51 protein-coding genes and 1 pseudogene (1 of these 52 running past the window's edge) are annotated in these 57,215 nt (G+C 70.3%); 25 read left to right on the forward strand and 27 right to left on the reverse strand.

The genetic code is table 11. The features are described 5' to 3' along the window. Both Mth01_RS04330 and leuA read right to left on the reverse strand, forming a co-directional pair. On the reverse strand, positions 1-791 hold a 791-nt coding region (locus tag Mth01_RS04330), incomplete at its 3' end, for a M4 family metallopeptidase (RefSeq protein WP_239089347.1). A 326-nt stretch (positions 792-1,117) separates the two neighbouring features. Continuing rightward, the gene (leuA, locus tag Mth01_RS04335; RefSeq protein ID WP_239089348.1) at positions 1,118-2,848 is read right to left on the reverse strand and encodes a 2-isopropylmalate synthase; all 1,731 of its coding nucleotides are present in this window, start codon (positions 2,846-2,848) and stop codon (positions 1,118-1,120) included. Positions 2,849-3,076: 228 nt separating this feature from the next. On the opposite strand from leuA, the gene Mth01_RS04340 reads away from it, so the two are divergent. The 8 genes and pseudogenes from Mth01_RS04340 to Mth01_RS04375 all read left to right on the forward strand — a co-directional run bounded on the left by Mth01_RS04340 (position 3,077) and on the right by Mth01_RS04375 (position 8,782). Then, a complete protein-coding gene (locus tag Mth01_RS04340) occupies positions 3,077-3,322 on the forward strand; it encodes a DUF2630 family protein (protein ID WP_204011636.1) in 246 nt (81 codons plus the stop codon). A gap of 108 nt (positions 3,323-3,430) precedes the next feature. Continuing rightward, complete coding sequence (locus Mth01_RS04345; protein ID WP_204011639.1) at positions 3,431-3,733, forward strand: urease subunit gamma; 303 nt, start codon at positions 3,431-3,433, stop codon at positions 3,731-3,733. A gap of 12 nt (positions 3,734-3,745) precedes the next feature. Further along, positions 3,746-4,111, forward strand: a pseudogene (locus Mth01_RS04350) (urease subunit beta); the annotation flags it as partial. Positions 4,112-4,198: 87 nt separating this feature from the next. Continuing rightward, a complete protein-coding gene (locus Mth01_RS04355) occupies positions 4,199-5,920 on the forward strand; it encodes an urease subunit alpha (RefSeq protein WP_204011866.1) in 1,722 nt (573 codons plus the stop codon). A 38-nt stretch (positions 5,921-5,958) separates the two neighbouring features. Then, positions 5,959-6,717, forward strand: coding sequence for an urease accessory protein UreF (locus tag Mth01_RS04360; protein ID WP_204011642.1), 759 nt, complete (start codon positions 5,959-5,961; stop codon positions 6,715-6,717). Positions 6,718-6,739: 22 nt separating this feature from the next. Further along, positions 6,740-7,441 (forward strand): urease accessory protein UreG, encoded by a 702-nt coding sequence (gene ureG, locus Mth01_RS04365; RefSeq protein WP_204011644.1) that lies wholly within the window; start codon positions 6,740-6,742, stop codon positions 7,439-7,441. A 22-nt stretch (positions 7,442-7,463) separates the two neighbouring features. After that, positions 7,464-8,303 carry an urease accessory protein UreD gene (locus Mth01_RS04370; RefSeq protein ID WP_239089349.1) on the forward strand — a complete coding sequence of 280 codons (840 nt, stop codon included), beginning with the start codon at positions 7,464-7,466 and terminating at the stop codon, positions 8,301-8,303. After that, the gene (locus Mth01_RS04375) at positions 8,300-8,782 is read left to right on the forward strand and encodes a hypothetical protein (protein WP_204011647.1); all 483 of its coding nucleotides are present in this window, start codon (positions 8,300-8,302) and stop codon (positions 8,780-8,782) included. Before Mth01_RS04370 ends, Mth01_RS04375 begins: the two co-directional genes overlap by 4 nt. Here Mth01_RS04375 and era read toward each other — a convergent pair. The 6 genes from era to Mth01_RS04405 all read right to left on the reverse strand — a co-directional run bounded on the left by era (position 8,773) and on the right by Mth01_RS04405 (position 13,755). Further along, entirely contained in the window at positions 8,773-9,705 is a 933-nt protein-coding gene (era, locus tag Mth01_RS04380; protein WP_204011654.1) for a GTPase Era, read from the reverse strand. The genes Mth01_RS04375 and era overlap by 10 nt on opposite strands. Before the next feature lies 1 nt (position 9,706). Then, the gene (locus Mth01_RS04385) at positions 9,707-10,042 is read right to left on the reverse strand and encodes a cytidine/deoxycytidylate deaminase family protein (RefSeq protein ID WP_204011657.1); all 336 of its coding nucleotides are present in this window, start codon (positions 10,040-10,042) and stop codon (positions 9,707-9,709) included. Positions 10,043-10,342: 300 nt separating this feature from the next. Further along, complete coding sequence (locus Mth01_RS04390; RefSeq protein WP_204011659.1) at positions 10,343-11,641, reverse strand: hemolysin family protein; 1,299 nt, start codon at positions 11,639-11,641, stop codon at positions 10,343-10,345. Continuing rightward, a complete protein-coding gene (ybeY, locus tag Mth01_RS04395) occupies positions 11,638-12,108 on the reverse strand; it encodes an rRNA maturation RNase YbeY (RefSeq protein WP_204011872.1) in 471 nt (156 codons plus the stop codon). The genes Mth01_RS04390 and ybeY overlap by 4 nt, the downstream gene beginning before the upstream one ends. 108 nt (positions 12,109-12,216) lie before the next feature. Next, positions 12,217-13,272 (reverse strand): PhoH family protein, encoded by a 1,056-nt coding sequence (locus Mth01_RS04400; protein WP_204011661.1) that lies wholly within the window; start codon positions 13,270-13,272, stop codon positions 12,217-12,219. A gap of 138 nt (positions 13,273-13,410) precedes the next feature. Then, positions 13,411-13,755 carry a histidine triad nucleotide-binding protein gene (locus tag Mth01_RS04405; protein ID WP_204011663.1) on the reverse strand — a complete coding sequence of 115 codons (345 nt, stop codon included), beginning with the start codon at positions 13,753-13,755 and terminating at the stop codon, positions 13,411-13,413. Positions 13,756-13,999: 244 nt separating this feature from the next. Here Mth01_RS04405 and Mth01_RS04410 point away from each other — a divergent pair, with 244 nt between their 5' ends. Next, on the forward strand, positions 14,000-14,479 hold the full coding sequence (locus tag Mth01_RS04410; RefSeq protein ID WP_204011875.1) for a SigE family RNA polymerase sigma factor: 480 nt from the start codon (positions 14,000-14,002) through the stop codon (positions 14,477-14,479). After that, positions 14,476-15,189 (forward strand): hypothetical protein, encoded by a 714-nt coding sequence (locus Mth01_RS04415; RefSeq protein ID WP_204011665.1) that lies wholly within the window; start codon positions 14,476-14,478, stop codon positions 15,187-15,189. Before Mth01_RS04410 ends, Mth01_RS04415 begins: the two co-directional genes overlap by 4 nt. A gap of 31 nt (positions 15,190-15,220) precedes the next feature. On the opposite strand, the gene Mth01_RS04420 is transcribed toward Mth01_RS04415, so the two are convergent. From Mth01_RS04420 to hrcA, 3 genes are read right to left on the reverse strand one after another with little or no spacing between them, the layout of a single operon-like run. Beyond that, positions 15,221-16,003 (reverse strand): 16S rRNA (uracil(1498)-N(3))-methyltransferase, encoded by a 783-nt coding sequence (locus tag Mth01_RS04420; RefSeq protein WP_204011668.1) that lies wholly within the window; start codon positions 16,001-16,003, stop codon positions 15,221-15,223. Positions 16,004-16,017: 14 nt separating this feature from the next. Next, entirely contained in the window at positions 16,018-17,151 is a 1,134-nt protein-coding gene (dnaJ, locus tag Mth01_RS04425) for a molecular chaperone DnaJ (RefSeq protein WP_204011876.1), read from the reverse strand. Positions 17,152-17,157: 6 nt separating this feature from the next. Then, positions 17,158-18,171 (reverse strand): heat-inducible transcriptional repressor HrcA, encoded by a 1,014-nt coding sequence (gene hrcA / locus Mth01_RS04430; RefSeq protein ID WP_204011670.1) that lies wholly within the window; start codon positions 18,169-18,171, stop codon positions 17,158-17,160. A gap of 281 nt (positions 18,172-18,452) precedes the next feature. Here hrcA and Mth01_RS04435 point away from each other — a divergent pair, with 281 nt between their 5' ends. Further along, positions 18,453-19,274: a DUF3097 domain-containing protein gene (locus Mth01_RS04435; protein ID WP_204011673.1), complete on the forward strand. Its 822-nt coding sequence runs from the start codon at positions 18,453-18,455 to the stop codon at positions 19,272-19,274. On the opposite strand, the gene hemW is transcribed toward Mth01_RS04435, so the two are convergent. After that, the gene (gene hemW / locus Mth01_RS04440) at positions 19,265-20,494 is read right to left on the reverse strand and encodes a radical SAM family heme chaperone HemW (protein WP_204011675.1); all 1,230 of its coding nucleotides are present in this window, start codon (positions 20,492-20,494) and stop codon (positions 19,265-19,267) included. The two genes, Mth01_RS04435 and hemW, sit on opposite strands and share 10 nt — an antisense overlap. 123 nt (positions 20,495-20,617) lie before the next feature. Here hemW and Mth01_RS04445 point away from each other — a divergent pair, with 123 nt between their 5' ends. Further along, the gene (locus Mth01_RS04445; RefSeq protein ID WP_204011676.1) at positions 20,618-21,904 is read left to right on the forward strand and encodes a glycoside hydrolase family 18 protein; all 1,287 of its coding nucleotides are present in this window, start codon (positions 20,618-20,620) and stop codon (positions 21,902-21,904) included. Between the two features lie 70 nt (positions 21,905-21,974). On the opposite strand, the gene lepA is transcribed toward Mth01_RS04445, so the two are convergent. Further along, positions 21,975-23,804, reverse strand: a complete 1,830-nt coding sequence (gene lepA / locus Mth01_RS04450; RefSeq protein ID WP_204011678.1) for a translation elongation factor 4 — start codon at positions 23,802-23,804, stop codon at positions 21,975-21,977. A gap of 167 nt (positions 23,805-23,971) precedes the next feature. Here lepA and Mth01_RS04455 point away from each other — a divergent pair, with 167 nt between their 5' ends. Beyond that, positions 23,972-24,985, forward strand: coding sequence for a glycoside hydrolase family 18 protein (locus tag Mth01_RS04455; protein WP_204011680.1), 1,014 nt, complete (start codon positions 23,972-23,974; stop codon positions 24,983-24,985). 199 nt (positions 24,986-25,184) lie between these two features. Next, a complete protein-coding gene (gene rpsT, locus Mth01_RS04460) occupies positions 25,185-25,457 on the forward strand; it encodes a 30S ribosomal protein S20 (protein WP_204011681.1) in 273 nt (90 codons plus the stop codon). A 159-nt stretch (positions 25,458-25,616) separates the two neighbouring features. Here the strand turns inward: rpsT and holA are convergent, their stop codons facing one another. Continuing rightward, the gene (gene holA / locus Mth01_RS04465; RefSeq protein ID WP_204011682.1) at positions 25,617-26,582 is read right to left on the reverse strand and encodes a DNA polymerase III subunit delta; all 966 of its coding nucleotides are present in this window, start codon (positions 26,580-26,582) and stop codon (positions 25,617-25,619) included. Between the two features lie 140 nt (positions 26,583-26,722). Between holA and Mth01_RS04470 the strand changes: the two genes are divergently transcribed. Then, positions 26,723-26,935 (forward strand): hypothetical protein, encoded by a 213-nt coding sequence (locus Mth01_RS04470; protein WP_204011683.1) that lies wholly within the window; start codon positions 26,723-26,725, stop codon positions 26,933-26,935. Between the two features lie 43 nt (positions 26,936-26,978). On the opposite strand, the gene Mth01_RS04475 is transcribed toward Mth01_RS04470, so the two are convergent. From Mth01_RS04475 to Mth01_RS04485, 3 genes are all read right to left on the reverse strand, one after another. Then, a complete protein-coding gene (locus Mth01_RS04475) occupies positions 26,979-27,566 on the reverse strand; it encodes a hypothetical protein (protein WP_204011684.1) in 588 nt (195 codons plus the stop codon). A 69-nt stretch (positions 27,567-27,635) separates the two neighbouring features. Beyond that, complete coding sequence (locus Mth01_RS04480; RefSeq protein WP_204011691.1) at positions 27,636-30,149, reverse strand: ComEC/Rec2 family competence protein; 2,514 nt, start codon at positions 30,147-30,149, stop codon at positions 27,636-27,638. After that, entirely contained in the window at positions 30,146-31,093 is a 948-nt protein-coding gene (locus tag Mth01_RS04485) for a ComEA family DNA-binding protein (protein WP_239089350.1), read from the reverse strand. The genes Mth01_RS04480 and Mth01_RS04485 overlap by 4 nt, the downstream gene beginning before the upstream one ends. A 182-nt stretch (positions 31,094-31,275) precedes the next feature. On the opposite strand from Mth01_RS04485, the gene Mth01_RS04490 reads away from it, so the two are divergent. Together Mth01_RS04490 and Mth01_RS04495 are read left to right on the forward strand one after the other, a co-directional pair. After that, on the forward strand, positions 31,276-33,459 hold the full coding sequence (locus tag Mth01_RS04490) for an MFS transporter (protein ID WP_204011700.1): 2,184 nt from the start codon (positions 31,276-31,278) through the stop codon (positions 33,457-33,459). A gap of 628 nt (positions 33,460-34,087) precedes the next feature. Then, positions 34,088-34,882, forward strand: coding sequence for a GNAT family N-acetyltransferase (locus Mth01_RS04495; protein ID WP_204011703.1), 795 nt, complete (start codon positions 34,088-34,090; stop codon positions 34,880-34,882). 15 nt (positions 34,883-34,897) lie between these two features. Here Mth01_RS04495 and Mth01_RS04500 read toward each other — a convergent pair whose 3' ends face one another. The 4 genes from Mth01_RS04500 to Mth01_RS04515 form a co-directional block, all read right to left on the reverse strand. After that, positions 34,898-36,367, reverse strand: a complete 1,470-nt coding sequence (locus Mth01_RS04500; protein ID WP_204011706.1) for an AAA family ATPase — start codon at positions 36,365-36,367, stop codon at positions 34,898-34,900. Positions 36,368-36,568: 201 nt separating this feature from the next. Then, positions 36,569-37,777, reverse strand: a complete 1,209-nt coding sequence (gene hutI, locus Mth01_RS04505; protein WP_204011709.1) for an imidazolonepropionase — start codon at positions 37,775-37,777, stop codon at positions 36,569-36,571. A gap of 450 nt (positions 37,778-38,227) precedes the next feature. After that, entirely contained in the window at positions 38,228-39,640 is a 1,413-nt protein-coding gene (gene hflX, locus Mth01_RS04510) for a GTPase HflX (RefSeq protein WP_204011711.1), read from the reverse strand. Positions 39,641-39,757: 117 nt separating this feature from the next. Then, positions 39,758-40,447: a DUF4097 family beta strand repeat-containing protein gene (locus tag Mth01_RS04515; protein ID WP_204011713.1), complete on the reverse strand. Its 690-nt coding sequence runs from the start codon at positions 40,445-40,447 to the stop codon at positions 39,758-39,760. Positions 40,448-40,633: 186 nt separating this feature from the next. Here Mth01_RS04515 and aceB point away from each other — a divergent pair, with 186 nt between their 5' ends. The 8 genes from aceB to Mth01_RS04555 all read left to right on the forward strand — a co-directional run bounded on the left by aceB (position 40,634) and on the right by Mth01_RS04555 (position 49,384). Further along, positions 40,634-42,220 (forward strand): malate synthase A, encoded by a 1,587-nt coding sequence (gene aceB, locus Mth01_RS04520; RefSeq protein WP_204011715.1) that lies wholly within the window; start codon positions 40,634-40,636, stop codon positions 42,218-42,220. 33 nt (positions 42,221-42,253) lie between these two features. Further along, entirely contained in the window at positions 42,254-43,705 is a 1,452-nt protein-coding gene (locus Mth01_RS04525; RefSeq protein WP_204011717.1) for an FAD-linked oxidase C-terminal domain-containing protein, read from the forward strand. Next, positions 43,705-45,045, forward strand: coding sequence for an FAD-binding oxidoreductase (locus Mth01_RS04530; RefSeq protein ID WP_204011719.1), 1,341 nt, complete (start codon positions 43,705-43,707; stop codon positions 45,043-45,045). The genes Mth01_RS04525 and Mth01_RS04530 overlap by 1 nt, the downstream gene beginning before the upstream one ends. Positions 45,046-45,114: 69 nt before the next feature. Then, positions 45,115-46,425, forward strand: coding sequence for a (Fe-S)-binding protein (locus Mth01_RS04535; protein ID WP_204011721.1), 1,311 nt, complete (start codon positions 45,115-45,117; stop codon positions 46,423-46,425). 2 nt (positions 46,426-46,427) lie between these two features. Beyond that, the gene (locus tag Mth01_RS04540) at positions 46,428-47,192 is read left to right on the forward strand and encodes an IclR family transcriptional regulator (RefSeq protein WP_204011880.1); all 765 of its coding nucleotides are present in this window, start codon (positions 46,428-46,430) and stop codon (positions 47,190-47,192) included. 55 nt (positions 47,193-47,247) lie between these two features. Continuing rightward, complete coding sequence (locus Mth01_RS04545; RefSeq protein WP_204011724.1) at positions 47,248-47,460, forward strand: DUF2277 domain-containing protein; 213 nt, start codon at positions 47,248-47,250, stop codon at positions 47,458-47,460. Positions 47,461-47,603: 143 nt separating this feature from the next. Then, on the forward strand, positions 47,604-48,227 hold the full coding sequence (locus tag Mth01_RS04550) for an RNA polymerase sigma factor (RefSeq protein WP_239089352.1): 624 nt from the start codon (positions 47,604-47,606) through the stop codon (positions 48,225-48,227). Next, positions 48,224-49,384 (forward strand): CU044_5270 family protein, encoded by a 1,161-nt coding sequence (locus Mth01_RS04555; protein WP_204011727.1) that lies wholly within the window; start codon positions 48,224-48,226, stop codon positions 49,382-49,384. Before Mth01_RS04550 ends, Mth01_RS04555 begins: the two co-directional genes overlap by 4 nt. Before the next feature lie 46 nt (positions 49,385-49,430). Here Mth01_RS04555 and Mth01_RS04560 read toward each other — a convergent pair whose 3' ends face one another. From Mth01_RS04560 to miaA, 6 genes are all read right to left on the reverse strand, one after another. Beyond that, positions 49,431-50,207, reverse strand: coding sequence for an HNH endonuclease family protein (locus Mth01_RS04560; protein ID WP_239089353.1), 777 nt, complete (start codon positions 50,205-50,207; stop codon positions 49,431-49,433). A 121-nt stretch (positions 50,208-50,328) separates the two neighbouring features. Further along, positions 50,329-51,246 (reverse strand): ABC transporter substrate-binding protein, encoded by a 918-nt coding sequence (locus Mth01_RS04565; protein ID WP_308440768.1) that lies wholly within the window; start codon positions 51,244-51,246, stop codon positions 50,329-50,331. Positions 51,247-51,500: 254 nt separating this feature from the next. Further along, positions 51,501-53,783, reverse strand: a complete 2,283-nt coding sequence (locus Mth01_RS04570) for a tetratricopeptide repeat protein (RefSeq protein WP_204011733.1) — start codon at positions 53,781-53,783, stop codon at positions 51,501-51,503. A gap of 239 nt (positions 53,784-54,022) precedes the next feature. After that, the gene (locus Mth01_RS30090) at positions 54,023-55,402 is read right to left on the reverse strand and encodes a carbohydrate-binding protein (RefSeq protein WP_275408886.1); all 1,380 of its coding nucleotides are present in this window, start codon (positions 55,400-55,402) and stop codon (positions 54,023-54,025) included. A 91-nt stretch (positions 55,403-55,493) separates the two neighbouring features. Beyond that, entirely contained in the window at positions 55,494-56,363 is an 870-nt protein-coding gene (gene dapF / locus Mth01_RS04580) for a diaminopimelate epimerase (protein ID WP_204011735.1), read from the reverse strand. A gap of 1 nt (position 56,364) precedes the next feature. Beyond that, positions 56,365-57,215 carry the 3' portion of a tRNA (adenosine(37)-N6)-dimethylallyltransferase MiaA gene (gene miaA / locus Mth01_RS04585; RefSeq protein WP_204011738.1) on the reverse strand. It continues 118 nt past the right edge of the window, so only the last 851 of its 969 coding nucleotides appear in the window; its start codon lies off the right edge, out of view; the stop codon is at positions 56,365-56,367.

Consider the following 57,215-nt stretch of genomic DNA (forward strand, 5'->3'; position numbering starts at 1 on the left):
AGCAGGTAGAACCAGTGGTTCTGCGGGCCGGCCGCCACGTGCGCCTCGGTGCGGGGAATGGCGGGGCCGTAGCAGTTGGGGTCGCCCAGCGCGCCCGGGTTGTACATGTTGCGGATCGGGCCGCGGCCGAGAAGGTTGACGTCCTCGCCCACCAGGTAGTCCGGCGGGTCGTTCGGGTTGTTGGCGTAGTGCTCGGTCAGTGCGCCGAAGATGTCGCCGGCCGACACCCCGAGGGCCTGCGCCTCGTTGCCGGTGCCCGTCCCGCCGGTGCCGGAGGTCTGGTAGATCCTTTGGCCGTACTCGTAGGCGAGCACGTCCATCGCGGTCACCCAGCCTGATCGGGCGTTGTAGGCGATGATCATTTGGCCGGGCGAGGGGGGTGTGGTCCCGCTTCGGGAGGCCAGGCGGGCCGGGTAGCCGTGTCCGGTTCTGCCCAACCAGGCGCGCAGCATGTCCCAGTGCTTCTGGGCGGCGTACATGACGTCCACGCAGGCCCGCGACTCCTCGGTCGGCGTGCCCGTCGGCAGCACGACAGGTCGGCCGTTCGGGTCGAGGCACTCGATGCCCGGTCTGATCGGGTCGATCATGACATCGCCGGTCGAGGTACTGGTCACGTCGATGCCGACCCGGCCGCTGTAGCGCCCATCAGCCATGACTCCGACGTTCATGACGCGCTCGACCTGGTCGGGCACCGCGCCGGTCGCGGCGGCGGCCTGCGGGGCCGACGGCGATGCGATCGCCGCCGTGGCCGACAAGAGAAGCGCGGCTGCTGTCCGTCCGGAGTTTCTCATCGCTCGCGGTTCCTCTCGGAGGGCCTCTGGGAACGGGACCGCGCCCGGTGAAGGGCACATTCCTCTCCAACGTCCTACCGAGTGGCCGCTCTGACCACATGCCAATCTTCTATAGAACGCCGTTATGGCCGGACATGCGGAAAAGCAGTGGGGCGGCACCCGGGGATCGCTCGGGTGCCGCCCCAACTGCAAGATCACGAAAGCCTTTTGGGCAGGTCAACGGCCATACGTGCGAGTTTCTGCAAGATCACGAACCGGATCGGGGCAGGTCATGCCGCCTTTCTGCGAGCAATTGCAAGATCACGGCCGGGTTGGTTGGGGGGAGGTCAGCGGGTGGCGCGGTTGACGGCGGAGATGATGGCCTTGAGCGAGGCGGTGGTGGTGTTGGCGTCGATGCCGACGCCCCACAGGACCTGGGCGCCGTCCGGACCGGCCACCTCGCACTCGACGTAGGAGGCCGCCTTGGCGTCGGTGCCCGCGCTCATCGCGTGCCCGGTGTAGTCCAGCACCCGGACCGTGACGCCCAGCACCGCGAGCGCGTCGCAGAAGGCGGAGATGGGGCCGTTTCCGACGCCCTCGACCTCCCTGACCTCGCCGTCGAACCGTACATCGGCGTTGATGACGTCCTTGTCGTCCACGGTCGAGGTGTGCCGGTGGGCCAGCAGCCCGACCCGGCCCCACGGCTTGGCGGGGTTGGGCAGGTACTCGTCGGTGAACAGCTCCCACATCTCGGCCGGGGTGACCTCGCCGCCCTCGGCGTCGGTGCGGCCCTGAACGACCCGGGAGAACTCGATCTGCAGCCGCCGCGGCAGGTCGAGGCTGTGGTCGGCCTTCATGATGTAGGCGGCGCCGCCCTTGCCCGACTGGCTGTTGACCCGGATCACGGCCTCGTAGGTCCGGCCGATGTCCTTGGGGTCGATCGGCAGGTACGGCACGGCCCACGCGAACTCGTCCACCGGCACGCCGGCGGCCGCGGCGTCGCGCTCCAGGTGCTCGAGGCCCTTCTTGATCGCGTCCTGGTGGGAGCCGGAGAAGGCCGTGTAGACCAGTTCGCCGCCCCACGGGTGGCGGGGGTGGACCGGCAGCTGGTTGCAGTACTCCACGACCCGGCGGATCTCATCCATGTGCGAGAAGTCGATCTCCGGGTCGATGCCCTGGGAGAACAGGTTCATGCCCAGGGTGACCAGGCAGACGTTGCCGGTGCGCTCGCCGTTGCCGAACAGGCAGCCCTCGATGCGGTCGGCGCCGGCCAGGTAGCCCAGCTCGGCGGCGGCCACCGCCGTGCCGCGGTCGTTGTGCGGGTGCAGTGACAGCACGATCGAGTCCCGGTACGCCAGGTTGCGGCTCATCCACTCGATCTGGTCGGCGTACACGTTCGGGGTGGCCATCTCGACGGTCGCCGGCAGGTTGACGATGACCTTGCGGTCGGGGGTCGGCTGCCAGACGTCGTTGACGGCGTTGCACACCTCCACGGCGTACTCGAGCTCGGTGCCGGTGAACGACTCGGGCGAGTACTGGAAGAAGATGTCGGTGCCGTCCATCTGGGCCGCCAGCTTCTTGCACAGCTTGGCGCCCTCGACGGCGATGGCGGTGATGCCTTCCTTGTCCAGGCCGAACACGACCCGGCGCTGCAGCGTGGAGGTCGAGTTGTACAGGTGGACGATGGCCTGCCTGGCGCCGCGCAGCGACTCGAAGGTCCGCTCGATCAGCTCCGGCCTGGCCTGGGTCAGCACCTGGATGGCCACGCCCTCGGGGATGCGGTCCTCTTCGATGATCTGACGTACGAAGTCGTAGTCGGTCTGCGAGGCGGCCGGGAAGCCGACCTCGATCTCCTTGTAGCCCATCTGGACCAGCAGCTCGAACATCTTGAGCTTGCGGTGGGAGTCCATCGGATCGATCAGGGCCTGGTTGCCGTCGCGCAGGTCGACCGCACACCACCGCGGCGCCTTGGTGATCACCTGGTTCGGCCAGGTGCGGTCCGTCAGCCGTACCGGCTCGAACGGCGTATATCGGTGGAACGGCATCGGGCTGGGTTGCTGCTGCGAATTCGCGTTCATCATGCTCCTCGTCGGGCAGACCGGCGACACGAGGGATCGAGCGATCGAAGACTCGAGAGAAGGGTCGCCGGTGGAAGAAGTCCAGCGGCCGACGCGCATGACTCGCCTCCGCGGCGAGGGAGCCGGCCTGTTACAGGCCCTCGCCGCGGCGGATAAGAAGGAGCCCGCGCAGCATGGCATGAAGAGTAGCAGACGCCCGGCAATCGACAGCCCGGGAGGAGGGGGCGCATGAGGGACCACCAGATTCTCTGGGAGATCAGCAGGCTCACCGGTGAAGAGCACCGGCTGCGCGAACGCCTGACGGCCGGGGAGATCAGCCCGGAGGAAGGAGCCGAGGAAATGCGATGCATCGAGCAGGCGCTCGACCGCTGCTGGGACCTGGTGCGGCAGCGGCGGGCCCGCCGCGACGCGGGCGAGGACCCCGATCACGCCTCCCCACGCCCGGTAAGCGAGATCGAGGACTACGGACAGTAGCGAGCCGTGACCCTCAATCGGCACAACAAGCCCTAAAATCACTTCTGTGACACCTCCGAGAAACGATGATGTAACAATTGTGAAACATGAGGTGCCTAGCGTCCCGCCATGCGGCTGACTCCACACGAACGGGAACGCCTGCTCATCCACGTCGCCGCGGACGTTGCCCGCGCCCGGCGGGAGCGCGGCCTTCGCCTCAACCATCCCGAGGCCATCGCGGTGATCGCATCGTCCGTGATCGAGGGCGCCCGCGACGGCCGGAGCGTCGGCGAACTGATGGACGCGGGCCGCGCCGTACTGAGCCGCGCGGACGTCATGGACGGCGTGCCCGAGATGTTGGACTCCGTCCAGGTCGAGGCCACCTTTCCCGACGGCACGAAGCTCGTCACCATCCACGACCCGATCTCCTGAGAGAGCCGACCGATGACCGAGCGCGACACGAACGCGGCCGGCCCAGACGGCCCAGACGGCCCGGGTGGCCCGGATGGCGAGGTCCCCGCCGTTCCCGGGGAGATCGTGTACGGCGAGGCGCCCGTACCGCTGAACCCGGGCAGGGAGCACCTGACGCTGCGGGTGGTCAACACCGGTGATCGTCCGGTGCAGGTGGGCTCGCACTACCATTTCGCGGCTGCCAACCCGGCTCTGGAGTTCGACCGCGCCGCCGCCTGGGGGACACACCTCGACATCCCGGCCGGCACCTCGATCAGGTTCGAACCGGGTGTCGAGCGCGACGTGCCGCTGGTGCCGATCGCCGGACGGCGCGTCGTACCCGGACTGCGCCCCGAGTGGGCCGGACCGCTGGGCCCGTCCCCTCTGGGCACGCCTCCGGCATTGGGCCCGGGCCCGGCGGTGGGCGAGCGTCCGGCTCGCCGCGGCATCGACCGGCCCCTTTACATCGCCGTGTACGGTCCGACCACCGGCGACCGGATCCGGCTCGCCGACACGGATCTGTTCGTCGAGGTGACCGACGACCTGTCCAGAGGGCCGGCGGGATCGGGCGACGAGGCGGTGTTCGGCGGCGGCAAAGTGATCCGCGAGTCGATGGGCCAGTCCCGCGCGACCCGGGCCGACGGCGCCCCCGACCTCGTCATCACCGGCGCGGTGATCCTCGACCACTGGGGCGTCGTCAAGGCCGACATCGGCGTGCGCGACGGCCGGATCAGCGCGATCGGCAAGGCCGGCAATCCGGACACCATGGACGGGATCCACCCCGACCTGGTGATCGGTCCGGCCACGGAGATCGTCGCGGGCAACGGGCGGATCCTCACGGCGGGCGCGGTCGACTGTCACGTCCACCTGATCTGCCCGCAGCTTCTCGACGTGGCGCTGGCCGCCGGGGTGACCACGATCATCGGCGGTGGGATCGGACCGGCCGAGAGCACGAAGGCCACCACGGTCACCGGCACCGGACATCTCCCCCGCATGCTGGAGGCGCTCGACCCCTATCCCGTCAACGTGGCGCTGCTCGGCAAGGGCAACACGGTGAGCGAGGAAGCCCTGCTGGAGCAACTCAGGGCCGGAGCCTCCGGCTTCAAGCTCCACGAGGACTGGGGCTGCACCCCCGCCGCGATCGACGCCTGCCTCAAGGTGTGCGACGCGACCGGGGTGCAGGCGGCGATCCACACCGACACGCTGAACGAGGCGGGATTCGTGGAGTCGACGCTTCAGGCCATCGGCGGCCGGGTGATCCACACCTACCACACCGAGGGCGCGGGAGGCGGGCACGCCCCCGACATCATCAAGATCGCCTCGCATCCGAACGTGCTGCCGTCGTCCACCAACCCGACCCGCCCGCACACGGTCAACACCCACCATGAGGCCCTCGACATGCTCATGGTCTGTCATCACCTCAACCCGGCGATCCCGGAGGATCTGGCCTTCGCCGAGTCCCGGATCCGGACGACGACGATGGCGGCCGAGGACGTCCTGCACGACATCGGGGCGATCTCGATGATCGGCTCCGACTCGCAGGCGATGGGACGGATCGGCGAGACGATCATCCGTACCTGGCAGACCGCCCATGTGATGAAACGCCGCCGCGGGGCGCTCCCCGGCGAAACCGGCGGCGCCTTCCCCGCCGACAACCTGCGCGCCCGCCGCTATGTCGCGAAATATACGATCAATCCGGCTATCGCGCACGGTCTCGACGCCGAGATCGGTTCGGTCGAGGTCGGCAAGCTGGCCGACCTGGTGCTGTGGCGCCCGGCGTTCTTCGGGGTGAAGCCCGAGCTCGTGATCAAGGGCGGAGTGATCGCCCGCGCCGAGATGGGCGACGCCAACGCCTCCATCCCCACCCCTCAGCCGGTGCTGTCCCGGCCGATGTTCGGAGCCTCCCCGGTCACGGCCGCGGCCACGTCGCTGCACTTCGTCGCACCCGCTGCCCTCGAGGACGGCCTGGCCGACCGGCTCGCCGTCCGCCGACGCCTGGTCCCCGTGGCCGGGGTGCGCGACCGCCGCAAGGACTCGATGCCGCTCAACGACGCGCTGCCCGCCATCGAGGTGGACCCGGACACGTTCACCGTACGGATCGACGGAGAGGTGATCGAACCCGCGCCCGCCGACGAGTTGCCGATGGCACAGCGCTATTTCCTCTTCTGAGCGGGAAAGGCGAGGCCGGAAGCGGAGGGAGGGGCCACATGCGGGAAAGATCAGCCGGCGAGGCGGCGCTGCTCCTGCTGGCCGATTCCCGGCTCCCCGCCGGCGGTCACGCCCACTCGGGCGGCGTGGAGGAGGCGATCCGGCTGGGCACGATCACCGGCAGGGACGACCTGGCCGGATTTCTCCGTGGCCGGCTCGCGACCGCCGGTCTCGTCGCCGCGGCCCTGGCCGCCGCCGCCTGCGAGCTGGGCGCCGCCCTCGCGGACGTGGAGGACATGGAAGAGGACGTGGAAGAGGAAGATGCCGATGACGCCTGCCGGCTGTGGCGCCGGCTCGACGCCGAGGCGGACGCCCGTACGGCCTCACCCGCGCTGCGGGAGACCGCCCGGACCCAGGGCCGGCTCCTCATCCGTACGGCCCGCCGGATATGGCCCTCGGCCATGCTCGACACGCTCGCCCGAGCCGTACCCGACGGGGCGCATCATCCCGTCGTGCTCGGCGCCACCGCGGCCGTGGCCGGTTGCGAGCCTCGGCAGGCCGCGCTGGCGGCCGCCCACGGCTCGGTGGCCGCACCGGCGACGGCGGCCGTCCGGCTCCTCGGCCTGGATCCGGTCGCCGTCCACGGCCTGCTCGCGGCGCTGGCCCCCGACCTCGACGGTACGGCTCACGCCGCCTGCGCGTCGCTCGGCGGGGCCCGTTCCGTCGAGTGGCCGGGACTTCCTGCGCACGCCGCCCCGGCCCTCGACCTGCTCGCCGAGGGCCACCGACGCAATCCGCTACGACTTTTCGTCTCCTGAAGCTCCAGAAAGGCATGTCGGCATGGGTGTCAACCACGAGGATCCGCACGGCGATCACGTGCTGCCGCACGGGCGCGCGCTACGGCTCGGCATCGGCGGCCCGGTCGGCGGAGGCAAGACCGCCCTCGTCGCGGCCCTGTGCCGCAGCCTCGGCCTGGCCCATCGCCTGGGCGTGGTGACCAACGACATCTACACGACCGAGGACGCGGACTTCCTGCGCCGCGCGGGCGTCCTCGCCCCGGAGCGGATCGTCGCGGTCCAGACCGGATGCTGCCCGCACACCGCGATCCGCGACGACATCGCGGGCAACCTCGACGCGGTGGAGACGCTCGAAAAGCGCTTCGGACCGCTCGATCTTGTGATCATCGAAAGCGGCGGCGACAACCTGACCGCCACCTTCAGCCGTGGACTGGCGGACCGGCAGATCTTCGTCCTCGACGTTGCGGGGGGCGACAAGGTGCCCCGCAAGGGCGGTCCCGGGGTCACCACCGCCGACCTCCTGGTGATCAACAAGACCGACCTGGCCTCGCTGGTCGGCGCCGACCTGACCGTGATGTCACGTGACGCGCGGGCCGTACGGCACGGCAGGCCGGTCCTGTTCACCTCGATCAGGCGGGACACGGGCGCCCGCGAGGTCGCCGAATGGGTCATCGGCCTCCTGGAGGACCGGCCGCGTGAGCGACACGTGGCAGACCGGACCCGGACCGCGTCGGAAACGGCCTGACCACATGACCATCGTGAGCGGCATGACGGGGACGGCCCCTCCGACCGCTGGGACCGTCATGAGCGCGACCGGCGCCGGCGCGATCACCGCCCGCGCGGTGATCAGGACGGCGGCCGGTCCCGGCGGCACGACCCGGCTGGAAACCCTGCTGTCCGATCCGCCGCTCACGCTGCGGCGGACCGGACCCGCCCGGGTCCACCTGGTCGGATCGGGGGCGGGCCCCCTGGGCGGCGATCACCTCACGCTCGACGTCGACATCGCCCCCGGCACCGCGCTGGAGATCCGGTCGGTCGCCGCCATGCTGGTCCTGCCCGGTCCGGCCGACTCGACGATGACCGTCAACGCACGGGTGGGCGCGGGCGCCTCGCTGCGCTACTCCCCCGAGCCGACCGTGCTCGCCGCCGGATGCACCCACCGCCTCACCGTACGGCTCTCGCTCGCGGCCGACGCCGAGGTGTTCTGGCGGGAGGAGATCATCTTCGGACGGCACGGGGAACGGCCCGGGCGCGGCCACAGCAGGTTCGACGTCACGGTCGCCGACCGGCCGCTGCTCCGCCAGGACCTGGTCGTCGGCAGGCCCTCGGTCGAGGGCAGTCCCGCCGTCTACGGCCACGCCCGCTGCGTGGGATCCAGCCTGGTCGCCGGTCCCCGCTGGTCGGCCCGGGCCGTACCGGCGATCGGGAACGACCCGCCGACGGCGCCCGTGCAGGCGAGCGGAGACGGCTGGACGGCGCTGCCCCTGGCCGGACCCGGCGTGCTCGTCTCGGCGCTCGCCCCCGACGCGGTCGAGCTCAGGGCCCGCCTGACGCGCGGCGAGGAGGCCGCCGAACGGATAGCGGCCGGAAGGATCGTAGCCTGGTGACCGTGGCCGAACTCACTCCCCCGCCGGACGGAACCCCGCGTCCTCACACCGGCGGTCTGCCGGCCGCCGGTGTGACCGTGACCGGTCTGGCGATGGCCGTCACCGCGCTGCTGCCCTGGGCGGGGGTGACCGCGAAGACCGCCCTCCTCGACGCGGAGCTCACCCACTCGGTCCGCGGGGTCGACTACGGGGCGGGGTGGTTCGTCATGGGGGCGGGGATCGCCGCGATGCTGCTCGGGCTGCTCGGCCTGCGGCGCGACCGGCTGTACGCGGGGTTCGCGATCCTGCCCGGCGCGGTGGCGGCCTTCGCGCTCGCGATGTTCCTCACCGATCCCCGGGAGTTGGCCGACCGGCTCGACTTCCGCATCCCCGGGCTGCTCGACGTGCACCCGGCGATCCAGTACGGCTGGTTCGCCGCCCTGCTGGCCTCCATCGTCGTGGCCGCCCTCGCCGCCGCCGCCTTCCTCCGTCAGTCGTAGAAGCCGAGGCGGCGCAGTTGCTTGGGGTCGCGCTGCCACTCCTTGGCGACCTTGACGCGGAGGTCGAGGTAGACGCGGGTGCCGAGCAGCGCCTCGATCTGCTGACGGGCGCGAGTGCCGACATCCTTCAGCCTGGCTCCCCCGGGGCCGATGACGATGGCCTTCTGCGACGGCCGCTCGACGTACATGAACGCGTAGACGTCGAGGAGGTCGTCGCGGCCCTCGCGCGGGGTCATCTCCTCCACCACTACCGCGATCGAGTGCGGCAGCTCGTCGCGTACGCCCTCCAGCGCGGCCTCTCTGATCAGCTCGGCGACCAGGACCTGCTCGGGCTCGTCGGTCAGCTCCCCTCCGGCGTACAGCGGCGGAGACTCGGGCAGCCGCGCGATGAACTGGTCGGCGAGCACGCCGAGCCGTTCGCCGTTGGCCGCCGAGACCGGAATGATCTCCTCGAACTCGGCCAGTGCCGACACCGCCAGGAGCTGGCCGGCGATCTGCTCGGGGGTGGCGAGGTCGCACTTGGTGACGACCGCGATGACCGGGGTCTTCTTCACCGCGGCCAGCTTGTCGACGATGAACCGGTCGCCCTTGCCGACGGGCTCGTTGGCCGGCACGCAGAAGCCGATCACGTCGACCTCGGTGAGCGTGGACAGCACGAGGCTGTCCAGCCGCTCGCCGAGCAGCGTGCGCGGACGGTGGAAACCCGGCGTGTCCACGATCACGAGCTGCGCGTCGGGCCGGTGCACGATGCCGCGGATCGCCCGGCGCGTCGTCTGCGGCTTCGACGAGGTGATCGCCACCTTGGTGCCGACCAGGGCGTTCATGAGCGTGGACTTGCCGACGTTCGGCCTGCCGACGAAGCAGGCGAACCCCGCGTGGAAGTCCGCGCCGGCGCCGAAGCCGGCGTGGAGGTCCGTGTTCATGTCAGATGTACCGGCCCTTCAGGGAACCGTCCGGAGCGGCGAGGAACAGTGTGCCGTTGCCCAGGTCATTGACGACGGCGAGGTCGGCCGCGGCCGGGTCGTCGGCGTCGGTCACCAGCGCCGCCGCCTCCAGGGATTTCGCACCGCTGGACACCGCCATGGCGGCCGCGACCTGGATCGCCGACAGCGTGAGCGACGGCAGCGCGACCCCGGCCGCGGCGTAGGTCCGTCCCGTCTCGTCCCGAACGGCGGCACCCTCGGGTGAACCGTTGCGGGCGCGGACCGACCTCGCCAGCGTAATGATCTTGTTGTCCTCGGGGTCCAGCGTCTCTGTCACGAGTCAAGCGTACCGATCCCCGGGACCGGGCCGCCTGAGCGCATGGAGCCGCGAGAACACCGGACCGCACAAGTACGGGGCACTCGTCCGATGCGGACGAGAGCCCCGTACGTGTACAGATCCCCCCACGAGGGTCCGGATCGTCGTGAACCCCTCCCGGCGTTCCGGCTCCCTCACCAGATGCCCCGTTCCCTCCCGGGCCACCTGATGCGACTATGCCCCGCGTCGCTTGCAAATCGCTTAAAAGCCGCTTGCAGTGCGCCGCTTACACTGCCCGCCTCTCGCACTGTGCCGTGGCTGTCAGTCGCGTTCGGCGGTGGCGGCGACGATCTCGTCGCCGCTGTCGGGTGGCGGCACGCGGCGCACGACGACGGTGCTGATCCGGTTGCGGCGGCCCGCCAGGTTCTCCGCGGTGAGCCGCAGCCCGCCGACCGTGGCCTGGGAACCGGCGATCGGCACCCGGCCCAGCGCGTGGGCGAGCAGCCCGCCGACGGTGTCGACGTCCTCGGCTTCGATCTCGGTGCCGAACAGCTCGGCCAGTTCGTCGACCGGCAGGCGGGCGGTGACCCGTACCGCGCCGTCGTCGAGCCACTCGACCGGAGGGATCTCCTGGTCGTACTCGTCGGTGATCTCCCCGACGATCTCCTCGATCACGTCCTCGATTGTGACGAGTCCGGCGGTGCCTCCGTACTCGTCGATGACGATGGCGAGATGGGTCTGCCGGGCCTGCATCTCGCGCAGCAGCTCGTCGATCGGCTTGCTCTCCGGGACGTAGGTCGCCGGGCGCATCAGCCCGTCCACCCGTGCACCGGAGTCGCCGGTGTCCTGCATGCGGCGCACGATGTCCTTGAGGTAGGCGATGCCGACCACGTCGTCCTCGTTCTCGCCTACCACGGGGATGCGGGAGAAGCCGCTGCGCAGGGCCAGTGAGAGCGCCTGGCTCAACGTCTTGCCCCGCTCGATGAAGACCATGTCCGTACGCGGGACCATGACCTCGCGGACCAGGGTGTCGCCCAGCTCGAACACCGAGTGGATCATCTCCCGCTCATCGGGTTCGATGACGCGGCGCTCCTCGGCCAGGTCGACCAGCTCCCGCAGCTCGGCCTCGGAGGTGAACGGGCCCTCACGGAACCCCCGCCCCGGCGTGAGCGCGTTGCCCAGCAGGATCAGCAGTTTGGGCAGCGGGCCGAAGATCCTGGTCAGGCCGTACACGACGGGCGCGCTCGCCAGCGCGACCGGTTCGGCGTGCTGCCGGCCGAGCGTCCGCGGCGACACGCCGACGATCACATAACTCACGATGATCATGACGACGGCGGCCGCCGCGTAGGCCTGCCCCCGGTCGCCGAGCCAGTCGATGAACAACAGGGTGGCGATCACGGTGGCGACCAGCTCACAGCTCAGCCGGAGCAGCAGCACCAGGTTCAGGTAGCGTGGCGGGTCTGCGAGGATCGCGCGCAGCCGCCGCGCCCCGCGCCGCCCCTCCTTGAGGAACTCCTCGGCCCGCACCCGGGAGATGCGGGTCAGCGCGGTCTCGGCACTCGCCAGCAGGCCGCCGATCACGATCAGGATGACGGCAGACAGCAGCCAGCCGTTGTTCACGGCTTCCGCCGCACCTCCCGCCACGATCCGAGCAGCTCATCCTGCAGGCCGAACATCTCGGCATGCTCCTCGGGCTCCGCGTGGTCGTAGCCGAGCAGGTGGAGGATGCCATGCGTGCACAGCAGCTCAAGCTCCTCCTGCGCGGTGTGCCCGGCCTCCGCCGCCTGTCGGGCAGCGACCTGCGGACAGAGCACGACGTCGCCGAGCAGCGCCGGGTCCGGAGAGGAGTCCTCGTCCCGGCCGGAGTCCGGCCGCAGCTCGTCCATCGGGAAGGCGAGCACGTCGGTCGGGCCCGGCTCGCCCATCCACCGCTCGTGCAGCTCGGCCATCGCCGCCTCGTCGACCACCAGGATCGACAGCTCGGCGAGCGGATTGACGCCCATCCGGCTGAGCGCGTGACCGGCCAGCTTCACGAGCGCGGACTCGTCGACCTCCACGCCCGACTCGTTGGCCACCTCGATGCTCAAACCGATCTCCTCGTCCGGCATGTTCGTGTCCTTCGCCCCCGCGCTCACCGTGCCCTCGCTCACTGTTTCTCCGCCCACCGTCTGCCTCGTGTCACCGTCTGCCTCGTGTCACCGTCTGCCTCGGGGCCGCTTCGAGATGGCCTGCGGCTCGGCGGCCAGGGCGGCGTCGTAGCGGCCGTAAGCGTCGACGATGTCGCTGACCAGCCGGTGCCGGACCACGTCGGCGCTGGTGAGCCTGCTGAAGTGGATGTCCTCGATGCCTTCGAGGATGTTCTGGACGACCTTCAGCCCGCTCTGCTGGCCGCCCGGGAGGTCGATCTGGGTCACGTCTCCGGTGACGACGATCTTCGAGTTGAAGCCCAGCCGGGTCAGGAACATCTTCATCTGCTCGGGCGAGGTGTTCTGCGCCTCGTCGAGGATGATGAACGCGTCGTTGAGCGTGCGCCCGCGCATGTACGCCAGCGGCGCGACCTCGATCGTGCCGGCGGACATCAGCCGCGGGATCGACTCGGGATCGATCATGTCGTGCAGCGCGTCGTAAAGCGGCCGCAGGTACGGATCGATCTTCTCGTAGAGGGTGCCGGGCAGGAAACCCAGTCGCTCGCCGGCCTCGACTGCGGGCCGGGTCAGAATGATCCGGTTGACCCGCTTGTTCTGCAGGGCCTTCACGGCCTTGGCCATCGCGAGGTACGTCTTGCCGGTGCCGGCGGGGCCGATGCCGAAGACGATCGTGTGCTTGTCGATCGCGTCGACGTACCGCTTCTGGTTGACGGTCTTGGGGCGGATCGTCCGGCCGCGCGCGGAGAGGATGTCCAGAGACAGCACCTCGGCGGGGCGATCGGTCGCCATCCGCACCATGGCGATGCTGCGCTCCACGGCGTCGGCGGTCAGTTCGGCGCCCGAGCCGACCAGTTCGACAAGCTCCTCGAACAGGCGGACGACGACGCCGCTCTCCTCGGGATTGCCCGTGATCGTGATCTCGTTGCCACGCACGTGAATGTCCGCTTTGAAGGACTTCTCGATGACCCGCAGCAGCTCGTCACGCGAACCGAGGAGGCTGACCATCGACTGCCCCTCGGGAATGACCACCTTGGCCTGGGTCTTGTTGACCTGCTGTGACGCCTGGGTCTCTTGTGACGTCTGGGTTTGTGGTGACTCGGTCATGGGCGGCCCTACGGCCTGTTCGCCTCCCTGGTCGTGTCACGCAGATCTTCCTGCCTGCCGCTGTCGCTACGGCAAAGATCCACAGGACACTCCTTAGTTCCTTTTCATGCTAGCGCCCCCAGCCGTGGCGCCGACGGCTCAGCCAGGCGGCCAGGTGAGATCCCGGCCGCCCAGCACGTGCGCGTGGACGTGGAAGACCGTCTGGCCGGCGCCGAGCCCGGTGTTGAACACCACCCGGTACCCCGCGTCCGCCACACCCTCCTGCACGGCCACCGCATGACACGCCTTGAGCAGGTCATCGGCGAGGCCGTCGTCGGCCGCGGCCAGTGCGGCCACGTTCTCGTAATGGGACTTCGGCACGACGAGGACGTGGGTGGGCGCCTGCGGGTTGATGTCACGGAACGCCAGTGCGCGGCCGACCTCCATGACGATGTCAGCGGGCACCTGCTTGGCCACGATCTTGCAGAACAGGCAGTCGGTCACAAGGCAACATTAGCCGTTGTCGATCCGTGATGACGCTGATGATCCCGCCGGATAATCTGAGGTGTGCGAGACTGCACAAGAGAAAATCCCTAGCGTCGGCCGAGGACATCGCTGGGCCATGCCCCCTAAAGAGTCGGAAGAACGTAAACCCCCCGGGAACGACGAGCGTCCTATCGACGTGACCACCGAGACCCTCGTGGTCGACAGGTCGCTGAGAGCGGCGCCCGTCGGCTGGGACGCAGACATGGCCGTTACGGCGCTCTACAGCGCCCACTATCGGTCGCTGGTACGCCTCGCGGTGCTGCTGGTGCGCGATGTGGCCAGTGCCGAAGAGGTCGTCCAGGACGCGTTCGTCGCCATTCACGGGGCGTGGCGCCGGCTGAGAGACACCGACAAGGCACTCGCCTACCTGCGCCAGTCGGTCGTCAACCGCTCTCGTTCGGTGCTGCGTCATCGCGCGGTCGTCGAGAAGTACGCCCCGAAGGGCCTTCCCGACGCGCCCAGTGCGGAGAACGGCGCGATCGGCGAGCTGGAGCGTTCGGCGGTCATCGAGGCGCTTCGCAAACTGCCGGCCCGGCAGCGCGAGGCGCTGGTGCTGCGCTACTACGGTGACCTGTCGGAGGCTGAGATCGCACACGCGATGGGCATCAGCAAGGGCGCGGTGAAAAGTCACACGGCCCGTGGCATGGCCTCACTACGGATGGCACTGGAGCAGTTCTCATGACCTTCCCGCCCGACGACGAGCACGGCGAACTGCTCCGCCGTGCCCTGCGCGCGGAGGCGGACTCGGTCGTACCGTCTCCCGAAGGACTCGAGATCATTCGCGGCCGGATCGCGCGGCGCGGCCTGCGCAACCTGTTCTGGTGGCGGATCGGCGCGTCCCTCGCCGGCGCCGCCCTGGTGGCGGGCGCGGCCGTGATGATCGTTCCCGACCTCCGCACCCAGGTGGTCGAGATCACCGGCCTCTCCCAGACGACGAGCGGTGACGACGGGGAACGTGACACCTCGTCCATCACGCGCCCGCCGGCCCCACCGCCCCCCGCCGTCATCGTCGTCCCCTCGGTCGGCGGCACGCGCGCCCAGCCGCCGAGTCCTACCCCGACGCCCACGCCGACACCGCACCGGACCGGCCCGAGCGCCAGGCCCTCGCCGTCGAAGCCGGGCCCGTGCCCCTCCCCCACGTCGGCTCCCGACCCGGACGGGCCGGCGGTGGTCGAACCGGATCACGGTGCCGCGCCCTTGGTCGCGTCGTCCTGCCCGCCGGAGCCGACGGCGCAGCCGCCTGTGCCGGTGCCGACGGTCACGGCCGCGCCCGGGGCGTCGCCCAACCCGTCGCCACCGCCGCAGCGGCCGACCCCGCGACGGCCGCACAGCCCGGCTCCCACCCCGGTCCCCGCTCCCACCCCCTCTCCCAGCGACGCGCCGCCGCCCTAGAAGAGACGGTCGTACGGCTGGGCGAGGTCGCCTACCAGCGGCCGCAGCGGGTGAGCAGCACGGCGGCCGCGGCGATCCCGGCCGTCGACGTGCGCAGCACCGTGGGCCCGAGCAGGGCGGGTACGGCTCCAGCCGCGCGGAACGCGGCGATCTCCTCGTCGGTGATGCCGCCCTCGGGACCGACCACGACGACGATGTCCCGCGGATCGTCCCGCGGATCGTGGCCATCGCCGAGGTCGGCGGGCATGGCGAGACCGCTGAGGGGTTCGGCGGCCTCCTCGTGCAGCACGACCGCCAGCGCGGACGAGACGATCAGTTCGGCGACCCGGGCAGTGGTGGCCTGGTCGGTCACCACGGGCAGGTGGAACCGGCGGGACTGCTTGGCGGCCTCGCGGGCCGTGCCGCGCCAGCGGCCGAGAGCCTTGGCCGCGCGATCGCCCTTCCACTGGGTCACGCAGCGGGCCGCGGCCCAGGGCACGATCACGTCCACGCCCGCCTCGGTCATCATCTCGACCGCGAGTTCGCCCCGGTCGCCCTTGGGCAGGCCCTGGACCACGACCAGACGGGGCCGGGGCGGCTCGACCTCGAACCGGCGCAGCACCTCGGCGGTCAGCCGGTCCCTGCCCACGTCCAGCACCACGCACTCGGCGACCCGGCCCGCGCCGTCGGTCAGGTCGATCCGCTCGCCGGGGCGCATCCTGCGGACGGCGGCAGCGTGCCGTCCCTCCGGGCCGTCGAGGACGATGCGGTCACCGCCGGTCGCGTCACCGGTCGCGCGGCCGGCCGCCTCCGACAGGAACACGGGAACGCTCATGTGCTCGCGTCGCGTCAGCGGCCGTTGAAGGCGTCGCGCAGCCGGGAGAAGAAGCCCTGCTGGCCGGGGGAGAACTTGCCCGGCGGGCGCTCCTCGCCCCGCAGCTTGGCCAGCTCCCGCAGCAGTTCCTCCTGCTGCGGGTCCAGCTTCAGCGGGGTCTCGACGTTGACGTGGATCAGCAGGTCGCCCCTGCCGGTCTCGTTCAGCCGCTGCACGCCCTTGCCGTACAGGGGGATGACCTGGCCCGCCTGGGTGCCGGGCCGTACGTCGATCTCGTGCGCGCCGTCCAGCGTGTCGATGCTGAGCGAGGTGCCGAGGGCGGCGGCCGTCATCGGAATGTGCACTGTGCAGTGCAGGTCGTCGCCCCGGCGCTCGAAGATCTGGTGCGGAAGCTCGGCGATCTCCAGGAAGAGGTCGCCGGGGGGCCCGCCGCCGGGGCCGACCTCGCCCTCGCCTGCGAGCTGGATGTGGGTGCCGTCCTCGACGCCGGCCGGGATCCTCACCTTGAGCGTCCTGCGGGTGCGCACCCGGCCCTCGCCGGAGCACTCCATGCACGGGTGGCGGATCACGCTGCCGTAGCCCCCGCACTGCGGGCACGGGCGGGAGGTCATGACCTGGCCGAGGAACGAGCGGGTCACCTGGGACACCTCGCCGCGGCCGTGGCACATGTCGCAGGTGTCGGGGTGGGTGCCCGACGCGGCGCCCGAACCCTGGCAGACGTCGCACAGCACTGCCGTGTCGACCACGATCTCCCGGGTGGTGCCGAACGCGGCCTCCGCCAGGTCGAGCTCGACCCGGATCGTGGCGTTGCGTCCCCGCCGAGCCCGCGAGCGCGGCCCACGAGAGGCGCCGGCCGAGCCGAAGAACGCGTCCATGATGTCGCTGAACGGGAAGCCCGCACCGAAACCGCCCGCACCGGCCCCCGCGCCTCCGCCGAACGGGTCGGCGCCGAGGTCGTACATGCGGCGCTTGTTCGCGTCGGACAGCACCTCGTACGCCTGGGTGATCTCCTTGAACCGTTCCTGGGTCTGCGGATCGGGATTGACGTCCGGATGCAGCTCGCGGGCGAGCCGCCGATACGCCTTCTTGATCTCGTCCGGGCCGGCGTCGCGGCGGACTCCGAGGATCTCGTAATAGTCCTTTGCCACTGCCACTTATGACCCCGCCAGGATCTGGCCGACGTAGCGCGCAACGGCGCGTACCGCACCCATCGTCACCGGATAGTCCATTCGCGTCGGGCCCAGCACTCCGAGCCGGGCCAGTTCCTTGTCGCCCGAACCGTACCCCGCGGCCACGATAGAGGTGCCCCGCAGCCCGCTGTAGGGGTTCTCCGAACCGATCCGGACGGTGAGTTCAGAAATTCCGGCGGTCTCACCGAGGAGCCGCATGAGGACCACCTGCTCCTCCAGCGCCTCCAGCACGTCGCGCAGTCCCACGCTGAAGTCGGCGGCGGCGAGGTTGGCGGCGCCGGCGAACACGATCTTCTCTTCGTGTCTCTCCACGAGCGTTTCGAGGAGCACGGAGAGGATCGTGACGGCCACCTGCCGGTCCTCGGGCGGCAGCCGCTCGGGGAGGTCGGCGACGGTCTCCGGCACCATGGACAGGCCGCAGCCGTCCAGGCAGCTGTTGAGCACCGCGCGCAGGTTCCCGATCCGGTCGTCGGCGACATCCTCGGGGAGATCGATCACCCGCTGCTCGACGCGGCCGGTGTTCGTGATCAGCACGAGCATGACCCGCCGCTCGGCCAGGGGCACGATCTCCACGTGCCTGATCGACGACCTCGTCAGCGAGGGGTACTGGACCACGGCCACCTGCCGGGTGAGCTGCGCGAGCAGGCGCACCGTGCGCATGACGATCTCATCGAGGTCCACCGCTCCGGCGAGGAACGTCTCGATCGCCCTGCGCTCCGCCCTGGACAGCGGTTTGATCGACGAGAGCCGGTCAACGAACAGCCGGTAGCCCTTGTCGGTCGGCACTCTTCCCGCGCTCGTATGCGGCTGACGGATGTATCCCTGCTCCTCCAGCGCCGCCATGTCGTTGCGGATCGTCGCCGGGGAGACGCCGAGGTTGTGCCTGTCCGTGAGGGCCTTGGAACCCACCGGCTCATTGGTGGACACGTAGTCCTCGACGATGGCACGCAACACCGCCAGCTTGCGGTCGTCGAGCAATGTGTCACCTCCCTGTGCCTGCGGAACCCTTGTGCCTGCGGAACCCTTGTGCCTGGGAAACGCCGCCTCTGGCACTCTGTGTTCCCGAGTGCCAAGTGTACGGCCCCCGCGACCGGTGATGCGATAACGGCGGCGACACAGTGGACAAGCAGCCCCAAGTGTGTCGCGAGGGATATTTTCCTCGCATTTCGGCAAGCCACGATCCGGGGGAGCGCCCCCGCCGGGCGGTGCGATTCGCCGCCTCGCTTGCGCGCGTTCCCGGGTTTGCTAGCGTTCCCGGCATGTATGGGCGGGACGTGCTTTCCGGCGACTGGCGGCGGCCCCGACGCGGGCAGATCCCTGAGGTCCCCGCCGAGCTCGACCTCGTGGTCGAGGACGCGGAGGGCCGGTTCTGCGGCGCGGTCGTGGCCTGCGACAAGGAGGCCGTCACCCTGGAGGACCGGTTCGGCCGGCGACGGGTCTTCCCGCTGTCGCCCGCGGGGTTCCTCCTCGACGGCGGGCCCGTCACTCTGGTACGGCCGGCCGCCGCATCGAAGGGCCCCCGCCGGAGCGCCTCCGGGTCCATCGCGGTCGAAGGGCTGCGTGCCCGCGTCGCCAGGGAGAGCCGGATCTACGTCGAGGGGGTGCACGACGCCTCCCTGGTGGAGAAGATCTGGGGACACGACCTGCGGGTTGAAGGCGTGGCCGTCGAGTTCCTGGAGGGAGTCGACGACCTGCCCGCCATCGTCGCGGAGTTCGCCCCCGGGCCGGGGCGGCGGCTGGGCGTGCTCGTCGACCACCTCGTGCCCGGTTCGAAGGAGAGCCGCATCGCCGCCCGGGTGTCGGGAGACCATGTGCTGGTCGTCGGCCATCCATACGTGGACGTCTGGCAGGCGGTCAAGCCGGCCGTGCTCGGCATCCCTGCCTGGCCGGACGTGCCAAGAGGCGTCCCCTGGAAGGAGGGCGTGATCGCGGCCCTGGGCTGGCGGATGGACCCCCAGGAGGCGTGGCGCCACATCCTCGGGCGCGTGGGCGCGTACACCGACCTGGAGCCCGAACTCCTCGGCCGCGTCGAAGAGCTGATCGACTTCGTCACCGACCCCACCGCGGACACTCAGCCGTAGGCGAGGGCGAGGTCGCGGATCAGGGCGTCGGCGAGGAGACGGCCGCGCAGCGTGAGCACGGCCCGGCCGCGCTTGAAAGGCTCCACCTCCAGCAGGCCGTCGGCCAGCGCGCGGGCACACGCCGTACGGGCCCCGGAGACGATGCCGGACAGCGGGAAGCCGCTCGACAGGCGCAACTCCAGCATCAGCCGCTCGACGGCCTGATCGCCGGGGGTGAGCACCTCACGGGCGTGGGCCGGCGAGGACCCCGACGCGAGGCGGGCGGCGTAGGCGGCCGGATGCTTGACGTTCCACCACCGGGTCCCACCGACGTGGCTGTGCGCGCCCGGCCCGGCGCCCCACCAGTCGCCACCGGTCCAGTAGAGCAGGTTGTGACGGCAGCGCGCCTCGTCCGTCACGGCCCAGTTGGAGATCTCATACCAGTTCAGGCCGGCCGCCGACAGCTTCTCCTCGGCGATGAGGTAGCGGTCGGCCGCCACGTCGTCGTCGGGCATCGGCAGCTCACCGCGGCGGATGCGCGCGGCCAGCCGGGTGCCGTCCTCGACGATGAGCGAGTACGCCGAGACATGGTCGGGGCGGGCGGCCAGGGCTGCGTCCAGGGAGGCCCGCCAGTCGTCGTCGCTCTCCCCCGGCGTGCCGTAGATCAGGTCGAGGTTGACGTGCTCGAAGCCGGCCTCGCGCGCCTCGCGTACGGCCTGGGCCGCCCGCCCGGGGGTGTGCCGGCGGTCGAGCACCCGCAGCACGTGCTCGGCGGCGCTCTGCATGCCGAAGCTCATCCGGGTGAAGCCGCCGCTCCGCAACGTCTCCAGGTGCGCCGGGTCGACGGACTCGGGGTTGGCCTCGGTGGTCACCTCGGCGCCGGGGGCCAGGCCGAACTCCTCACCGATCGCGCGGAGGATCCGTACCAGATCGGCCGCCGGCAGCAGCGTCGGCGTGCCGCCGCCGAAGAACACGGTCTCGACGGGTGGTGCGGCGTCCCCCAGCACCCGGCGGGCCAGCCGCACCTCCGCGACCACCGTGTCCGCGTAGTCCCGTCGCGACGCGCCCGGGCCCAGTTCCTCGGCCGTGTAGGTGTTGAAGTCGCAGTAGCCGCAGCGGGTGAGGCAGAACGGCACGTGCACGTAGAAGCCGAACGGGCGGGAGCCCAGCCCGGCCAGCGCCCCGGGCGGCAGCGCGCCGGAGGCGGGGACGGGGTCGCCGTCGGGAAGCACGGAAGGCACGCCTACCAGTCTGCCGCCCAATGACCGATGCCATTGACGCCCCGATGACCGCGGTCTACGATCCTGCTCAATTTATAAGAAAGTTTCTTATAAGTTCTTCCCCCCAAGCAGCTGAGGAGAATCGTGCGACGACTTCTCAAGAACACCCTCGTCCTGGCGGTCGCGACCGGCCTCGCGGCCACCGCCGTACCGTCGGCGGCCCAGGCCGACGCGCAGGGACGTCCCGGCCATGACCGGTACAAGCGGGTGGCCTACTTCGTCCAGTGGGGCATCTACGGGCGCGACTACCACGTCAAGGACGTGGAGACCAGCGGCGCGGCGGCCAAGCTGACCCACATCAACTACGCCTTCGGAAACGTGGGCGAGGAGGGCACGTGCGTGTCCTTCGACGCCTGGGCGGACTGGCAGCGCGGAGTCCCCGCCGAGCAGAGCGTCGACGGCGTGGCCGACGCCGACGACCAGCCGCTCAAGGGCAACCTCAACCAGCTCAAGAAGCTCAAGGCCAAGCACCCCGGGCTGAAGGTCCTCATGTCGCTCGGCGGGTGGAGCGGCTCGAAGTACTTCTCCGACGCGGTGCTCACCCCCGAGGCGCGGACCAAGCTCGCCGCCTCGTGCGTGGACCTCTGGCTGAAGGGCAACCTGCCCGGCCTGCCGGAGGGCGCCGGGGCCGGGGTGTTCGACGGCATCGACCTCGACTGGGAGTGGCCCGGCTCCGACGGCAACGAGGGCAACGTCATCCGCCCCGAGGACAAGCAGAACTTCACGCTGTTCGTGGCCGAGCTGCGCCGCCAGATGAAGGCGTTCGACCGCGACAGCGAGCTCACCGCGTTCCTGCCGGCCGCCGCCGCCAAGATGGACGCCGGCTTCGAGGTCCGCAAGGTCTTCGACCAGCTCGACTTCGCCACCGTCCAGGGCTACGACCTGCACGGCACCTGGGAGACGCAGACCGGCCACCAGGCCAACCTGCTGACCGACAGGCGCGACCCCAACCCGGTGCGCTACAGCGTGGACCAGAGCGTCAAGGACCTGATCTCCCGGGGCGCGCCCAAGCGGAAGATCGTCATCGGCGTCCCCGCGTACGGCCACGGCTGGACCGGCGTGAAGACCAAGGGCAAGGGCAACGGCCTGTACGCGCCGGCCACCGGAGCCGCCCCCGGTAAGTGGGAGGCCGGCAGCGAGGACTACAAGGACCTGGTCAAGAAGCCCGGCAAGCGCTACCGCGACATGCTGACCGGCACGATGTGGCTGTACGACGGCAACGAGTTCTGGTCCTACGACGACCCGACCGTCATGCTGCAGAAGGCCGCCTACATCCGGCTCAAGGGCCTGGGCGGCTCGATGATGTGGTCGATCGACCAGGACGACGCCAAGGCGTCCCTCACCTCGGCGCTGTACTCCATCCTGCGCTGAGCTGAGATCACGGATATCGGGGGGCGGCCGGGGCCGGAGCGTTTCGCTCCGGCCCCGGCCCTGTCTCAGGCTATTTCTTGCCCTTGTCGGCGGACCCGGAGTCGGTGGACAGGGCGGCGACGAACGCCTCCTGCGGCACCTCGACGCGGCCCACCATCTTCATCCGCTTCTTGCCTTCCTTCTGCTTCTCCAGCAGCTTGCGCTTACGGCTGATGTCACCGCCGTAGCACTTGGCGAGCACGTCCTTGCGTATTGCCCGGATGTTCTCCCGGGCGATCACGCGAGCGCCGATGGCCGCCTGGATGGGCACCTCGAACTGCTGCCTCGGGATGAGCTCCTTGAGCTTCTTGGCCATCTCGACGCCGTAGGCGTACGCCTTCTCGCGGTGGACGATCGCGCTGAACGCGTCGACGGCCTCGCCCTGCAGGAGGATGTCGACCTTCACGAGGTCGGCCTCCTGCTCGCCCTGCGGCTCGTAGTCGAGCGAGGCGTAGCCGCGGGTCTTCGACTTGAGCTGGTCGAAGAAGTCGAAGATGATCTCCCCGAGAGGCAGCGTGTAGCGGATCTCGACCCGGTCCTCCGAGAGGTAGTCCATGCCGAGGAGCTGCCCCCGGCGCCCCTGGCACAGCTCCATGATGCCGCCGATGAACTCGGCCGGCGCGAGCAGCGTGGCCTTGACCATCGGCTCGAAGATCTGCCCCACCTTGCCCTCGGGGAACTCGGAGGGGTTGGTGACGACGAGCTCGCGGCCGTCCTCCATCACGACCCGGTAGATGACGTTCGGCGAGGTCGAGATCAGCGAGAGGTTGAACTCCCGCTCCAGCCGCTCCCGCACGATCTCCATGTGCAGCAGGCCGAGGAACCCGCAGCGGAAGCCGAAGCCGAGCGCGGCCGAGGTCTCCGGCTCGTAGACGAGCGCGGCGTCGTTCAGCCGCAGCTTGTCGAGCGCGTCGCGCAGCTCGGGGTAGTCGTCGCCGTCGATCGGATAGAGCCCGGAGTACACCATGGGCTTGGGATGCTCGTAGCCGCCCAGGGCCTCGCCCGCCTGCTTGACCGCGCTGGTGACCGTGTCACCCACCCGGGACTGGCGGACGTCCTTCACCCCCGTGATCAGATATCCCACCTCGCCGACGCCGAGGCCCAGGTCGGCCGGCCGCGGCTCGGGCGAGATGACGCCGATCTCCAGGAGCTCGTGCTGGGCGCCGGACGACATCATCAGCACCCGCTCGCGCTTGGACAGGTGCCCGTCGACGACCCTGACGTACGTCACGACGCCCCGGTAGGTGTCGTAGACCGAGTCGAAGATGAGCGCACGGGCGGCCGTCCCCGCGTCCCCCACAGGCGCGGGGACGTGCTCCACCACGTGGTCCAGCAGCTCCTTGACCCCCACCCCGGTCTTGCCGGACACCCGCAGCACGTCGCCGGGGTCGCAGCCGATGAGCCCGGCGAGCTCCTCGGCGTACTTGTCCGGCTGCGCGGCGGGCAGGTCGATCTTGTTGAGCACCGGGATGATGTGCAGGTCGGCGTTCATGGCCAGGTAGAGGTTGGCCAGCGTCTGCGCCTCGATGCCCTGTGCGGCGTCGACGAGCAGGACCGCCCCCTCGCACGCCTCCAGGGAGCGGGACACCTCGTAGGAGAAGTCCACGTGGCCCGGAGTGTCGATCATGTTGAGGACGTGGCCGTTCCAGGGAAGCCGGACGGCCTGGGACTTGATCGTGATGCCGCGTTCCCGCTCGATGTCCATCCGGTCCAGGTACTGCGCGCGCATGGACCTTTCGTCCACCACGCCGGTCAACTGCAGCATGCGGTCGGCGAGTGTGGACTTGCCATGGTCGATATGCGCGATGATGCAGAAGTTGCGGATCAACGCGGGGTCGGTCTGGCCAGGCTGAGTGCGCACCGAGGTCCGTTTCAACAAGGTCTTGGATAAGAGCAGGTGACTGGGTCGCGTCCCGCGGAACACGCCCACCCTCCGGTCGGGCCGTCTCCGCCTCACCGGCGGCGGGCCCTCCCGTCAGGGGCTGGCGAAGCAGCCACCCTCCATGGTGGCATGTCCGGATGCTTGCCATGACCACCAGGCGGGTTCTCCGGCTGTTCTTACGGTGGACCGCCCTCGCGGCGGCCGTAGTCGTCCTGCTCGGCCTCGCGGCGGTGGCCGCGCTGCGCTGGCAGTTCGCCGGCACCCCCGCGCCCTGGGCCAGGACGACCGGCCACGACGCGCTGTGGATGGGACACGCGTGGGTGGACGGCCGCCGCACCGCCGAGGACGTGGACGCCCTTGCCGTACGGCTGCGCGGAAGCGGGATCAGGGACGTGTACGTGCACAGCGGGCCGCTGGACTACGACGGCACACTCCGGCCGGATAAGTACCCCAACGCACAAAATTTCCTGAAATGGTGGCGCGAGCGGCTGCCCGAGGTCCGGGTCTCGGCCTGGCTCGGTCAGAAGGTGGGCGCGGACGAAAAGCCCCGCCTGGACCTCGCCGATCCGCCGGCGCGGGAGCGGATCGTCGCGGGCGCGCGTGCGCTGGTCGACCTGGGCTTCGACGGCATCCACTACGACTTCGAGCCGGTAGCGGACGGGGACGGGCCGTTTCTGAGCATGCTGCGGGAGACGCGGCAGGCGATCGGGACGAAGCTGCTGACGACCGCCACCCAGCAGATCGAGCCGCTCCCCGGACTGCGCCACCCGTCCCGCCTGGCGATCGGGCACGACAAGTACTGGTCGTCGGACTACTTCCGGCAGGTCGTCGAACTGACCGACCAGGTGGCCATCATGACGTACGACTCGGGCATGCCCCTGCGGTCCCTGTACGGCGGATTCGTCGTACGGCAGGCCGAGATCGCGATGGGACTGGTCCCCGAGGACAAGACCCTGCTCATCGGGGCGCCCGCCTACCACGACCACGGGGTGACCTGGGGCGACGCAGCCGAAAGCGTCGCGGCCGCCGCCGACGGCACCCGGCTGGCCCTGACCGAACACGGCCCGAGGACCGATCTCGGCCTGGCCCTCTACGTCGACTTCGCCGCCACCGAGGAGGACTGGGAGGAATACCGCACGGCCTGGGTCGATCCTCGCTGACGCCGACTGCGGCCGTTCGTCCCATCCGCCGGCCGGTGCCGCGGTAGCATGAGCCCGCGCACGGGCCGGCGGAGGATGGCCCGGCGGCGTGATTTGAGTGGCGAGCCCGGCTGTGGGTATTCTGTTGAACTGCGTGTGGCGCGCCCTCTCTCTTGCCCGCGCGCCCATCCGACCAAGACTTCACACCGAGGCTCTCTTCGTGGCGAACATCAAGTCCCAGATCAAGCGCAACCGGCAGAACGAGAAGCGTCGGCTGCGCAACAAGGCCGTCAAGTCGTCCCTGAAGACCGCGGTCCGCAAGTTCCGCGAGGCCGCCGAGCAGGGCAACGCCGAGGAGGCCGTGGTCCTCCTGCAGGCCGCCTCCCGTCAGCTCGACAAGGCCGTCAGCAAGGGCGTCATCCACAGGAACCAGGCGGCCAACCGCAAGTCGGCGATCGCCAAGCGCGCCGCCGCCCTGCAGGCCGCCGAGTAACGTCCTACCGAGACACCACGCCGCATCCCGGACCCGGGATGCGGCGTTCTGGTGTCTGCGGGCAGATCCCGTGAACGGCGTCCCCAAGGACACCGCGCACCACCGACACGGCACACGGAGGGCTCGGAGCCTGCCCGAGGGATGATCCCCCAGCTGGCGTCAGCGACCGGTGCGGCTGGCGACGATGACGTGGACGGCCCGCTCCAGCGCGTAGGCCGGGTCGGCGCCGGCCCCCTTGACCTGTTCGTCGGCCGAGGCGACCGCCTGCACGGCGGCGGAGATGCCCTCCGGGCCCCATCCGCCGAGCTGGCGCTTGACCCGGTCGATCTTCCACGGGGGCATCCCCACATGGGAGGCGAGCTGGCCACCGCGCAGGTTCCGCGGTGCGTCGCCGACCTTGGCCAGTGAACGGAGGCCGGTCGCGAGCGCGCTGACGAGCAGTACGGGCGCGACGCCCGTGGCGAGGGCCCAGCGAAGCTGCTCCAGCGCCTCACCGAGCTTTCCCTCGATCGCCAGGTCGGCGATGGCGAAGCCGCTGACCTCTGCCCGTCCCCGGTAGTAGCGGGCGACGGCGGCCTCGTCGATGCTCTTGCCCGGGGTGTCGAAGGCCAGCTGGTCGCAGGCGGCGGCCAGCTCGCGCAGGTCGCTGCCCACGGCGTCGAGCAGCGCCTGGGCGGCCGGCGGCGAGATCGTCCGCCCGGCGCGGCGGGCCTCCGCCCTGATGAACTCGAGCCGCTCGCCCGCCTTGGTCGGCTTGGCGACGGTGATCACCTCGGCGCCGGCCTTCTTCACCCCGTCGACCAGTGCCTTGCCCTTCACACCACCGGGGTGGGCCAGCACCAGGACGGTGTCGTCGGCGGGATGTGCGGCGTATTTGACGATCTCGGTGATGACGTCCTTCGGCAGGTCCTGCGCCGCTCGGATGACCACGATCGATCGGTCGCCGAAGAGTGAGGGGGACGTGAGCATGGTCAGCTCCCCCGGCTCCACCCTGCCACCGACCAGATCGTGAACCTCCGCCTCCGGGTCCGTGGCGCGCACCGCTGTGACGACGGACGCGACGGCCCGGTCCGCCAGGAACTCCTCGTCGCCGACGACCAGGGTCACGGGTGCTGGATTGGCCATGCAAGGCAGCATGCCACGCTCCCCGGCCCATGGCACATCCCGCATGGACGAAGCCCTTGACCTGCCCGGACCGTTGGGGCATTTCTAACGTACTGTGCCGTACGCCTGCCCTAGCGGTGACGTGGCCGATAGGGCGGCTCATGGCCCAGAAGCTCCTCGACCTGGGGTCGCAGCATACTGAGCAGTTCTTCCGCGAGACCTACCGCATCCTCGGCATCGGCGTGATGAACCACGCCAGCGCGGTACTCGACGCCATGTCATACGTAACGGAGACGGCCGGCGTCTCCCACGACATCCCGCGCTCCGAAGGCGGCGGCGATAGCGGCCGCCGCCTCGAAGGTCACCGCATGTGACCCTTGCTCATGCTGAAGCGTCACCCGTGCTGGCGGCACTTTCTCACTCCCTCTCGTTCCGCGCCACAAGCAGGTGAGGCCGAGCCAGCACCTCACGCACGAAACCGGTTTCCGCCTCCTGCCACTCCCCGAGAGGAATCACTGTGAGTTGGACCGGGCGCCCCAAACGCTCTTCCAGTTCCTCGTTGAGACGTCGCAGTTCACGCCGCGAATGCTCTCCGACCACGACGACATCGACATCGCGAGGAGGAGGACCGGGCCGGTTCAGGAACCGCTCGGCCCATGAGCCGATGATCAGCACCTGTTCGACACCTGGCAGACCATCAAACGCCTCAGCGATCACCATCGCCGGACCGAAAGCATAGCCAACGAGTTGACTCAGTGCAGCGTAATAGGGACTTTCTGTATTCGCCGAGAGCAACCTCGCCCGGCCTACCACGCGTTCCGCCAGAACTCCCGCCTGGACAAGGCGGCCTGCCTCGCGCTGGACCGTGAGCCACGGGAGACTGAGTCGGTCCGCCAGCGCGGTGATCGACTCCTCTTCCCCTGGGTGAAGCAGCACCCAGGCCAGGACCCTCACCTGCGCCTCCGAGCGGAAGATCGGCAGCAGGGGCGGCGGCATAACCTTCATAAAACTAAGGTTAACCTCAAGTTGTTGAAGGATGCGGGAGGCTCCGGACGTCGTTTCATCTTCAAGCGTTCACGTTGTTCGGTGGCCGCGGGGGACCACGGCGAGGCGGCCGCCGCTCTCGACGACGGCCAGGTCACCGGAGAGATCGGTGCGGTAGGCCCGCATGCCGAGCCAGGCCAGGCGGCGCATGGTCAGCGGGGCGGGATGGCCGTAGTCGTTCGTCGCGCCGACACTGATCAGCGCGGCCCGCGCCCCGGTGGCGGCGAGGAACCCCGGATCCTGCCGCGACGACCCATGATGCGCGACCTTCAAGACGTCGACCCGGGGCACGCCCTGCCGCAGCAGCGCGTCCTGCGCCTCGGTCTCCAGGTCCCCGGCGAGCAGGGCCGACCCGATGACGTTTCCCGCGGCCCCGGACCAGCGGGCCACGAGCACGACGCTGGCGTTGTTCGCGATCGCCCCCTCCCCCGGCCCCTGGCGGGCCTCACCGTCGCCGGGAGCGAGCACGGTGAGCTCGAGCGTGCCGTCCGAGCCGCCGAATCGCCACCGGGTGCCGGGGGTCACCACCCACTCGGGGATCCCCCTCTCCCGAAGGTCCCGGGAGACGCGGGCGGCCTCGCCCTCGGGCACCCGTCCGGGGCTGACCACGGCGGCCCCGACGGCCCGGCCGCGCAGGACGCCCGCGAGGCCTCCGACGTGATCGAGGTGCGGATGGGTGAGCACCATCAGGGGCACCTTCCGGACGCCGAGGTCGCGCAGGCAGCGATCGGCCGGACCAGGGTCCGGACCGGTGTCGACCACCACCGCCTCTCCGGGTCCGGCCGACATGGCGAGGGCATCGCCCTGACCGACGTCACAGGCGACCAGCAGCCAACCCGGCGGAGGCCATGGCGCGGCCACCCTCCGGACCACGAGGACGGTCACCAACGCGCCGATCACCACCGCGATGGCGATGCGCCTGCCCGTCGGCCGGCGCAGAACGAACCACCCCAGGACCGCCGCCGACGCCAGCAGGGCGACCCCGGGCAGACCGCCAGGCCATGAGACCGTCGCGAACGGCAGAGCCGCCGCCCGCTCCGCCACCCCGATGATCCAGCCGACCGCGAGCCCGGCGGGTCGCACCAGCAGCTGCGCCAGAGGCATGCTGATCGGCGCCACGAGCGCGGCGGCGAAGCCCAGCACGGTGGCCGGTGCGACGGCCGGTTCGGCCAGCAGGTTGGCCGGGATCGCGACCAGGTCGAGCGTGCCGGCCATCAGCACCAGCACCGGCGTCACCGCCGCCTGGGCCGCCGTCGGGACGGCCAACGCCTCGGCGACGAGCACGGGCATCCGGCGGGCCAGCCGATCGCGCCAACGCGGGGCGAGCACCAGGATGCCGCCGGTGGCGGCCACCGACAGGGCGAAGCCGTACTCTCTGGCCAGCCCGGGATTGACCAGGATCAGCGCGAGCACGGTCGCGGATAAGGCGGCGACGCCGTCCCGGGAACGGCCGGTGCCGAGCGCGACGGCGGCGACCGAACCCATGACGAGGGCCCGGAGCACGCTCGGGGACGGCCTCGCCACCACCGCGAAACCGATCATCACGGCGATCGCGAGTGCGGCCCGCACCGGGAGCGGAAGACCTGCCCATCGCGTGATCAGAAGCGCCGCACCGGCGATGATCGCCAGGTTGGACCCCGAAACCGCTGTGAGGTGGCTCAGCCCAGCGGTCTTGAGGTCGCGTCGGACCTGGTCGTCCATCCGCGACACATCGCCGACGACCAGGCCGGGCAGCAGACCACGCTGGTCGGGCGACAGCACGTCGCTCGCCTCCCGTAACCCGGCACGCAGGGCCCCCGCCCCCCGCTGAATGAGCGACGGTCCCGCGTCAGGTGAATCGGGCTGCTGAGGCGGACCCCGCACGAGCATCAGCGCCGCCGTCAGTTCACCGGGATCGGCCGGCGCCAATCGCCCCCGGATCCGGATGCGCTGACTCGGCAGCAGTTCGGTCCACCCCGGACCCGAGCCGAACATGACGACCGGGACGTCCACCCGGAACCGCGTCTCCGGGGTGTCGACCACGACCAGCCGCGCCTCGACCACGACGCTGTCGCGCCTGGTTACTCCCCCACGGCGCTGCCGGATCCGCGGGTCGTCGGTGATGACGGCCTCCGCCGTGACGGTGACGCCACGGGCCGCGAGGTCAGGCACCGGACCCGTACGCACGGAGTGCACCTTGAACGCGACCACAGCCGACGCGGCCGCCACGCACACCAGCACGCCGGCACTCACCCTGGCGAGTGCCGTACCTCTGGCAGACCGTCCCGCTTCCGAGCGGGCCCATCTCCGGCAGGCCGCCCACGCCACCGGAGCCGCCAGAGCCGAGGTCGTCGCCACCCACGCCCCCGCCGCGGCCGGGCACCCCAGCAACACGAGAGCGGTCAGCCACACCGCGACGGCGGGAGCGACCAGCACCGCGGACAGCCTCCGAACCGCAGCCACGCGACCGTCGGAGCCGACGCTGTCGGGACCGGAGTCGTCGGGGCCACGATCACCGCCGGAGACCGGGTTCGAGCCGGGCCGGATGGGGCGGGCCCCGGTCATACGGTGACCTTGTCGCGCAGTTCCGCGAACTTCTTCTCCCCGATGCCGGAGACCTGACGGAGCTGATCGACGCTGCCGAACCCGCCGTGGGCGTTCCGGAAATCGATGATCCGCTGGGCCAGCACATCGCCGACGCCCGGAAGAGTGTTGAGCTGCTCGACGGTCGCCGTGTTGAGGTTCACCACGCCGCCGCCGTCCGGCTGCGCGGCCAACGGGCCGCCTCCCCCGGCGTCCGTGTCCGCCCCCACGACGATGTGCTCTCCGTCCGCGAGCCGGCGAGCGAGGTTGACCCCGCCCGGGTCCGCCCCCTTCTTCACGCCGCCGGCGGCCTCGACCGCGTCGACCACCCTTGATCCGGTCGGCAGCGCGAGCACGCCGGGCTTGCGGACCTTGCCGGTCACATAGACGATCACACTCGAGGTGGGAGACGGCGAAGCGGCCGATCTCACGCTCCCCGGTGGCGCGCTCTCCGGCCCCACGCCCTCCGCCGCCGCGCTCGCCAGGCCCGTGCTCATACTCATCGGAACGGGCGCGGCGACGGGTTCGGCGACCGGCCGGGTCCGCCACACCACGAACCCGGCGATCGCCGCCGCGAGCACCCCGACAAGCACCAGAACCCGCAGACCAGGCCTACCTGGATCCAGCATCGGCACCTCGTCACCGAACTTCACGCCACGGGATCTCCATCGGTCGACGATCTCGACCAGGCGGTTACGAAACGGGGGCGGCCTTCCGCCGGACTCGACCTCGTCGAGCGGCTCGGGCACGCCGAACGGCGGCGGCGTGAGCGGCGCCACCGGCTTCATCGGCGAGGAGCGGATGCGGGCGGCGGGCGGCTCCACCGCCATGGGATGGATCAGGCCGCGCAGGCGCGTCTCGGCCGCGCGACTCTCGCCGGCACGATTCCCGGTCACCCGGTGGGCCCGCTGCTCTCTGCTTCGCACGCTGAGGACGTTAGGTCGCCGCCGACCTGCCCATAGCGGCAGAACCCCGTTCTGTGGACAGTGGTCCCATTCACCGTACGACGAACAGGGCGTACCGTCGTCACCGACGACACCCCGCGCTGCCTGGCCACCGCACCAACAGGGGTTTGCATCAGTCGGGCATTCGACGCAAAGATCTCCGGATGATCTCCCCCAGCCCGATGCGACGGCGGCGGTTCCTGCTTTTCGCTCTTGCCGTCACCGCGATCGGTGTCTCCTTCACGTTCGCCGAGCCGGGCCTGACGGGAATTGGCCTGTGGCTGCGGGACCTCCGCGGCGTGATCTTCATCAGAGGGATCATGGAGGCCGTCGCGATCCTCCTGCTGGCGCTGCCCCTGGGAGTGCTGATCGACCGGGTACGGCGCCGGCCCGTCATGGTGCTGACGCCACTGCTCGGAACGGCGGCGGTGGCTTCCGTCGCGGCGGCCGATGGCCTTGGAGTGCTGTCCGGACCGCACCTCATCGCGGTGATGACGGTGACCGGGACCCTGGCGATGGCGGCACAGCTCGGCCAGGACGCCTACCTGCCGTCCGTCGTCGGGCGTGCGCGCCTGCTACCGGCGAACGCCCTGCTGTCGGTGCTGCCGCAGATCTTCCTGGTTGGGGTGATCGCGCTGCCGTCCTCGTTGGCCGGGCACGAGATCTGGTTCCTGGTCGTCATCAGCGTGGTGATGGCCGGAGGCGCCTTGCTGTTCCGCGGCGTCGACGCCGTCGAGCCGCCACCACCCCCGAGAGTGGGGCTGAGGCGGGAAGTGGCGGAGGGAATCCGCTTCACGGTGAAGCATCCGGTGGTACGGGCGATCGCCATCTATCTGGTGCTGTCGGCCCTGTTCGCGGAACTGTCCGACGAGGTGACGACCGAGGCGCGGAAGATGATGATCGACGCGGGGGTGGGATACACATCGGTGGGCGGGTTCTTGCTGTGGTCGACCATGACGTCGGCCTATGGCGCACCCATCCTGGGAGCGCTGCTGGCCGTGCTGCTTCACCGAAGGCTCGGCACCTTCCGCCTGGCCTGGTCGGCCATGCTGGTGAGCCAGCCGTTCATGCTGCTGCTCGCACTGTCCGGCACGGCCTGGGGGCACATCTGGTACGTGATCGGGACCGCTGTCGCTTGGGCTGGAGCGACGGTCGCCGCCATCGCCCTGCTCAGCCACCGCCAGGCCATCACACCCGATCGGCTGCTCGGCCGAGTGGGCGGTGTGCTGGTTGTGCTCACCAGTCTGGCCGGAGCCGTGGGAGAGCTACTGGAGGAGCCCGCCGAGCGGCTTGCCGAACTCGGCGGTTCCACGCCCACGGCGCTGACCCTGCTACCCGGCCTGGCCCTGGCCACGGTCGCCGCGCTCGCCGCCGCCATCCCACTGCTGAGAACCCGGCGGTTGGCGCTGGACCACTTCGAACAGGACCACTTCGAAGCGGACCAAGGGGACGCCACAAGTTCGCCTTCATTAACGGTGCCCCGCGGCATCCGGCGGGGCATGGAATGTCTGGTGACGCTCGCGCTGCTGACCGCGCTGCCGGCCGCCGACCTCGCATCCGGCGACATCACCAGTCCCGACCAGTGCGCACCGCGGTATGACGACGGGTCGAGGGTCCGTACCGGGGATCGGGTGTTCGTCTGCGCGGCGCGAGCGGGCGGAAGATTCGCGAACGTCTCCGACCGGGACCTCCTGACGTACGGGCGCGCGATGTGCGAGGCCTACCCAGGCCGCGGCGCCGACAAATGGTTCCTCGTTCCCATCTGTCCCAAGGCCGCGGCCGAGGCTCAGGCGGAGATCGACGCCGAGGAGGCTGAGTATCAGGCGCGCGAGGCGGCCAACCAGAAGGTGTGCGACCGATTCCGGCATCGGCCCCTGGCCAGGCCGGTGCGTGTCATCCGCGAGCGGATGTCGACCGACTACGGCGTCATGGAGGCCTTCGAGTACGACGAGAGCCGTCCGACAGACCCGTACGAAGACGGCCTGCTGGAAAAGGCGCAGGACAACGGCCTGGTCGCCACCCTCCCCGGGCATCTGATGATCCTCAGCCACTCCGACTACGACATCTGTGTGACCGCCGAGACCTACCGGAGGAGGCCGCCCGTGGAGGTCAAGGGATGGCACCACGTGGTGGAGGTCGGCTACAAGAGCCTCACCGGCGACATCGAACTGATGGACCCGATGGTGGGTGAGGGCCTGCCGAACCTGGCCTTCCGGGGGAAGGGCCACTATCGGATCCGGGTCCACTACCGGAAGCCAGATTGGGAGGCTTGGACGCCCCAGCACCTCCTGATCGTGGTGTTCCCCGCCAAGGGCGACCAGGTCGTCGAGCACCGCCCATCGCGATGAACCCCGCCTCGGGCTCGGCGGGTCTAAGGACTCGAGGATGGAATCACGGCTGGAGGGCGTTCTCGCGACACGTCAGAACGTGCCTCCGACGCCGTCCGAAATCCGAGATCGCCTTGGTGCCGACAGCGCCTCCTACCTACGCACGTCGGACTGGATGGTCGCCTCGCTGCGGACACGGTTGCGGTCAGCGAGACGCCGCATCAGGTCCTGGAGGTCTTCGCGCTCTACAGCAATAGACACCCACGAGAGCTATCACCTATGGATAAAACCGGCCATAGGCCACCTGAATGGGAATGGTCATGATACTTGCCAGATGGAGCACCGGAGTCCGATAAACAGAAGTTCACAGCGTCACCATCGTGACAAATCAGCAACCTCGCAGCCGCTCTGCGCAATGTTCACTGATCGGAGCTTCGCGAGATCCGCGAGATCCGCGAGTGCGATCAGAAAGAGCACTCCCGGCAATGCTTGATTAGCGCTCCACACCTTAGTTAAGACCAAATATGGATCCCGCTGCGACATGACCGAAAATACGGACAGCAAAGGTGCCTATGACCGTTATCCTCCAGATGAGGAACATCTGTCCGGGTCGGAAAAATCGGTTGCCGGGGGCCGTACTGTCTTTGATGTGACTGACACGGACAGCCTGCTCGCGGCCTTCGACGAGCAGATGCGGATGGGGATCCCGGCCAATCCGTCGGACGGGGGGATGTACGAGCGTGACGGACCTGTGCTGCGGGTCACCTACCCGTTCCGAGGCTTCATCGGCACGCCTCGCGACATCGGTGTACGGGGCGCCGAGTTGGATCGGCTGATCGCCCGGCAGCGTGACTTCTTCGCCGCGCGAGGAGATGCGGTGGAGTGGAAGACCTATGGGCATGACCTGCCGCTCGACCTCCCCCAGCGGCTGCGCGCCGCGGGCTTCGTCCCCGAAGAGCAGGAGACCCTCCTCGTCGGCCGCACCGAGGAGATGGTCGCGGAGCCGGTGTTGCCGGACGGCGTCGCCCTCCGCCGGGTCACCGCCGATGGCGACATGCGCCGCATCGCGGCCATGGAGTCGATCGTCTGGAGTCAGGACTGGAGCTGGCTGGGCGACGATCTGATCTCGCGGGTGACCGCCGCCCCGGAGGAGATCGTGGTCTTGGTCGCCGAGGCCGACGGCGAAGTCGTCTCAGCGGCATGGCTTGTGTTCAGGCCGGGAACCGAGTTCGCCGGACTCTGGGGTGGCTCGACGCTGCCCGGATGGCGAGGGCGAGGGATCTACCGCGCGCTGGTCGCCGCGCGCGCCGGGCTCGCCGCCGCCCGGGGTGTCAAGTTCCTACAGGTGGACGCCTCCGACGACAGCGCCCCCATCCTGCGCCGGCTGGGCTTCCACGCTGTGGGCACCACGACTCCCTACGTGTGGTCACCGCCGCGAAGCTGAGACACGACCTGGCTCTCAGGCTCCCGCATATAGCCGCTTGAGGTCGACGAGTTCGACGTCGGGGCGTTTGTCGGCAAGGCGGGTGAGATCGGCGGAGAAGCCGGAGCGGGAGAACAGGAGCAGCTTGGGGAGGGTGCCGACCTTGGCACTGGGGAGGAGGCCGCGTAGGTGTTCCAGACGTTCCAGTTGAGGTGTGTCCACAGGAGCCTCGGTGCTCTTGACCTCACCGATCGCCGTGACGCGGTCAGCGGAGAAGGAGGTCGACTCCAGGACCACGACATCGAGTTCGTGGCCGCGCCGGTGCTCTTGGCACGGAAGCTCTGTCGGACGTACAGATGTGGCGGTGCCGCCGAGGGTGTCGGGCTCCGCATGCTCGAAGCACCACTGCCGCGCGAGGTCCTCGAAGTGCGCGCCGTAAATCTTGGAGTCGATGGTGTGCGCGTTGGCACGCCAGACGCGATCGGCCCGGCCGGCGATCAGTTCGGCCTCGTGACGTCGGATGAGGAGCTGATGCAGGCGTACGACAGGTTCGGCGACGCGGAAGACGCTGCGCTTGCCGCGCAGGGCATCGTCGATCTGTTCGATCAGGCCGATGTCCTGCAGGCCGGACAGCAGGTGTGCGAGCGCGCTGCTGGGACGCCCCAGTGCCGAGGCTATCTCCGAACGTCGGTGGTTACCGGCACTGATCGCACTCAGCGTGGCCGAGTATGAGGTCGGATCGGTGATCGAAGGCTCCTCGCGGAGCAGCAGGGCACCCTCACGGAACATCGCGGAGGCCGGGTTCAGCAGCCGCCGCTGAATCCAACGATCGAAGTCGGCCAGCCCGGCAGGTCCCGATCCCCCGCTCATCTCGAGATAGGCGGGGGTCCCGCCGAGCAGGGCGTGCAGCCGGAACGCGAGCTCCGGATCGTGATCGGCGCCCCAGAAAGCCGCGGCCTCACGGAATCGGAACGGGCGCACGACCAACTCCATGACCGCCCGCCCGCGCAGCGGCGCACCACCGGAAAGCAGCTGCGCCATCGTGGTCAGGGCGCTGCCGCACAGGATCAGCCGGGTCTGGGTGTGCTGCTTGGCGTATCCGAGCGGGCTGAGCGCCTGCTGAAGATAGGAGGGCAGCGCGGGCGTGGCCGAGACGAGGTAGGGAAACTCGTCGATGACGAGGGGGGTCGGCCGGTCTTCCCCCAGCCGAAGCAACTCGTCTATCGCTTCCCGCCAGCTTCCGAAGGCGAGCGGCTGACGTAGACCGCGATAGGCGGCATAGGCCGCTCCGAGGTCGGCGAGGTTCTGCGCCTCCGTCTGCTGGGTGGCGCCGAACAGGAACCCGCCGGTCTGCTGAGCCAGCAGTTCGAGCATGAGGGTTTTGCCTTGGCGGCGGCGGCCGTAGACAAGCCCGAGAGTCGCTCCTTGCAGGGGGGAAGCGACGAAGTCAGCGAGATCTGTCCACTCGGTGTCCCGGCCGAACAGACGCTCAGGCTTCTGCGGCATCGGACGGCCCCTCATCATCTGGTTCTCGGATGTAGTGGGTAGGCGAGCTTATGATAGCTGCAGCTATGATAGTTGGACTTACAAAATCACGCGCCTGGACCGAGACCGCTCTCCGCCGTCGTCTGGAGCGGAATCCGGCGTCGCGTCAGCGCACCCGCGCCTGCCGGGTCCTTCCCGGGGCAGGGATCCGCTGGGCCGTGCTTACTGAACGGGGATGCCGCCGCGCCAGACCCGGCGGGCCTTGAGGCCGAACGACCAGGCGAAGGCGCCCTCGTGGTCGGCGTCCCACTGGACGATGTCGGCCACCCGGCCCGGCGCGAGAACGCCGCGGTCGTTGTACCCGAGCACCTGGGCGCCGCCCATCGTCGCCGCTCGCAGCGCGTCGTTCACGCTCATTCCGAAGGCCGCGACGGCCATGCCGATCACCAGCGACATCGACGTGATGCCGCAGTGGCCGGGGTTGTGGTCACTGCCGAGCGCCACGGGGATGCCCTGAGCCAGCATCCGCCGTACCGGCGGGAGGTGCCCCACCTGCAGCGCCGTACTCGGGCAGACGACGGCGGGCACGCCGTAGCGCGCCATCACAGAAAGATCCTCGTCGGAGGCGTGGTGCAGCAGGTCGGCCGAGGCGCAGCTCATCTCGGCGGCGAGCTGTACGGCACCGCGCCTGTTGTACGCACCGGCGTGGATGCGGGGCATGAGACCGACGTTGCGTCCGGAGGCGAGCACCCAGCGGGCCTCGTCCGCGGTGAAGTGGCCGTCGTCGCAGTAGACGTCGACGCTGTCCGCCCCGGCGGCCGCGGCATCCGCGCACCAGGAGGAGACCGCGTCGACGTAGTCCCGCTGGCGGCCGAAGAACTCGGGAGGGACCACGTGCGCGGCGAGGAAGGTGACGTGCACCCGCGGCATCATCGGCTCTTTCTCGAGCTCGCGCAGCAGCCGCACGTCGGCCAGTTCGCCGTCACGGGTGAGGTGATAACCGGTCTTGGCCTCGACAGTCGTGGTGCCGCTGATCAGCCAGTCGTGCAGCCGCTCGCGGACACCGTTGCACAGGGTCCACGGGTCGGTGCCTCGGGTGACGGTGACGGTCGAGCCGATGCCGCCGCCGGCCGCGGCTATGGCCGAGGCGCTTGAGCCGCCGGACCGCATCGCCATCTCGGCGTACCGGTTCCCGGCGTACACGGGATGGGTATGCGCGTCGATCAGGCCGGGCGTCACGAGAGCGCCGCCCAGGTTCTCCACGTGGTCCACGTCGACGATGTCGTTGACGACACCTGGGACGCTCTGGGGGAGATCGGCGGCACGACCGACCCAGGCGATCCGGTCGTTGTGGACGAGGATGGCGGCGTTGCCGCACACCTCGTGGCCCGTCCACAGGCGGCCGATGTTGGTGAGAAGCCGCACGGTCATCCGACCACCTGCCCAGCATTACCGGACATCGAAACGGCCCGCTTCACGGGCTCCGCGCCCGCCGGGTCCGCTCGGTATCCGGACGTCATCGGGGGGTCTCCTGCCTCATCGCGCACTGGTGTTCGTGCGACGACCCTACCGCCGGGTTGTGCAACCCGCGCGGTTCAGTTCAGTTACGGTATTTCACAAAGGGGCTTGATGTACAGGGTTATGGAAAGAACGTCGTTCTGTCTCAGCCGCCACGAATGTCCCGGAGACACCCCGCGGCCGGGTGGGCACTCTGTGCTGTCATCTCATTACCCGCACCATACGGTCACCATAGACGCAGCCGATGTTAGCAAGGGGGACCCCGGCAGGACCATCACACACGCGCCGCGTGCGTGGTGAACCCGCCGGTCAGCTCGTCACCGCCCTTGGTGCGGCCGCCCCGGCCATGACGCCGGGGCGCGATCAGACCCTCTCGACGGGCTTGGCCACCCGGTCGAGCTCGGCGAACAGCCCGGCGAGGACCCTCGCGTGCAGGATCGTCCCCTCGCCGGTGTGCTCCAGCGAGAGCACCTCGCCCTCGTCGTGGGCCCGGGCGACCAGGTCGCTCCTGTCGTACGGCACCAGCATGCGGACCTCGTGGTCCAGCCGGGGCAGCTCCCGCTCGATGAGCGCCATCAGGTCGGCGATGCCCGCGCCGGTGCGCGCGGACACGACGACGCTGTGCCGTTCCTTGAACGTGAGCCGCGCCAGGACCTCCGGCTCCGCCGCGTCGGCCTTGTTGACGACCACGATCTCCGGGATGTCCCGCGCGCCCTCGATCTCGCCCAGCACCTCGCGGACGGCCGCGATCTGGGACTCCGGATCGGGGTGGGAGCCGTCCACCACATGGAGGATCAGGTCGGCGTCGCCGACCTCCTCCAGCGTCGAGCGGAACGCCTCCACAAGCTGGTGCGGCAGGTGGCGCACGAAGCCGACCGTGTCGGCGATCGTGAACAGCCGGCCCTCGGGCGTGTGCGCCCTGCGCACCGTCGGATCGAGGGTGGCGAACAGCGCGTCCTCGACCAGCACTCCGGCCCCGGTCAGCCGGTTGAGCAGCGACGACTTGCCGGCGTTGGTGTAGCCCGCGATCGCCACGGCCGGCACCTCGTGGGACTGGCGGCGGTGCCGCTTGGTCTCCCGGACCGTCGACATCTCCTTGATCTGCCGCCTGAGCCTGGCCATCCGTTCGCGGATGCGCCGCCGGTCCAGCTCGATCTTGGTCTCACCGGGACCGCGGCCGCCGATGCCGACGCCGCCGGCGGCGCGGCCGCCGACCTGACGGGACAGGTTGCCTCCCCAGCCGCGCAGGCGGGGCAGCAGGTACTGCAGCTGGGCCAGCTCGACCTGGGCCTTGCCCTCCTTGCTCTTCGCGTGCTGGGCGAAGATGTCCAGGATCAGCGCCGTACGGTCGACGACCTTGACGTTGACGACGTCCTCGAGTTGGCGCAGCTGGCCGGGCGTCAGCTCACCGTCGCAGATCACGGTGTCCGCGCCGGTCGAGGCGACGATGTCACGCAGCTCGCTCGCCTTGCCAGAACCGATGTAGGTGGCGGGATCCGGCCGGTCACGCCGCTGGATCAGGCCCTCGAGGACCTGCGACCCCGCGGTCTCGGCGAGCAGCTTCAGCTCCTGGAGGGAGTTCTCCGCGTCGACGACGGTGCCGCCGGTCCACACGCCCACCAGGATGACCCGCTCCAGCCGCAGCCGCCGGTATTCGACCTCGGTGACGTCTTCGAGCTCCGTCGACAGGCCCGCCACCCGGCGGAGCGCCTGACGCTCTTCCAGTTCGTAATCGCCCACTGCATCGTCTAGGGGCTCAAATCGCATGTATGTCATCTCTGGCTAGGTCAACAATCCGACACCCCGGTGTCTTCCCCGGATGAGGTGTCTTCCCCCAGATGGTGACATGCCGCGCACCGATCACGCATCCCCATATCCAGCTCGGCCAGGCGCTCATTGCTTGTGGACGACGGCGTCGCCCGATCCGGTCTTCACGACGATCGTGTGCGGCGCCGACGGGTCCTGGGCGACCTCCACCTTCTGCTCGCCCGAACCGGTCTGGGTGGTCACGTTGTAGGTGCCGTCCGGCACCCAGACCTGGCCGTCGCCGGAGCCGGTCTGGACGGTCACCCGCTGGGGCGCCTTGCCGAACCTGAGCTTGACATCACCGGACCCGGTGTTCGCCGACACCTGGTCGCCGGCCAGCCCTCTCGCGTCGATCTCGCCGGAGCCGGTCGAGGCGGTCACCCGGCCGGTCAGGTCGCGCAGCGTGATCTCACCGGATCCGGTGTCGATCCGTACGGCCAGGCCGCGGGGGATGTCGACCCGATAGTCGACCGAATGAACGCAGTTCACGCAGCTGTACACCAGTTTGAGCGTGTCGCCGTCCACGCGGTGCCCGTCGCTCGGCCGCTCACCGTTCCAGCGCAGGGTCTCGGTGACGTGGACACCCTGGCGATCCGTCTCACCGACGACGACCTCACCCGACCCCGTGCGGATCTCAAGAGCGGCGACCTTGTCGGTCACGTCGTAGGACTGTGTGGCCTGCTCCTGCGGGCCGAATCCCACCCGGCATCCGGTGAGGGCCAGACTCAGGCCCAGTACTGCTGCCGCGGCGGCGACGATCGTCGTCTTCTGTCTCATGGCCATCATTCTTCGGCCCGGGACAACCTCGCCCATCAGGGAAGACCCTCAAACAGCCCCTGAACGACCCCTTGAGGTGCCCTGCCCAGCCCCCGTGTCGCCCCCGCGTTGTCCCTCGGATGAGCGGTGGGGTAGCGTCGATTCCATCATCTAGAATTTTGTTTTCGCATTGTGGAAAGGACCTCGATGGACGGCATTCAGATCACGGGTCCCATGCTCGACCGGTTCGACGAGATCCTGACTCCCGAAGCGCTCGACTTCGTGGCCGCCCTGCACCGGGAGTTCGACGAGACCCGTCGCCGGCTCCTCGACGCGCGCCAGGAACGGCAGGCCCGGCTCTCGGCAGGCGACACGCTCGACTTCCTTCCCGAGACGAAGCACGTCCGGGAGTCCGAGTGGCAGGTCGCGCCGGCGGCACCCGGGCTGGCGGACCGCCGCGTGGAGATCACCGGGCCGGTCGACCGCAAGATGACGATCAACGCGCTCAACTCGGGGGCGAAGGTCTGGCTGGCCGACTTCGAGGACGCCAACACGCCGACCTGGGAGAACACGGTCAACGGGCAGCTCAACCTTCGCGACGCCCTCGACCGCACGATCGACTTCTCCTCCGGAGGCAAGGACTACGCACTGAAGCCGGACAAGGACCTCGCCACGGTGGTCGTCCGTCCCCGCGGCTGGCACCTGCGGGACAAGCACCTCCTGGTGGACGGCGCCGAGATCTCGGGCTCGCTGCTCGACTTCGGGCTCTACTTCTTCCACTGCGCCCGACGGCAGCTCAGCAAGGGCCGGGGGCCGTACTTCTATCTGCCCAAGATGGAGTCGCACCTGGAGGCGCGCCTCTGGAACGACGTGTTCAACCGGGCCCAGGAGCTGCTCGACCTGCCTCGGGGGACGATCCGGGCCACCGTGCTCATCGAGACCTACCCCGCCGCGTTCGAGATGGAGGAGATCCTGTACGAGCTGCGTGAGCACTCCGCCGGGCTCAACGCCGGCCGCTGGGACTACCTGTTCAGCGTCATCAAGAAGTTCCGTACCCGGGGCCGGGAGTTCCTGCTGCCGGAGCGCAACGCGGTGACGATGACCGCGCCGTTCATGCGGGCCTACACCGAGCTGCTGGTGCGCACCTGCCACAAGCGGGGCGCGCACGCGATCGGCGGCATGGCCGCCTTCATCCCGTCCCGGCGCGACCCTGAGGTGAACAAGGTCGCCCTGGAGAAGGTGCGGGCCGACAAGACCCGCGAATCGGGCGACGGCTTCGACGGGTCCTGGGTGGCCCACCCCGACCTGGTGCCGATCTGCCGCGAGGTGTTCGACGGCGTGCTCGGCGCCCGGCCCAACCAGCTCGACCGGCTCCGCGAGGACGTCCGGGTCACCGCCGAGGACCTGCTCGCGGTGTCGAAGACGCCGGGCCAGATCACCGAGGCCGGGCTGCGGGCCAACGTGGACGTCGCGCTGCGCTACCTGGCGGCCTGGATGGGCGGCCTCGGCGCGGTGGCGATCCACAACCTGATGGAGGACGCGGCCACCGCCGAGATCTGCCGCTCCCAGGTGTGGCAGTGGATGCACAACGACATCGAGCTCGCGGACACCGGCGCGGTCGTGACCCGGGAACTCGTGGAGCAGATCATCGAGGAGGAACTGGCGGAGATCGCCACCGAACCCGGATACGACGAGAAGCTCTACGCCCAGGCGACCGCCCTGTTCAAGGAGGTCGCACTCGACGACGACTTCGCCGAGTTCCTCACGCTGCCCGCGTACGCGCGCATGCCGTAGATCGCACGCGCCGACGTCACGAGGAGGTGACCGATGTCCACAGTCGATCGGCTGGCGGCGCGCCTGGGCGAGCTGTTCCCGGCGGACGCGCTGATCACCGATCCGGTACGCCTGCGGACCTACGAGTGCGACGGGCTCACCTACCATCGGGCAACTCCGGGGGTCGTCGTGCTCCCGGAGTCGGCCGAGCAGGTCGCCGCGGTCGTGAAGCTGTGCGACGAGCACGGCGTGCCGTTCGTGGCCCGGGGCTCGGGGACCGGCCTGTCGGGCGGCGCGCTGCCCAGGACCGACGGCGTGCTGATCGTCACCTCGCGCATGCGGCGGATCCTCGAGATCGACATTCCGAACCGCCGCGTGGTGGCCGAGCCCGGGGTGACGAACCTGGCCATCACCGAGGCGGTCCGCGACCAGGGCTACTACTACGCCCCCGACCCCTCCAGCCAGCAGATCTGCTCGATCGGCGGCAACGTGGCGGAGAACTCGGGCGGCGCCCACTGCCTGAAGTACGGCTTCACCGTCAACCACGTCATCGCGGTCGAGATCGTCACCCCGGATGGGGAGATCGTCACGTTGTCGGAGCAGGACCCGGGTTTCGACCTGCTCGGCACGTTCATCGGCTCGGAGGGCACGCTCGGGATCACCACCGAGATCACCGTACGGCTGTCGCGGACGCCCGAGGCCGTGACGACCCTGCTGGCCGCCTTCGCCGACATCGAGGGCGGCGGCCGGGCCGTGTCCGCGGTCATCTCGGCGGGCGTCGTCCCGGCCGCGATCGAGATGATGGACGCACTCGCGATCGAAGCGGCGGAGGCCGCCGTCGACTGCCGCTATCCGGCCGGGGCGGGAGCCGTGCTCATCGTCGAGCTCGACGGACCGGGCGCCGAGGTGACGCACCAGTTCGCGGCGGTGGAGCGGATCTGCCGGGACAGCGGCGCCTTCGAGATCCGGGTCGCGGCGTCGGCCGAGGAGCGCGCCGCGATCTGGAAGGGCCGCAAGTCGGCCTTCGCCGCCGTCGGCCGGATCAGCCCGGCCTACATCGTGCAGGACGGGGTGGTGCCGAGGACGTCCCTGCCCGGGGTGCTCGCCGGGATCGACCGGCTGCAGGAGGAGTTCGGCATCCGGGTCGCCAACGTCTTCCACGCGGGCGACGGCAACCTGCACCCGCTCGTGCTCTTCGACGACGCCGTGCCCGGTGAGGGCGAGCGCGCCGAGGACGTCAGCGGACGCATCCTCGACCTGTGCGTCGAGCACGGCGGCTCGATCACGGGCGAGCATGGTGTAGGTGTGGACAAGGCCAAATTCATGCCGCGAATGTTCAGCGAGGACGATCTCGACACCATGCAGCTCGTGCGGTGCGCCTTCGACCCGAGAAACCTGTCCAACCCCGGAAAGATCTTCCCCACTCCCCGGCTGTGCGGAGAGGTCCCCGGGGTGCGCCGGGGCGTCCACCCGCTGGTGGAGTCCGGCCTCGCGGAGCAGTTCTGATGACCGCCCCCGGTCTTCCCGGTCTTCCCGGCCTTCCCGGGCTGAGCGGAGTGCGTGTCCGCGCGGCCGGCGCCGACGACGCCTTCCCCGGCGCGCGACCCCGGTGGGTCGCCCTGCCCGGGAGCGTCGATGAGATGGCCGCCGTCATGCGCGCGAGCGCGGCGCACGACCTGGCCGTCGTCCCGCTGGGCGGCGGAACCAAGCGGCTCTGGGGCGGCCTTCCGGCCCGCTGCGACGTCGTCGTCGGCACCGAGCGACTGGATCAGGTGATCGAACACGCCACCGGCGACCTGGTCGTCCGCGTCCAGGCCGGGGTGGCGATGGAGGCGCTGGCGGAGGCGCTCGCCGCGAAGGGCCAGGAGCTCGCCCTCGACGTGCCGGTGCCGGGCACCACGGTCGGCGGCCTGCTGGCCACCGCGATCGCCGGCCCGCGCCGGTTCCGGTACGGCACCGCCCGCGACCTGCTCATCGGGATCACCGTCGTCCTGTCGGACGGCACGATCGCCCGAGCGGGCGGCAAGGTCGTCAAGAACGTCGCGGGCTACGACCTGGGCAAGCTGTTCACCGGCTCGTACGGAACACTCGGCGTCATCGCGGACGCCACGTTCCGCCTGCAACCACTGCCCGCCACCCGCGCCTGGGTGACGCTCGACCTCGACGCCCAGGGGTCGCCGGACCGCCTGGGCGGGCTGGTGGCGGCCGTCGCCGCCTCGACGCAGGAGCCTGCCGCGATCGAACTCGACTGGCCCGGGCCGGAGAGGGGCGCGCCGAGCCTGGCCGTGCTGGTCGAGGGCGCGGCCGCCGCCGAGCGCGCCCTCGCCGTACGCGACCTGATGGGAGCGGGCGCCCGGGTCGGTGACGAGCCGCCGCCGTGGTGGGGGCGGCTGCCATCTGCCGGCCGGAGCGGGCCGATGGGACATCCCGGCGGCGGTCTCCTGCTGGAGATCAGGGCGGCGCCGTCCCGGCTTCCCGGCGTCGTCCCCGACATCGCGGCGGCCGCGCGGCGGACGGGGACCGAAGCGGCGGTACGCGGCTCGATCGCCGCCGGCGTGCTGCACGTCGCCGTTGACGGGGAACGGGCCGTTGACGGGGAACGGGCCGCCGAGTTCGTCACCATGCTCCGCTCCCGGATCGAGGTCGCCCGGGACGGCGGCGTGGACGGCCGCGTCGTCATGCTCACGTCCCCCGAAGCCGTACCCCCGGCGGCCGCCTCGGATCCCTGGGGACAGGAGTCGACCCGGCGCGAGCTGCTCCGGCGCGAACTGATGCTGCGGGTGAAGGAACGTTTCGACCCCGGCCACCGGATGTCCCCCGGCCGGTTCGCCGGAGGCATCCGATGACCGTCATCACTCCCGGAAGGAGGGAGCGCGGATCATGACTGGATCAGGAGATCCGTCCGCGCCGGCTCGATGGACCCCGAGCTGATCAAGGATTGCGTGCACTGCGGGTTCTGCCTGCCCACCTGCCCGACCTACGTCCTTTGGGGCGAGGAGATGGACTCCCCGCGTGGGCGCATCCACCTCATGGGCCAGCATGTCGGGGGCACCCCGCTGACCGACGAGATGGCCGGGCACTTCGACGCCTGCCTCGGCTGCATGGCCTGCGTCACCGCCTGCCCCTCCGGCGTTCAGTACGACCGGCTGATCGAGCAGACGAGGACGACCGTCGAGCGGGAGCACGTGCGAACCCCGGAGGACCGCGCCGTCAGGGCCCTGGTCTTCGCGTTGTTCCCCCACCGTCGCAGGCTCCGGGCGCTACGCCTGCCCATGCGGCTGGGCGAACGGTTCCGCCTGAGCGAACGGCTGCGGCCGTTCCTCGAACGCGTGCACCCGTCCCTCGGCGCCATGGCCGAGCTCGCTCCCCCGCTGCCCCGGCACGTGCCGCGGCTGCCGCCGATCGTGCGGGCGTGCGGGCGGCGCCGGGCCCGGGTCGGCCTGCTCACCGGCTGCGTGCAGGGTGAGTTCTTCCCGCAGGTCAACGCCGCGACCGCGCGGGTGCTGGCGCTGGAGGGCTGCGACGTCGTGATCCCGCCCGGACAGGGCTGCTGCGGCGCGCTGTCGGTCCACTCGGGCCGGGAGGCCGAAGCGCGACGGTTCGCGAAACGCACGATCGCCGCCTTCGAAGCCGTCGACACTGTCGTGGTCAACGCGGCCGGGTGCGGGTCGAGCATGAAGGAGTACGCCGAGGTGCTGGCGGGCGATCCCGCCCTGCGAGCTGAGGGCTGGCCGGAGCGGGCGCGGGCGCTGCGGATCCGCGACCTGGCGGAGTTCCTGGTCGAGCTGGGGCCGGTCGCGCCGCGTCACCCGCTGCCGATGTCCGTGGCCTACCACGACGCCTGCCACCTCGCCCACGCCCAGGGCGTACGGGCCCAGCCGCGCGAGCTGCTGGGCGCGATTCCGGGGCTGGAGCTGCGGGAGATCGCGGAGTCGGCGATCTGCTGCGGATCGGCCGGGACGTACAACCTGTTCCAGCCCGAGGCGGCCCGCGAGCTGGGCGACCGGAAGGCCGAACGGGTGCTCGCCACCGGGGCCGACCTGCTCGTGTCGGCCAACCCCGGCTGCACGTTGCAGATCGCGGCCGCCGTCCGGCGCTCGGGAGGCGGCGAGATCCGGGTCGCGCACACCGCCGAGGTGCTCGACGCCTCCCTACGCGGGCGCGCTCCGGAGACGCTGCGCGGCCGCGCACCGGAGACGCCGCGCATGCGGGGAGGGGCAACGTGAGCGTGCAGAGCGTCGACCGGGCGCTCGACGTGCTGGAGGCGCTGGCCGAGCACGGCGGTCAGGCCGGCCTGTCGGAGATCGCCGCTCGCACCGGCCTGCCGTACGGGACGATCCACCGGCTGCTGCGCACGCTGCTGGCCCGAGGGTACGTCCGGCAGGAGTCCGATCGGCGGTACGCCCTCGGCGGCGCGCTGGTGCGCATCGGCGGCGCGGCGGAGCGGATGCTCGCCGTGTGGGCCGAGCCGTACCTGGCGAAGCTGGTGGAGTTGTCCGGCGAGACCGCGAACCTCGCCGTGCTGGAGGGCGACTTCGTCGTCTACGTCGCCCAGGTGCCATCGCCGCGCAAGCTGCGGATGTTCGCCGAGGTGGGCCGGCGGGTGCTGCCGCACAGCACGGCCGTCGGCAAGGTGATGCTGGCCGAGCGGCCCGACGCCGCCGCCGTGCTCGGCCGCACCGGACTGCCGCGCCGTACGGACCGGACCATCACCACGGCCGGTGAGCTGCTGGGGGAGCTCGACCGGGTGCGGGCCCGGGGGTACGCGCTGGACCTGGGCGAGGAGGAGAACGGCGTGCACTGCATGGCCGTGCCGGTGCACGACGGCGGCCGGACGTTCGCGGCGCTGTCCGTGTCGGGCCCGGCCGAGCGGATCGACGCGATCGAGCGCGAGGAACTGGCCGCCATGCTGCGCAAGGCCGCCGACGACTTCGGCGCGGCCCTGTTCGGCGGCGGGGGCGGCTCGGCGGGGGACGGTGACCGGGGACGGTGACCGCGGTGCGTGGCGGTTCCTCCCCCGTGGCCGGGAAACCGGGGAGGATGGGCGCATGTGCCGAAGCATCAAGACATTGCGCCCGCCGTTCACCGAGCAGGTTTCCGAGGAGGACATCCGCGCGGCGGCCCTGCAGTACGTGCGGAAGATCTCCGGCTTCCGCGCGCCCGCCCAGCACAACGCGGAGGCGTTCGACCAGGCGGTCCAGGCGATCACAGCGGCCAGCGCGGCGCTGCTGGCCTCCCTTCAGGTGCGCGGCGCCCGCTGAGCCCCCGCCGAACGGAGAAACCCGGCCGTACGGAGAAATTCCGCGGGAAGAGGGAACCGGGCCCGGGGGCGCGGCGGAGTAGGGGATGAAGGGCGCGAACGCGCCTTACGGAAGGATTCCCCGATGAACGGACACAACGGGTGGTGAGAACCGCGGCCACCGACATCCCCCGGCCTGTGTCGCCGTGGCCGGTTCACGCCGCTCCGCAGGCCGAGCCGTCCGACGCGGAGCTGATCAGCGCCTCGCTGAGCAGGTCCGACGAGTTCGCGGCCGTGTTCGACCGGCACGCCGACGAGATCCACGCCTACGTCGGGCGGCGCCTCGGGCCAGAGCACGCCGACGATGTGACCGCCGAGACGTTCCTGCTCGCGTTCCGCAAGCGGCACCGGTACGACCCGGCCCGGCCGGACGCCAGGCCCTGGTTGTACGGCATCGCGAGCAGGCTCATCTCCGGCCACCGCAGGTCGGAGATGCGCAGGCTGAAGGCGTTCGCCCGGGTGGCGAACCGCGGCGGAGAGCCGTACGAGGAGGAGCGCACCACCGAGCGGGCGAGTGCCGCCGCGATGCGACCCGCCCTCGCCGTCGCGCTCTCCCGGCTCTCTGCCGCCGAGCGGGAGCTTCTCCTGCTCATCGCGTGGGCGGACCTCACCTATGAGGAGGCCGCCGAGGCACTCGACATCCCCATCGGCACCGTCCGATCGCGGCTCCACCGGATCAGGGCCAAGCTCCGCCGTCATCTCAATCTCCCTGAGGAGGGCACCCCGTGAACGACGAGATCAAGATGATCGCCCGCGAGCGGCCCGACGCGCCGCCCTACTCCCTGCCGGCCAGGGCGGCCGCGCGCCGGCGGCTGACCGGGGACGGCCCCGGCGGGCACGGGTTCGCCCGCGACCTGCTGCGCACCGTCTCCCGGCGGCCGTATGGCATGGCGATCGGCGGGGTCGCGCTGACCTCGGCGGCGGCCGTCGCCGTCATGACCGTGGTGCCGCATGGGGTCCCCGCCGACCCGGTCTCGGTAGCCCAGGCACCCTCGGCTCAGACGCCGTCGGATCGGGTCCCGTCAACTCACGGAGGCAGTGATCCGGGGCAGGGGCCGGAAGTCGTCGTGGCACTGCCGAAAATCGCCAAGGTGTCGGCCGAGGAGGTGCTGGGGCGGGCCGCCCGCGCGGCGACCGATCTCAACCCGCGGGGCGACCAGTTCATCAAGGTCAGCTCGCAGACGATGTACGGGGCCTTCGGCGGCGGGGAGACCAACGTCGACACCGGTGAGGTCATCCCGGAGACCCGCTACCTCTACCGGACGAAGCGGACAATCTGGCTGTCCGCCGACGGCACCAGGGACGGCTCGCTGAAGGTCGAGAACCTGACGCCCCGCGCCTACCCCGGCTGGCCGATCCCCGAGGAGGCCAATCGGGAGAAGGGCACCTGGTGGGCCTCCCTGCCGGTATGTGACGGCGCGCCGCGGGACACCGCCTACACCTCGCTGAAGAAGCTGCCGACCGACGCCAAGGGGATGCGCGACTACCTGTACTCACGCGAGCACGGCGACAACCCGCCGGACACGGGGGCCTGGGCGGCGGCGGGCGACCTTCTCCGGGAGACCTACATGCCGGCCGCCCAGCGTGCCGCGCTGTTCGAGGCGGCCGCCACCATCCCCGGCGTGACCGTCACAGAGGACGCACAGGACGCCGCCGGTCGCAGGGGCATTGGCGTCGGCCGGGTGTCGTTCGGCGTGCGGGAGGACATCATCTTCGACCCGGAGACGTACGAACTGCTCGGCGAGCGCGGCGTCGTGGTGGACGCGAAGAAGGCCAAGTCGCCGGTGGGCAGCCTGGTCGCGTCGACGGCTCAACTCGAGGTGACCGTCGCCGACAGCGCGCCCGAGGTGGACGACCCCGCGTCGAGATGCATGAACGGCGGCTGACCCTCGCCCTCCCGGGGCAGGGTGACCCTGCCCCGGGGACGCGGACTCAGGCGCACTGCTCCAGCATGGCGGCCTTGTCGGCTGTGGTGACCGGGAGGTCGTACTTGAGGGAGACCTGGGCGAAGCGCACGGCGTAGGAGCAGCGGATGCTTCGTTGCGGCGGCAGCCAGGTCGCCGGACCGGCGTCGCCCTTGGACGCGTTGGTGGAGCCGTCGACCGGGAGCAGGTTGAGCGGGTCGTTGGCGATCTGCTTGCGCTTGCTCTCGCTCCACCGGGAGGAGCCCATCTGCCAGCTGTAGGACAGCGGCACCAGGTGGTCGATCTGGACCTTCGCCGCGTGCTGCTTGGTCCAGTCGAGGGTCTTGCCGGTGTACGGGTCATAGATGGTCATCGAAATGACCACACAGTTCGAGCCCTGGCGATATTCGATCTTCCGCCCATCCCGTTTCAGCATGTCGTTGCGGGTGTCGCAGCCGTTGCGTCCCCAGGGGACGTCGTCGACGCTGTCCGCCCAGGCGTACCCGAACTTGTCCCGGGAGTAGCCGGTCTTCGGTCCGCGGCCCTTGGTCCGCACCTTGTCGATCAGCTTGCGCGCCTCGGCGCGGTCACCGGTCGTGGTGATCGGCGCGAGGCCGGGACCGGTGCCGTCGGGGTTCTTGAGGGGGCTGACCCCGAGCGCCGCGCCCTTCCCGGCCCCGCCGTCGGCGGCGCCGCTCTGCCCGAGGCCGATGTCGTCCATCGGCCCGCATCCGGCAAGTGCCCCGGTCAGTACGGCGGCCGCCACCGAGACGACGGCGACAGCCCTGGTTCCACGCCCGCCCACTGCCACCCCTAAGTAATGAAATCGCACACTTAGGTATAACAGTGCCCAAAGAAAGGGCAAATTAGGCGTTTACCGAACGTGTCGGATGCGGCCGCCCGGAAACACCGCCGCATCAAACCGATCAGGCCGGGATCCACTCCTGCCAGACGATCTTGTTGGCCTCGACCCACTTCTGCGCGGCGGCCTCGGGGGACATCTTGTTCACCGCGATGTCGTACGCGACCGAGTTCTGGTCGTCGTTCGTCCACGAGAAGTTCTTGACCAGCTCGTACGCCCTGCCGCCCGACTGGGCGAACGTCGTGCTGACAATCTTGTCGAGCAGGTACGGCGGGTAGTCGCAGGCGACCTGCTTCGGATCCTTGTCGCACCCGATGGCGTACGGAGGAAGGTTGATCTTGACGAGTTTGAGCTGGTTGAACAGCCACTGCGGCTCGTAGAAGTACATGAGCAGCGGCTTCTTCTTCTCGGTGGCCTCCTGCGCCGCCTTGATCAGCGCGTCCTCACTGCCGGAGTAGACCACCTTGAACGGCAGGCCGAGGTTCTTGACGAGCGCCTCGTCGTTGGTCACGTAGGACCGGTCACCGGCCAAATATTGACCCAGATCGCCACTCTTGTCCGTCTTGAACAGGTCCTTGTACTTCGACAGGTTCCGATAGTCCGTGATGTCCGGGTATCGCTGCACCATCCACTCGGGGACGTACCACCCGATGACCCCCTTGTTGCCGTTCTGTCCCGCGCTGATCGCGAGCTTGGAGTCCTCGATGTACGTCTTCTTCAACTCGGGATGGGCCCAGTTCTCGATCACGACGTCCACGGTGCCGTCCTCGAAGCCCTTCCAGGAGTCCGCCTCGCCGCTCTTCTTCAACTCGACCTTGTAGCCGAGCTCATGTTTCAGCAGGTAGGCCACGACGGCTGCGCTGGCCTCGTATCCAACCCACGGGTTGATCGCGATCCGTACGGTTCCGTCGGCGCCCTTGGGCGCGGAGCGCTCCGCTGAGTCGCTCCCACCGCACGCGGTGACCATCGCGATCGTCAGCAAACCGGCAAGGAGACGGACCCTCTTCATATAGACCTCACCCGATCTTGAACGGCCGGCGGGCACGCGTTGCGGGGGGCGCGACGCGCACCTCGGGCCCCGCGGAAACTCCGAGCCTGCGCGGAATTTTCGCGCGTAAAGCATCGGGCAGAGTATCGCACAACCGGAAAGGCCGTATCGGTCGCGCCGACGAGACCGCGGCCGGTATGCCGCGCACGTCCTGCCCGCCGGCCGCGGTGGTGGCTATGAGACAGGCCTTACAGGCCGTACTCCTTGGAGATGCGCTCGTGCCGCTCCGCCTCGATCCCGACCTCACGCGCCAGGTCAAGCCAGGCCAGCGGGTGGGACCACTGCTCGGTGACGTCGTCGAGCACCGCGTCGAGCTCGGCCGGCCGCACCGTGGGCGGGATCGCCACCCAGCCGAACACGCCGGACAGCCGCTCACCGGTCGCGGGATGGGTGACCGTGTAGTTCTCGTCACTGTAGACCCACATGGGCCAGCCCCGCTCGGCCAGCACCTCGTTGAACTCCGCCCACTCCTCCTCAGAGGGTGCGGCTCCGTCGAAGAACCAACTCGTGTAACCGCCCGGCCGCAGCATGGTCACCCCGGCGAACGGGATGACGAAGCTCTCACGCTCCTGCTCGTTCTCCGGGATCGGCTCCAGCGGACGGGGATCGATGACGATCACATCACCCGCGTTGTACTCCATGCCGCGCGGCTGCGGGATGGCCAGCCTGGCCGTGGCCGGGCCGGTCCGCACCGCGAGCACCTCACGCTGGCTGCCGTCGGGAGCCGGCAGGATGGCCCGGACCAGGTGCCACTCCTCCTCGATCGGGCCCTCCGCCGACTGGATCGGCATGCCCAGCTTGGCGGCGCCGGCTCGGACGGTCGGCCAGTCCTCGATGGCGGTGGACAGGACGATGATCCGCCAGGTGTCCTCTTCCTCGCCCTCGCCTGACTCCAGCAGCGGCCGGAGGATCTCGGCGGCCTTGGCGTTGTCGCCCAGTTGCTGGGCCGCACCGGACCACAGTCGGCGCGCCTCGACCGTCGGATCGGCGGCGACGGCCCGCTCGCCCTCGGCGGCGGTCTCCTCCCAGCGCTCGCGGGCGCGGTAGAGCCGGGCCAGGGTCAGGTGCGACCCGGTCTCCGGCAGGCGGGCGGCGAGCCGCTCGACACGCTCGTCCTGTCCGGCCTCGATCAGCAGACCGGTGAGGTAGGCGATGTCCTCGTCCGAGGCGGCGACCGGGTCCCCGTCCTCCGCGATCATCTTCCAGTAGATGTCGGCGCCGATGGGCGCGTACCCGAGGAACCCGAGCGTCGTGGTGTGACGGCGGGTCGCCTCCAGATCGGTGCCGGACAGCGACCACAGCCACCCGACCCACCGCTCGGGGTCGGCGGTACGGCCGTCGGCGGCGTCGAAGTAGGCGACCAGCTCGTCCTGGGGGCCGGGCAGCGGCGACTCGGCCGCGGCGTCAGCCGTCGCACGCAACTCGGCGACCCGCTCGGCGAGGCCCTCGGCGCCGCTGAGGTCGGCCAGCACGGACTCCGCGTAGTCGGCGAGCAGCCGGGCCTGCCAGACGCCCTGCCGGGCCACGGCGAGCCGACCGGCCGTGAGCGCCAGCTCGAAGCGTGCGCGGTGCCCGCCCATCGTCTCGAAGTAGGTGATCCACTGCCGGAGGATGCGGCCGAGCTGCCAGGAGTTGGTGATGGAACCGCTCGACGCGAGCAGGCTGACCGCGTGTGCCCACTCCACCCACTCGCGGGGGTGCTCCCCGATGACGTCGAGGTCCGGCAGCGCCTCCACCGCCTCCTCGGTGCGGTCTTCGGTGGCCAGGATCAGCGACTTGAGCAGGTTCTCACGGCGGTCCTTCGCGACGGGGTCGTCCGGCTTGAAGCCGGTGGCGGCCTCCAGCCTCTCCAGCGCGTCCTGCGTCCGGCCGGCGGCCAGCAGCGCGCGGGCCGAGGCGGCGGCCAGTTCCCAGCTCGCCTCGCTGCCGGACTCGCGCAGCCGGTTGACGGCGGTCTCGGCATAGGCGACGGCCTCGGCCGCCTTCCCTGCGTCGAGCAGCGCGGCGACGTACTGAGTGATCAGACCGGAGAACGCGGGCGACTCGGGCCCGACTCCGCTGAGCGCGGCATTGAGCGCGGCCATCCGCTCACCCGCCAGGCCCGGGCCGTCGGTGTTCGCCTGGGTGATCGCGAGCACCTCGACGGCGGCGGAGGCGGACGGGCAGTCACGGACGTCGGCACGGCCGGCGAACTCCACCAGGGCCGCCGCGTCGTCGAGTGCGACCGCCCCGTTGGCCCGGTCGCCAACCCTGCCGATCATGTGCCAGTAGCGGGCGAACAGTTCCAGCCAGGGCTGTTCCAGGGTCTCGGCGTGCTGGGCGATGGCCGGTGCCATGACGTCCAGCTGGGCATACCGGCCCTCCAGCGCCTGCGCCGGGATGTCGCTCAGCGCCATGGCCAGCCCCATGTTGCCGGTCTCGTGCAGTTCACGCTGGGTGCCACCGACCCAAGCCCAGATGTCGACGTCCATGAGCAGTCAGTCTGCCAGGTCGCCGACCATGTCCAAAACAGCCCACGGCGCGTCCCGAACAGCCCAGGGTGCCAAAGCCTGCCTCCGATCCTCACCTGTGCCGTGTGAACAGCACGGTCGTGAACAGCACGGTCATATACACGGTCATATACACGGACATGTAACAGCCGCGGCGCCGCACCATGCGAGGTGCGGCGCCGCGGTCGCTGCGGAAAATCAGCTAACGACAGGCGAGGGGATCAGATCCGCTGCCAGAGCGCGGGCACGTTCGGCGGCTCCCAGCCCGGCAGGGAGGTGTGCGACTGGAGGCACCGGTAGGTGGCGCCGCCGTAGGTCACCGTGGATCCCGCGGTGTACGAGGTGTACGTCTTCCAGGTGCCGCCGGGGTTGGGCGGGGTCGTCGGGCCGGTCGTCGGGCCGGTCGTCGGGCCCGCCGTCGGGCCGGGGTTGCTGCCCGGGGTCTTCAGCGTGAGGCCGTAGACCGAGAGGATCTCGTTGACCGGCTGGTAGTAGGTGGTGCCGCCGCTGCTGCAGTTGCCACTGCCGCCGGAGGTCACGCCCTGTGCCTGGTCACCGGAGATGAACGAGCCGCCCGAGTCGCCGGGCTCGGCGCACACGCTGGTGCGGGTCACGCCGCTGACGGTGCCCTGGGAGTAGGTGACGCTGGTGTTGTGCTGCTGGACGGTGCCGCAGTGCCAGCCGGTGGTCGAGCCCGACCGGCAGATCGAGGCGCCGACGAGCGCCTGGGTCGAGCCGCGGACGGTCAGGTTGCCGCCGTTCTGGTTCACGTACGGCTGGGCGGTCCAGCTGCTGTTCGCCGCGACCCACGCGTAGTCGTTGCCGGGGAACGACGAGCCCTGGAAGGTGCCCTGGGCGACCCGGTTGGAGCCGCTGGTGGAGGCGCCGGTGTTGCCGCAGTGACCAGCGGTCACGAAGCCCTGCGTGGTGCCCCGGGTCACCGGGAAGCCGATCGAGCAGCGGCTGCCGCTGCCGATGTAGTAGGCGTCGCCGCCGCGCAGGTCGTAGTAGGTCTGCGGCTGCTCGCTGGACTTCTCGACGCGGACGATCGAGCTGTCGAGGCCGCTGGCCGCGACGAACTTCTCGGCCGCCGCCGGCTCGGAGGACAGCACGACGACGCTGTTGTTCTGCACGTCGACGTACCAGACGGGCGCCGTCTTGGGAGCCTTGCTCGCGGCCCGGTCGAGGGCGTTCTTGGCCGAGACGAGCTTGGCGTACGGGTGCCTGACCACCTTGGCCTCCGCACCCTCCGCCGCGATGTCGGACTTCGCGGCCGAGTCGGTGGTGGCGACCACGAGCTTGGCGTCCGGGCCGGCGAGCCAGGAGCCGGCGAACCGGTTGCCGAGCCTGCCGCGCAGCCTGGCCTCGGAACGGGTGGCGCGATCCTCGTTGGCCAGCCGAGTCCTGGCCTGGTCGGCGTTGAGGCCGAGGTCACGCTGCATCGCCTGGACCAGGCCGGCCGGGGGGTCGCCCGCGGGGGCCTGGGCTGCCGCCTGCTCCTGCGCGGTCGGGCCGGGTTCGGCAACAGCCGCGCCGATCGGAATCGTGAGTCCGGCGGCCACCAGGGCACCGGCCACGATGAGGGAGTTCCTCCGGAACATGCAGTGTCTCCTTGAGAGAGCTGGGGGATGCCCCTCAAGGTAGCTGCGACCAGTTCTTTTAGGTATCTACCGTTTATCCCCTATCGCGGCGTTATGGCGTGGCCGAAAATGCGGGGACCGCGGGGTTTCCATGAGCGGATCCTGATTCGAGGAGTCCCGGCTCGATGACCCCGGACGCGACGAGTACGGCGGGGCCCGACAGGTAGCTCGTGTCCGCGTCGAGGGTGACGGTGACCGAGCCGCCCAGCACGCGGACCTGCCAGGCGCCGGTCGGCTCCCCGGCTGCGCGGGCGGCGGCCACCGCGGTGGCGACCGCCCCGGTACCGCACGACCGGGTCTCCCCCGAGCCCCGCTCGTGCACCCGCATGGCGACAGCGTGATCACCTACCACGTTGATCAGTTCGACGTTGACGCCATGGGGGTAGACCTCCCGGTCGAACTCCGGCTCCCGGCCGAGGTCGAGGCCGGCGACAGGGTCGTCGATCAGGCAGGCCAGGTGCGGGTTGCCCATGTTCACGTTGAGGCCGTCGTACGTCCGCCCGGCGACGGTCGTACGGCTCTCGCCCAGGATCCGGGGCCGGCCCATGTCGACGGTGACGTCCCCGGTCCCGCCGAGCCGTACGCGCTTGATCCCACCCCGGGTGGCGATGCCGAACTCCCCGGCCGCGGCCAGTCCCGCGTCGACGAGGTAGCGGGCGAACACGCGCACGCCGTTGCCGCACATCTCGGCGATCCCGCCGTCGGCGTTGCGGTAGTCCATGAACCACTCGGCCGCCCCGGCCAGATCGGCGACCTCGGCACAGCGCTCGGTACGCACGACCCGCAGCACGCCGTCGGCGCCGATCCCGGCGCGGCGGTCGCACAGCGCGGCGACCTTCGCCGGGGTCAACTCCAGCCGGGCGTCCGGGTCCGGCAGGATGACGAAGTCATTCTCGGTGCCGTGTCCCTTGACGAAGCGCATGTCACAGAAGTCTAGAGCGTTCCGGATTCGGCGTGTCCGCCCCAGTGCCCGGTCCGCCCCAGCGCCCGGTCCGCTCCAGCGCCCGGTCCACGAGGTCGGCGAAGGCCGCCGAGCCGGCGCCCGGGTCGAACGGCAGCCACACGACCCGGGGATCCCGGCGGAACCAGGACTCCTGGCGGCGGGCGAACCTGCGGGTCGCCCGCACGGTCTCCTCGCGGGCCTGCTCCTCGGTCCACTCCCCGGACAGGAAGCGCAGGACCTGGGCATAGCCGAGCGCCCGGCTCGCCGTCCGTCCCTCGGCCAGGCCCTGCTCCAGCAGACCGCGGACCTCGTCCACCAGCCCGGCCTCCCACATGCGGGCGACCCTCAGCTCGATCCGCTCGTCGAGCACCGGCCGGGGCACCTCGACCCCGATCTGCACGCTCTCGTACACCGAGTCGTACGACGGCATCGTGGCGGAGAAGGGCCGGCCGGTCAGCTCGATCACCTCGAGGGCCCGGACGATCCGGCGGCCGTTGCTCGGCAGGATCGTCTCGGCCGCCACCGGGTCCCGACTCTTGAGCCGGTCGTACAGCACGGCCGGGCCGACCTCGGCGAGCTCCCGCTCCAGCCGGGCGCGCGACTCCGGGTCGGTGCCGGGGAACTCCAGATCGTCGAGGACGGCCCGGACGTAGAGCCCCGACCCGCCGGCCAGGATCGGCGTCCGCCCCCGCGCGAGCAGGTCCTCGACCAGCGGCCGGGCCAGCCGCTGATATTCGGCGACGCTGGCGGCCTGAGTCACCGGCCAGATGTCGAGGAGGTGATGCGGCACGCCCCGCCGCTCGGCGTGGGACAGCTTGGCCGTGCCGATGT

Source organism: Sphaerimonospora thailandensis, assembly GCF_016863115.1.
GTDB classification, from domain to species: Bacteria; Actinomycetota; Actinomycetes; order Streptosporangiales; family Streptosporangiaceae; genus Sphaerimonospora; species Sphaerimonospora cavernae.

Bases quoted from the DNA above. Each gene is read 5' to 3' on its own strand.
- Mth01_RS30090 (WP_275408886.1), bottom strand. From the start codon at position 55,402: ATGTTCCGGAGGAACTCCCTCATCGTGGCCGGTGCCCTGGTGGCCGCC.
- Mth01_RS04435 (WP_204011673.1), top strand. From the start codon at position 18,453: ATGTATGGGCGGGACGTGCTTTCCGGCGACTGGCGGCGGCCCCGACGC.
- Mth01_RS04500 (WP_204011706.1), bottom strand. From the start codon at position 36,367: ATGCCGCAGAAGCCTGAGCGTCTGTTCGGCCGGGACACCGAGTGGACA.
- era (WP_204011654.1), bottom strand. From the start codon at position 9,705: ATGAACACGGACCTCCACGCCGGCTTCGGCGCCGGCGCGGACTTCCAC.
- Mth01_RS04360 (WP_204011642.1), top strand. From the start codon at position 5,959: ATGCGGGAAAGATCAGCCGGCGAGGCGGCGCTGCTCCTGCTGGCCGAT.
- dapF (WP_204011735.1), bottom strand. From the start codon at position 56,363: ATGCGCTTCGTCAAGGGACACGGCACCGAGAATGACTTCGTCATCCTG.
- Mth01_RS04400 (WP_204011661.1), bottom strand. From the start codon at position 13,272: ATGACCGAGTCACCACAAACCCAGACGTCACAAGAGACCCAGGCGTCA.
- Mth01_RS04420 (WP_204011668.1), bottom strand. From the start codon at position 16,003: ATGAGCGTTCCCGTGTTCCTGTCGGAGGCGGCCGGCCGCGCGACCGGT.
- Mth01_RS04535 (WP_204011721.1), top strand. From the start codon at position 45,115: ATGGACCCCGAGCTGATCAAGGATTGCGTGCACTGCGGGTTCTGCCTG.
- Mth01_RS04475 (WP_204011684.1), bottom strand. From the start codon at position 27,566: ATGAAGGTTATGCCGCCGCCCCTGCTGCCGATCTTCCGCTCGGAGGCG.
- Mth01_RS04415 (WP_204011665.1), top strand. From the start codon at position 14,476: ATGACCTTCCCGCCCGACGACGAGCACGGCGAACTGCTCCGCCGTGCC.
- hutI (WP_204011709.1), bottom strand. From the start codon at position 37,777: ATGACCGTGCGGCTTCTCACCAACATCGGCCGCCTGTGGACGGGCCAC.
- leuA (WP_239089348.1), bottom strand. From the start codon at position 2,848: ATGAACGCGAATTCGCAGCAGCAACCCAGCCCGATGCCGTTCCACCGA.
- Mth01_RS04530 (WP_204011719.1), top strand. From the start codon at position 43,705: ATGACCGCCCCCGGTCTTCCCGGTCTTCCCGGCCTTCCCGGGCTGAGC.
- Mth01_RS04410 (WP_204011875.1), top strand. From the start codon at position 14,000: ATGGCCGTTACGGCGCTCTACAGCGCCCACTATCGGTCGCTGGTACGC.
- hflX (WP_204011711.1), bottom strand. From the start codon at position 39,640: ATGACATACATGCGATTTGAGCCCCTAGACGATGCAGTGGGCGATTAC.
- aceB (WP_204011715.1), top strand. From the start codon at position 40,634: ATGGACGGCATTCAGATCACGGGTCCCATGCTCGACCGGTTCGACGAG.
- Mth01_RS04545 (WP_204011724.1), top strand. From the start codon at position 47,248: ATGTGCCGAAGCATCAAGACATTGCGCCCGCCGTTCACCGAGCAGGTT.
- holA (WP_204011682.1), bottom strand. From the start codon at position 26,582: ATGGCCAATCCAGCACCCGTGACCCTGGTCGTCGGCGACGAGGAGTTC.
- Mth01_RS04480 (WP_204011691.1), bottom strand. From the start codon at position 30,149: ATGACCGGGGCCCGCCCCATCCGGCCCGGCTCGAACCCGGTCTCCGGC.
- Mth01_RS04455 (WP_204011680.1), top strand. From the start codon at position 23,972: ATGACCACCAGGCGGGTTCTCCGGCTGTTCTTACGGTGGACCGCCCTC.
- Mth01_RS04370 (WP_239089349.1), top strand. From the start codon at position 7,464: ATGACGGGGACGGCCCCTCCGACCGCTGGGACCGTCATGAGCGCGACC.
- Mth01_RS04525 (WP_204011717.1), top strand. From the start codon at position 42,254: ATGTCCACAGTCGATCGGCTGGCGGCGCGCCTGGGCGAGCTGTTCCCG.
- Mth01_RS04470 (WP_204011683.1), top strand. From the start codon at position 26,723: ATGGCCCAGAAGCTCCTCGACCTGGGGTCGCAGCATACTGAGCAGTTC.
- Mth01_RS04490 (WP_204011700.1), top strand. From the start codon at position 31,276: ATGATCTCCCCCAGCCCGATGCGACGGCGGCGGTTCCTGCTTTTCGCT.
- Mth01_RS04570 (WP_204011733.1), bottom strand. From the start codon at position 53,783: ATGGACGTCGACATCTGGGCTTGGGTCGGTGGCACCCAGCGTGAACTG.
- Mth01_RS04340 (WP_204011636.1), top strand. From the start codon at position 3,077: ATGAGGGACCACCAGATTCTCTGGGAGATCAGCAGGCTCACCGGTGAA.
- Mth01_RS04345 (WP_204011639.1), top strand. From the start codon at position 3,431: ATGCGGCTGACTCCACACGAACGGGAACGCCTGCTCATCCACGTCGCC.
- Mth01_RS04515 (WP_204011713.1), bottom strand. From the start codon at position 40,447: ATGAGACAGAAGACGACGATCGTCGCCGCCGCGGCAGCAGTACTGGGC.
- ureG (WP_204011644.1), top strand. From the start codon at position 6,740: ATGGGTGTCAACCACGAGGATCCGCACGGCGATCACGTGCTGCCGCAC.